The organism is Stenotrophomonas sp. STEN008 (assembly GCF_056760435.1).
In genome coordinates, this window is sequence record NZ_JBRRET010000033.1 from 1 (window position 1) to 41,794 (window position 41,794).

The following is a 41,794-nucleotide window of genomic DNA, read 5'->3' on the forward strand; positions in this document are numbered from 1 at the left end:
GCTTACAGGGACGTACTTGCAGCGTCCCCCGCGCAGCCCACCCGCCCGGCCAGGCACGGCTTTTTGCCTTCACGCGACCAAGCACCCGCCACGAGGGGCTCCGCCGTTGGCCGGACACCCCGCGACAAACCACCGCACGTGCGCAATCCCAACGAACGTCGGACAATGGACGCCTTGGCGGCACGCCGCGCCGCCCTCCCGCTTTCCGCTGCAAGGATTCCCCCATGGCCGCCCGCAAGTCCTCCGCCCCGCTCATCGAAGTCACCGCCCGTCCCGGCCAGCCGCTGGGCATGTCCCCGGCCGTGTTCCTGCGCGATTTCTGGCAGAAGCGTCCGCTGCTGATCCGCAACGCCTTCGCTGATTTCCAGTCTCCGGTGCAGCCGGAAGACCTGGCCGGGCTGGCCTGCGAAGAAGGCGTGCTGGCACGCCTGATCGAGCACGACAAGCGCCAGGACGGCTGGCGCGTACGTACCGGCCCGTTCCAGGAAGACGTATTCCCCGCCCTGCCCGACCACGACTGGACCCTGCTGGTGCAGGACGTGGACAAGTGGGACCCGGACGTGCGCGCGCTGATCGAGCACTTCCGCTTCCTCCCGCGCTGGCGCATGGACGACGTCATGATCAGCTTCGCCGCCACCGGCGGCTCGGTCGGTGCCCACGTCGACCAGTACGACGTGTTCCTGCTGCAGGCCCAGGGCCATCGTCGCTGGCAGATCGATGCCAGCGAGTCGATCAAGGGCCGGCGGCCGCCACTGGGGTTCCGTCCGGACGTGGAACTGAAGCTGCTGGAGGTGTTCAAGCCCACCCACGACTGGGTGCTGGCGCCCGGCGACATGCTCTATCTGCCGCCGAACGTGCCACACCACGGCGTCGCCGAAGACCCCTGCCTGACGTTCTCCTTCGGCATGCGCGCGCCGTCCTCGGCCGAACTCATCAGTGACTACCTGGACACCCTGATCGCCGATGCCGACGAGAACATCCGCTACCAGGACCCCGACCTGAAGCTGCCGGCCGATCCGAACGAGATCGACACGGTGGCGATGGCACGGGTGATCACCGCCCTCAACGCCATCCGCATGAACGACCCGGACAAGCTGGGCGACTGGTTCGGCCGCTTCATCACCACCTACCGCGCCGCCGGCGAAGTGATGGCCCACCAGGCCGCGCCGGAACAGGAAGAGGTGATCGCCGCCCTGCAGTCCGGCCTTCTGCTGCAACGCCACCCCTGGGCCCGCCTGGCCTGGCGCCGGGCCAAGCGGGGCGCCAGCCTGTACGTCAGCGGCCAGGACTTCGCGCTGCCGGTGAAGGATGCGCAGCGCCTGGCCGGTGCCGAGCAGCTCGACGCGGCCGCCTATCGCGGACTGTCGGACAAGGGCCGCGCGGTGGTCCAGCAGCTGCTGGTCGGCGGCGTGTTCCAGCTGATCGACCCCAGCGAGCTGTATGGCGCCGACGACGAGGGCGAGGATGAAGGCGTCCTCGGTGAGGTGGTCGAAGGCCGCGACCAGGTGGAGGTGATCGATGACGACGCCGTGTCCGACGATGTCCACGTGGTGACCGTGCATGACGATGGCATCGAGGTCATCGTCAACTTCGAAGACGACGAAGAAGACGACAGCGACGACGGTCGCGCCTGAGTCATGCCCTCGATCCGCGTCCATCAGGTAGGTCATGCCGATGCGCATGGCGCCATCCACGCTGTGCGCCAGCAGGTGTTCGTGCAGGAACAGGGCATTGCCAGCGAACTGGAGCGCGACGCGATGGACCCGGTCAGTGCCCACGTACTGGCGCTGGATGCCGACGGCACGCCGGTCGGCACTGGCCGGCTCACACCTGATGGCCGCGTCGGCCGCATGGCGGTGCTGGCGAGCCACCGCAGCCAGGGCATCGGTGAAGCCCTGCTCGAGGCCCTGGTCGAGGCCGGCCGTGGCCTCGACCTGGCCGAGCTGCATCTGCACGCACAGCTGCCCGCCCGCGACTTCTACGCGCGGCAGGGCTTCCTGCCTGAGGGCGAGGTCTTCGAGGAGGCCGGCCTGGGGCACCAGCAGATGCGCCGCCGGCTGGACGCGGCCAGCGCGATCAACAGCCACGCCGAGGCCGTGGCCGCCACCACCGCCCTCCTCCACCGTGCCCGTCGCCAGGTGTGGCTGCACAGCCACCTGCTGGACCCGGGCCTGCTCGCTGCCGGCCCGGTACAGGCCACCCTGCGCCGCTTCGCCAGTGCCCGCCACGACAAGCAGCTGCGGGTGATCGTGCATGACGCGGCAGCCATTGGCCGTGCCGGCGCGCCGCTGCTGGCGATGGCACAGCGGCTGCCCAGCGTGATCCTGTTCCGCGAGGTGGCCGATCCGGTCGACCGGGCACTGGCGTCCGCCTGCCTGATCAATGACAGGGGCGACTTCTACTTTCGTCTGATCGGCCATCGCCTCGACGGCGAGGCCGGCATCGCGCTGCCGGCACGTTCGCGGCAGTTCGAGCAGCAATTGCAGCGCGTCTGGGACCGTTCGCGCGATTGCAGCGAACTACGCGCGCTTGGCCTCTGAGCGCGACGGTCGGGTTCAACCTGTCTGGAAGCGGCACCGGGGGACGCACGATGGCCTCCGCGATGCCCCTTCGTGTCCGGATGGGGGTACAATTTGGCTGTTTGAACGCGCCTGCGCAGGGCTATTCATCTTCCTGCCGGGTCCTTCTTAAGCCATACCCCACAAAGCGAATCAACACCCTCCATCGTGGACAATCTACTGAAGCAGTTTGCGCAATCTTCGCAACTCGCCGGCGGCAACGCCTCCTATGTCGAGGACCTGTACGAGCAGTACCTCGTCTCCCCGGACAGTGTCGATCCCAAATGGAAGACCTACTTCGACGGCTTCAAGGGCCGCGAAGCAGGTGACATTCCGCACTCGGCCGTCATTTCCCACATCGCGGACGCGGCCAAGGATGCGCTGAAGGCCGGCACCGGCGCAGGTGCGGGCGACGAGCGTGAGCGCAATGTCGGTCGTCTGATCACCGCCTACCGCTCGCGCGGCCACCTGGACGCCCGCCTGGACCCGCTGGGCCTGGCTGCGCCGGTCAATACGCCGGACCTGGGCCTGCCGTTCCACAGCCTGTCCGATGCCGACCTCAACAGCGAGTTCAGCACCGGTGGCGTCGGCGGCCAGCCGCGCATGAAGCTGCGCGATCTGCTGGCGCGCCTTAAGGCGACCTACACCGGTTCGATCGGTGCGGAGTTCATGCACATCGCCGAGGTCGAGCAGCGCCAGTGGATCTACAAGAAGCTGGAACTGGCCGGCGGCAACTACCAGCTGGACGCTGACACCCAGCGCCGCACCCTGGAGCGCCTGACCGCGGCCGAAGGCCTGGAGCGCTACCTGCACACCAAGTACGTCGGCCAGAAGCGCTTCTCGCTGGAAGGCGGCGATGCGCTGATCCCGATGATGGACACCATCATCCGCAGCGCCGGCAAGGACGGCGTCAAGGACGTGGTGATCGGCATGGCCCACCGCGGCCGCCTGAACGTGCTGGTCAACACCCTGGGCAAGAACCCGCGCAAGCTGTTCGACGAGTTCGAAGGCAAGTTCGAGCACGACGAGCACGCCTCGGCCGGCGACGTGAAGTACCACATGGGCTTCTCCGCCGATGTGGCCACCGAGGGTGGCCCGGTCCACCTGGCGCTGGCGTTCAACCCGTCGCACCTTGAAATCGCCGACCCGGTCGTGGCCGGTTCCGTGCGTTCGCGCCAGGAGCGCCGCAAGGACACCGCCCGCAAGCAGGTCATGCCGATCCTGATCCACGGCGACGCGGCCTTCTCCGGCCAGGGCGTGGTCATGGAACTGTTCCAGATGTCGCAGGCCCGCGGCTTCGCCGTCGGCGGCACCGTGCACATCGTGGTCAACAACCAGGTCGGCTTCACCACCTCCAATCCGCTGGATACGCGCTCCACGCGCTATGCCACCGACGTGGCGAAGATGATTGCCGCACCGGTGCTGCACGTGAACGGAGATGACCCGGAAGCGGTGGTGTTCGCCGCGCAGCTGGCGTTCGAGTTCCGCCAGAAGTTCGCCAAGGACGTGGTCATCGACCTGATGTGCTACCGCCGTTGGGGCCACAACGAGGCCGACGAGCCGGCGATCACCCAGCCGCTGATGTACCAGGTGATCCGCAAGCACCCGACCACCCGCGAGATGTATGCCGAGCAGCTGGAAAAGGCGGGCGTGATCGCCGCCGGCGCCGGCAAGGCGATGGTCGATGCCTACCGCGAGAAGCTGGACGCCGGCGAAGTGACCACCGAACTGGCCAAGGTCGAGAAGACTCCGCCGAGCAGCCCGCTGTTCGTCGATTGGCCGAAGCTGCTGGAAGGCAAGCTGTCCGACCCGGTCTCGACCAAGGTCGAGAAGAACAAGCTGGTCGAGCTGGCCAAGCTGATCAACACCATCCCGGACGAAGTGCAGCTGCACTCGCGCGTGGCCAAGGTCTACGACGACCGCCGCAAGATGGCCGCTGGCGAGATTCCGGGCGACTGGGGCTTTGCCGAAAACCTGGCCTACGCCACCCTGCTGGACGAAGGCCATGCACTGCGCCTGGTCGGCCAGGACGTCGGCCGCGGTACGTTCACGCACCGCCATGCGATCCTGCACGACCAGAAGACCGACAACTACTACATGCCGCTGCGGCAGCTGGTGGATTCGCCGGAGAAGGCCACCGTCATCGATTCGCTGCTGAGCGAAGAAGCGGTGATGGCCTACGAGTACGGCTTCTCCACCACCGATCCGAACACGCTGTGCATCTGGGAAGGCCAGTTCGGCGACTTCGCCAACGGCGCCCAGGTGGTGATCGATCAGTTCATCGCCGCCGGTGAAGCCAAGTGGGGCCGCATTTCCGGCCTGACCCTGCTGCTGCCGCATGGCTATGAAGGGCAAGGCCCGGAGCACAGCTCGGCGCGCCTGGAGCGCTTCCTGCAGCTGTGCGCGCTGGAGAACATGCTGGTGGTCGTGCCGTCGACCCCGGCCCAGGCCTTCCACATGCTGCGTCGCCAGCTGCACATGACCACCCGCAAGCCGCTGGTGGTGATGTCGCCGAAGTCGCTGCTGCGCCACAAGCTGGCGGTGTCGACCCTGGACGAGCTGGCCAACGGCGAGTTCCAGCACCTGATCGGCGATGCCAATGCCGACGCCAAGAAGGTCAAGCGCGTGGTGCTGTGCTCGGGCAAGGTCTACTACGACCTGCTGGAAGACCAGACCAAGCGTGGCCAGGACGACGTGGCGATCATCCGCGTGGAGCAGCTGTATCCGTTCCCGCGTGCCCTACTGGCTGCCGAACTGAAGAAGTATGGCAAGGCCACCGACGTGGTGTGGACGCAGGAAGAACCGCAGAACCAGGGCGCGTGGTACCAGATCCGCCACCACCTGCAGTTCTGCCTGGCCGAGGGCCAGAACCTGCATTACGCCGGTCGCGCACGTTCGGCGTCGCCGGCTGCCGGTCACATGGCTGACCATGTCCGCGAGCAGCAGCAGCTGATTGCCGACGCACTGGTCAACCCGTTCAACGACCAGGTCGCTGAATAACTCTCCTCCCCCTTATTTAGAAGACAAACCAGGAAGCTCCCGCATGGCCACCGAAGTCAAAGCCCCGGTACTGCCCGAATCCGTCGCCGACGGCACCATCGCCACCTGGCACAAGAAGGTGGGCGACGCCGTCAAGCGCGACGAAAACCTGCTTGACCTGGAAACCGACAAGGTCGTCCTGGAAGTGCCGTCGCCGGTCGATGGCGTGCTGAAGGAGATCAAGTTCGACGTGGGCGCCACCGTGACCTCCAGCCAGGTCGTGGCGATCATCGAGGAAGGCGCCGTGGCGGCTGCCCCGGCTCCGGCCGCTGAAGAGAAGAAGGCCGATGCCCCGGCTCCGGCCGCAGCCGCTGCTCCGGCTCCCGCCGCGGCTCCGGCCCCGGCAGCCAAGTCGGCTGCCGATGCGCTGCCGCCGGGTGCCCGCTTCACCGCCATCACCGAGGGCGTGAACCCGGCCGACGTGGACGGCACCGGCCGTCGCGGCGCGGTGACCAAGGAAGACATCGTCAACTTCGCCCGCAACGGCGGCGCCGGCAAGGCCGGTGGCGCACGTCCGGAAGAACGCGTGCCGATGACCCGCATCCGCAAGCGCATCGCCGAACGCCTGATGGAGTCCAAGAACTCCACCGCCATGCTGACCACCTTCAACGAAGTCGACCTGTCCAAGGTGTCGGCCGCGCGCAAGGAACTGCAGGACGAGTTCGTCAAGGCCCACGGCATCAAGCTGGGCTTCATGAGCTTCTTCGTGAAGGCCGCCGCCAACGCGCTGCAGCGCTTCCCGCTGGTCAACGCGTCGATCGATGGTGACGACATCATCTACCACGGCTACTCGGACATCTCCATCGCCGTGTCGACCGAGAAGGGCCTGGTGACCCCGGTGCTGCGCAACGTCGAGCGCATGTCGTTCGCTGACATCGAGAAGACCATCGCCGACTACGCCAAGAAGGCCCGTGACGGCAAGCTGAGCCTGGAAGAACTGCAGGGCGGCACCTTCACCGTGACCAACGGCGGCACCTTCGGCTCGCTGCTGTCCACGCCGATCATCAACCCGCCGCAGAGCGCCATCCTGGGCATGCACGCCATCAAGGAGCGTCCGATCGCCCAGAACGGCCAGGTCGTGATCGCGCCGATGATGTACCTGGCGCTGTCCTACGACCACCGCATCATCGACGGCAAGGACTCGGTGCAGTTCCTGGTGGACATCAAGAACCAGCTGGAAAACCCGGGCCGCATGCTGTTCGGCCTGTAAGACCTCCCGCCCTCTTCCGCCCCCGCGCGGAAGGGGGTTCCGGTAAAGCATCAAGGACTAATTCAATGGCTGAACAATTCGACGTCGTCGTCATCGGTGCGGGCCCGGCCGGTTACCACGCTGCCATCCGCGCGGCCCAGCTGGGCCTGAAGACCGCCTGCATCGACGCAGCGCTGGGCAAGGATGGCAAGCCGGCGCTGGGCGGCACCTGCCTGCGCGTGGGCTGCATCCCGTCCAAGGCGCTGCTGGATTCCTCGCGCCAGTTCTGGAACATGAGCCACATCTTTGGCGACCACGGCATCAGCTTCAAGGACGCCAAGATGGACGTCGAGGCGATGGTTGGCCGCAAGGACAAGATCGTCAAGCAGTTCACCGGCGGCATCGCCATGCTGTTCAAGGCCAACAAGGTCGCCACCTACTACGGCTTCGGCGAACTGCAGCCGGGCAACGTGGTCAAGGTGAAGCAGCACGACGGCTCGGAAGTCGAGCTGAAGGGCACCAACGTCATCATCGCCGCCGGTTCGGATTCGATCGAACTGCCGTTCGCCAAGTTCGACGGCGAGACCATCGTCGACAACGTCGGCGGCCTGGACTTCACCGAAGTGCCGAACCGCCTGGCGGTGATCGGCGCCGGCGTGATCGGCCTGGAGCTGGGCAGCGTGTGGAAGCGCCTGGGCGCTGAAGTCACCATCCTCGAGGCGCTGCCGGAGTTCCTGGCCGTCGCCGACGCCGAAGTCGCCAAGACCGCGGCCAAGGAATTCAAGAAGCAGGGCCTGGACATCCGCCTGGGCGCCAAGGTCTCCAAGACCGAGATCACTGGCAAGGGCAAGAAGAAGGAAGTCGTTGTCACCTACACCGACAGCGAAGGCGAGAAGACCCTGACCGTGGACAAGCTGCTGGTGGCCGTCGGCCGTCGCGCTGCCACCAAGGGCCTGCTGGCCGAAGGCACCGGCGTGAAGGTCAACGAGCGTGGCCAGATCGAAGTCGATGCGCATTGCCACACCGGCGTCGATGGCGTCTGGGCGGTGGGCGACTGCGTGCGCGGCCCGATGCTGGCGCACAAGGGCTTCGAGGAAGGCATCGCCGTGGCCGAACTGATCGCCGGCCTGCCGGGCCACGTCAACTTCGACACGATTCCGTGGGTCATCTACACCGAGCCGGAACTGGCCTGGGTCGGCAAGACCGAAGCACAGCTGAAGGCCGAAGGCATCCCGTACAAGGCCGGCAGCTTCCCGTTCGCCGCCAATGGCCGTGCCGTGGCGATGATCGAGCCGGCAGGTTTCGTGAAGATCCTGGCCCATGCCGAGACCGATCGCATCCTCGGCATGCACCTGGTCGGCGCCAACGTGTCCGAGCTGGTGCACGAAGGCGTGCTGACCATGGAGTTCAGCGGTTCGGCCGATGACCTGGCCCGCATCTGCCACGCCCACCCGTCGCTGTCGGAAGTGGTCCACGACGCGGCGATGGCGGTCAGCAAGCGCGCCATCCACAAGGCCAATTGATCGGTCTTGATGTGAGGTAACCACAAAAAACCCCGCCTCGGCGGGGTTTTTTGTGGTCGCGCATCAGCGCCGGCCCCTGTCAAACAACACATATGGTGTTGTTCGAGTCGACCATTATTCGACCGTCGCTCGAGCCGCGAGCCGCGAGCCGCAGCCACTCAATGCCACCGCGCCGAGTAGCCGGCCATCAATCGACCAAGACGATCGATCATCCTCCAAGACAGCCTCGTAACAGACCCACATTCAAGAACCGATACCTCCATCCGCCGCGGCAGAAAATCGTCAACATTAAAGAGGCATCAGGAAAATCCCAAGCTGCACCTCAAGGGCCAGAATGAAATTCCTACATACCTTGTGACCGCAAGCTGGCCCGCGCTATCCTCGACAAATAGTGAATACCCAGCCCGCCCCACTCCATCCTGTGCCACGAAGAGCATCGAACCATGCCGATCGTCTCCAAGAGCAACCTCCAACTAGCAGTCAAGAATGTCGCAAATTTCGGAGATACGGACATATTTCCATATCCTATTGACAACCACATTCTAAACGACCTTCCAGATTCTGTAGTTTCCGTCCTTGAACATATTGACAAGGAATTCGACTCAGCAATCAAAGACCACCCCGTCCTAACGGCAAGAAATCTATCAGTCGTTGGATATAGCGGATTCCGCTGGGGAACACAAATTGACCCCATTTGGAATCTATACCTACTTTCACTAGTTATTTCAATCGCAAACGAAGTAGAGTCTAAAAGGCTAAGTAGAGACGTAGTCTTCTCCTACAGGTTCAAGCCTGACGACGAGGCTGGTTCGCTGTTCGATAGAAGCATTGGATGGCATGCATTCCAGTCCCAAGCTATCGAACATGCACGCGCCCATCCGTACGTACTGAGATGCGACATCTCAGACTTCTACCCTCGCATCTATCATCACAGACTAGAAAACGCCCTTAAAAAGGCCACATCGAATGGTGTTGCCATTAAACGCATAATGGCGTTGCTACAATCAATTTCGGACAATGTATCCTATGGATTGCCTGTCGGCGGCCCGGCCGCTCGAATTTTAAGTGAAATACTTTTAAACCGAGTGGATAGACTACTCGTCAGTGAGTCCATCACTTTCTGCAGGTTCGTTGATGATTACATCATCTTTGCAGACAGCAAAGAGGAAGCATACTCCGCTCTAATTTCACTGAACGACTTACTTCTAGCCAATGAGGGGCTTTCGCTTCAGAAAACGAAAACCCGCATCATGACTTCGAAGGAGTTCCTCTCTACCTCGGAATTTTCATCACCGGAAGAATCCGAAGCACAAATTGATAGCGAGGAACGTGCATTCCAGCGACTTCGAGTATATTACGATCCATATTCCCAAACCGCCGAGCAAGACTATGAAAAGCTCAAAGAAGAGCTTTCAAAGTTTGACATAGTGGGAATGCTGGGGCGCGAACTGTCAAAGAGCCGAATTGACGAGAGTCTCTCGAAGAGACTTCTCTCCGCCTTAAAACATCTCAAACCAGCAGTGCAGAACGATGCTGTAAAATCTCTTACCCACAGCCTTGACCTACTGTATCCAGTATTTCCATCCGTAATGCTGCTGTGTCGTGGGCTTCTCGATAACCTGGAAACTCCCACAAGAGAATCGCTCTTCGAACAAATACGATCTCTGATTAGCTCAAATTCCTATATCACACAGGTTCCCACGAATCTCTCGTATGCCCTCCGACTGCTTTCCGAAGATCCATCCGAGGAAACAGAGATTATCCTATCCAATCTCTACAAGCAGCCATTAAATATGATGATCAAACGAGACGTAATCCTAATGATGGCTCATCGTGGCGCAGATCACTGGATTTCAAACTACAGAAAGAACTACCCCACGTTAACCGTCTGGGAGAGGCGGGCCATGCTCATAAGCTCCTACATCCTCGAAGATGAAGGCAAGCATTGGCGAGACTCTGTAAAGCATGACCTCAACGAGTACGACAAACTTGTGCTGAAATGGGCCTCACTCTCGAAACAAAAGTCCCAAGGATCATGGAGGGTTCCGGTGTGATCTCCGAACAGCACTTCTCAACAAGCTTCACATCAATTTGGCATGACATCATACCTCTTGCTGACACGTACTGGCGCCGAGAGAATCTCCGCGTGGAGCATTGGAGCTCCCCCGTCGAGAACTTGGCACCGATTAGGATCCGCGGATTCATCAATGAACTGGCTTTTGAGATATTTCGCAAAGCCGTTGAATCCGACACGAAGACTCAAACGAAATACCTTTTACCCCTTCTCGATGATTCGATCGAAAATGTCTCAAAATACATACTCAGGATCACCAACGACACACAATCGGTGACTTTGGAGATGGATGAAGAAAGCAAGCTTGAGACCATCGCGCTTGCTTCGAACTTGCTGCACTTCTTCTCGCATCGCGAATCGATAATCTTCAGGCCGAAGTTCTCGGGCTGTGGGATCGTGGCTTCCTGCGAAGGCGATCTCATCTACGAGGACTGCCTGTACGAGGTCAAGGCTGGCGATCGTGGATTCCGCGTGAGCGACCTAAAGCAACTTCTAATCTACTCCAGCCTGGCATTCACAAGAGAGGAATCTGCATTCTCTAGCGTTGGCCTTTACAATCCGAGAAGCGGCTTCTTCTGGAAACGAACGCTAGATAGCGTCTGCTTGGAGCTGAGCGGATTGCGCGAGAGCGATGTTCTTGCAAACATCGCAACTAGCATGACTCGACTCTCAGTATCCAGATGAGTCGAATTTTCTGGCGCGCGAGCTTGTAGTAGACCAGACGCACAGTGGTCAAAATCCCCCGGCCTGAGTATTTCGTAATCTTCGCCGATGAAGTCCGACCAAGGAGCCAGCATCCACCGATAGGTCGACCATTGCCGTCATCAACTAGGTTCTTGGTGACTGCCCCCCCGGTCGATCCGCGCTCCGACATATCGATGATTTACTGGCAACTAAAACGTGATGTCCTTCCGCGAGAGACACATACGAGCGCGAAAATGTAAGACGATCAGGCACGCCCCCTGACCGTGGCGTTAGTCAGCGCGCCACGGCCGGTCCACCCAGCATTCGCGCCGGCAGCATGAACAGCGCGCGCAGGAACGCAAACAACGCCGAGAAGGTGATCCCTACCAGACGAAACGGCAGGGTCAGCAGCCACACGAACGGCCAGGCCAGCAGGGCCAGAATCGCCAGCGGCCAGCACAGCGCGAACAGCAGGCACCACACACCGATCGCAAACAGGGTCTTCATGACGGGGGCTCCTTGCGCGGCGGCTTGCCGCGTGGGGATACGCTGCCGCCCTGCCCCCGCCCGAGGCAAGGCGTTTGCGACGAAACCCCGGAAACGGGCGATGAATTATTCGAACGAACCGACCGAATCGTGGGCCAGATTGTCGAAACGCGTGTACTCGCCGAAGAACTTCAGTTTGCACGAACCGGTCGGGCCGCCACGGTGCTTGCCGATGATGATTTCGGCCAGGCCCTTGTCCGGTGAGTTTTCCTTGTTGTAGTAGTCGTCGCGGTAGATGAACACGATCATGTCCGCGTCCTGCTCGATGGCGCCCGATTCGCGCAGGTCAGCCATCACCGGGCGCTTGTCGGTACGCGTTTCCAGCGAGCGGTTGAGCTGGGAAAGTGCGATCACCGGCACGTTCAGCTCCTTGGCCAGGCCCTTCAGCGAACGCGAGATCTCCGAGATTTCTGTCGCGCGGTTCTCGCTGTTGCCGGGCACGCTCATCAGCTGCAGGTAATCGATCACGATCAGGCCCAGGTCGTGCTCGCGCTTGAGGCGGCGGCACTTGGAGCGCAGCACTTCCGGCGATACGCCCGGCGTGTCGTCGATGAAGATCTTGGTTTCCTTCAGCATCTTGATCGCGCTGGTGACGCGGCTCCAGTCCTCGTCTTCCAGCTGGCCGGTACGCAGGCGCTGCGCGTTGATCCGGCCATTGGAGGAGATCAGTCGCATCGCCAGCTGTGATGCGGACATTTCCATCGAGAACACCGCCACGCCCTTCTTCGACTTGATCGCCGCATACTCGGCGATGTTCAGCGCGAAGGTGGTCTTGCCCATCGCCGGGCGCGCGGCCAGGATGATCAGGTCGGTCGGCTGCAGGCCGGCCGTCATCGCGTCGAAATCGTTGTAGCCGGTTGGCAGGCCGGTGATGTTGCCGCCGTTCTCGAAGCGGTTGCGCAGTTCCTCGAAGGCATCCTTCAGCGCGCCGGGCATGGCGACGAAATCCGTACGCCCGCGTGCGCCCTGCTCGGCAATGGCGAACACGCTCTTTTCCGCCGACGCCAGCAGCTCGCTGCTGTCGCGGCCTTCCGGCTGGAAACCATCGTTGACGATGTCGGTACCGACCTGGATCAGCTGCCGCAGCACCGCCTTGTCACGTACGATCTCGGCGTAGGCCGCGATGTTCGCCGCCGACGGCGTGGTGCTGGCCAGTTCGATCAGATAAGCGCCATCCCCTACCAGCTCCAGCTTGCCCTGCGATTCGAACCATTCGCCCAGCGTCACCGCATCGAAGGGTCGGTCACGCTCGGACAGCTCTCGGATCGCGCGGTAGATCATCTGATGATCGCGGCGATAGAAATCGGTCTCGGTCAGCTGGTCGTTGACCCGGTCGAACGCTTCGGGTGCCAGCATCAGGCCACCCAGCACCGCCTGCTCGGCCTCCACCGAATGCGGTGGCACCCGCAGCTGGTCGATGCGCGAATCATCGCGTTCGAAGCCATCACCGCGGTCTCTGCGGTTGGAACGGAAGCCGGGACGGGCGGACATGCGGCGGTGTTTCCTGCAAAAGTGGGGCCAGACGAGTGTAGGCATGCGCCGACCCTGGCGGCCATGGACAAGCCTGTGGATAAGCCGTGGAAGAACGGGGGATATCCGCCGGAGCCTGGCCAGAATGGCGCGGAGGCGTCGCACTGCCTGCGACGGGCGCCCGTGCGACGCCCGAGTGCGTCATTATCGCAGATCAGCCGGCCAGGGTCGGATTCCGTGCAGCGTACGGGCTCTGGCCCGCTCAGCTGCAAGTGGGGTCAGAGCCCGCCGCTGCGCGCCGGGATCCGACCCCGGATGTGGCTGGGGTCGGATCCCTCTGCAACGCAGAGGGCTCTGATCCCATACGTCTCAATCGCCCTTCACGTGCACCGCGATCAGCGCCAGGAACCGGTCCACATACCCCTGCAGGAATTCCCGCGTGGCGTCGTTGTGGATCGTACCGTCGGCGTCGATCAGGCCGTCCTTGAAATGAATGAACGCCTCCGGCTGGCCGAGCACATGCATGTCGAGGAAGGCCAGGCTGTTGCGCAGGTGCTGCTGGGCCACCGCGGTGCCGATCTGGCCGATGGACGCACCGATCACCGCAGCGGGCTTGCCTGCGAATGCGCTGTCGCCATAGGGGCGCGAGCCGATGTCGATGGCGTTCTTCAGCACGCCCGGCACCGAACGGTTGTATTCGGGTGTCACGAACAGCACGGCGTCGGCGGCACGCACCTGCTCCTTCAGGCGGACACACGATGGCGGGTAATCGGCGTCGAAATCCTGGTCATACAGGGGAAGGTCGCGGATCTGCACGTACTGGAACCGGGCCCGGTCGCCGGCAAGCTTTTCAAGTGCATGGGCCAGCCGGCGGTTGCATGACTCCCGGCGCAGGCTTCCGACGAACACGGCGATGGTGGGAACGGACATCGGACGGACTCCTCATGGTGCGGGAAACCCATCCTATTCACCGTCCCCTTTCCAGGCAGTGAAGGTCAGCCGCTGATGCTGGCCCGGACCTGGCGCCAGTGGGCCTGCCATGCCTGGAACATCAGCACGTTCCACAGATGCGTGTGCCACTTGCGCTGGCCGCCAAGGAACTGCTGCCACAGCGGCTGCACCGCGGCCGCCGACAGCACGCCTTCGCGTTCCAGCCGCGAAGGCTGCAGCAGATCGTCGGCCCACGGCCGCAGGTCGCCCTTCAGCCAGTCGCTGACAGGCGCACCGAAACCACGCTTGGGCCGGTGCACCATCGCGTGCGGGACGTATCGGCCCAGCACGCGCTTGAGCAGGACCTTGCTGGTCGTTTCACTGCGCTTGAAGCCCAGCGGCAGCGACCAGGCGAACTCGGCCACCCGCCAGTCCAGCAACGGCGCACGCGCCTCCAGGCTGACCGCCATCGAAGTGCGGTCGACCTTGCACAGCAGGTCATCAGGCAGGTAGGTCACGAAATCGGCCAGCATCATCGCGTCTGCCGGCGTGCCCGCGCCGTGCAGCGGATCGGCCAGGTCATAGAAGCTGCCAGCCGGCTGCGCACCGGGCACCACCGCCGCCGGGTCACGCCAGCGCGAAATGCGGTTGCGGTATACATCGCCGATGCCGCGGGCGCCGGTTTCGGCCAGCAGCGCCGCCAGGCCTCCCGTGCGCGATGCCTCGCCCTGCTGCTGCGCGCGGGCACCCATCCAGCGCCGCAGCGGGCCCGGCACGCGACCCAGCATCTGCCAGTTGCGCAGCGCGCGCACGTAGCGGGTGTAGCCGAAGAACAGCTCATCGCCACCATCGCCGGACAAGGCCACGGTCACCCCCTGCCTTGCCAGCCGGGCCACCAGCGCGGTCGGCACCTGCGAGGCATCGGCAAAAGGCTCGTCGAACATCGTCGGCAACTGCGGCACCACCGCCAGTGCGTCGGCCCCGCTGACGTAGAGCTCGGTGTGGTCGCAGCCCAGATGCGCGGCCAGTTCCCTGGCCAGCGGTGCCTCATCGTGGCTTGAATCCTGGAAGCCGATGCTGAAGCTGTGCACCGGCTGCCTGCTCTGCGCCTGCATCAGCGCCGCCACCAGCGACGAATCGGTCCCCCCGGACAGGAACACGCCGACGGGCACGTCCGCGACCATGCGCAACGCCACGGCGTCGCGCAGCAGGGCATCAAGCTGCTCCTCGGCCTCCTCGATGCGGCCCTGGAAGGGTGCGGCCAGTGCGGCCTGCATGCGCGCACGCGCGTCCCAGTACGGACGCTGCGCCTGCTCCGGCCGGTGCGCGCCGGCTCCGGCGGCAACCATCGCCGCATCCACCCGCAGCACCCGGCCGGGCATCAGCTTGTAGCAGCGCTGATGGATGCTGTGCGGCGCCGGGATGTAATCCAGCCGCAACAGCAGCGTCAACGCATCCCGATCGATATCGTTGTCGAACGCTGGATGCTGCCACAGTGCCTTCAGCTCGGAACCGAACACCAGCGCGTCACCGGCCCAGCCGTAGTACAGCGGCTTCTTGCCGACCCGGTCGCGGGCCAGCCAGAGGCACTGCTCGCTGCGGTCCCACAGAGCGATGGCGAACATGCCGTTGCAGCGCTGCAGGGTGTCTTCCAGGCCCCACTGCAGGATCGCAGCCAGCAGCACCTCGGTATCGGAGTGGCCACGGAACGCATGGCCCAGCGGCTCCAGTTCGGCGCGCAGGGCCGCGAAGTTGTAGACCTCGCCGTTGTAGGCCATCACATAGCGGCCGTCGGACGATGCCATCGGCTGGTGGCCCAGCGGGGACAGATCGAGGATGCTCAGCCGGCGGTGCGCCAGTGCGATCCCGGCAGCGGCATCGACCCAGGTGCCACCATCATCCGGCCCGCGATGGTGCAGCGCCTGGCCCATGGCCAGGGCCTGTGCCTGCAGTTCCTCGGCCGGCACCATCGGTGCCGGCAACAGCATTCCCGCCAATCCACACATGCATCAGGGTTCCTGCGCCAGGTCGAGGGCGGCGCCAATCACCGCATTGTCGCTTGGAAGGCCGAACATTGCTGCCCCCGCCAGCGGCGTATAGGTATCGGCGCCGCAGACCCGACGCAGCGGCAGGTGACCGAAGCCGGCCTCGACCAGGGCCGTGACCACCCCCTCGCCCACGCCACCGCTGTGACGCCCCTCGTCCAGCACCAGCACGCGCCGCGCCGTGGCCGCCTGGGTGGCAATGAATCCGCCGTCCAGCGGCACCAGCCAGCGCAGGTCAACCACCCTCACCTGCCACCCGAGCTGCTGGTCGATCACCCGCGCGGCACGCAGCGCCATCGGCACGCCATTGCCATAGGTGTAGATCACCAGATCCTGCGCCTCGGGGGCATACACCCGGCCCTCCCCCGGCAGCAGCGCCTGGCCCTGTTGCGGGTAGTCGAACAGCCACTGGCCGTCACCCGGCTCGTGCAGGTCCTTGCTCATGTACAGCGCGATCGGCTCCAGGAACACCGCCACGCGGCCATCCACCCGGGCCAGTGCCGCCAACGTGCGCAGCATCATCACGGCATCGTCGCCACGCGAGGGACAGCCCACCACCAGGCCGGGAATGTCGCGCAGGGCCGTGATCGAATTGTCATTGTGGAAATGGCCACCGAATCCCTTCTGGTAGCCCAGCCCTGCCACCCGCACCAGCATCGGGTTCCGGAACTGGTCATTGGAGAAGAACTGCAGCGAACACGCCTCGCCACGTATCTGGTCGATGGCATTGTGCAGGTAGGCCAGGTACTGGATCTCGGGGATCGGCAGCATGCCCATGTTGGCCAGCCCCTGCGCCATGCCCAGGATCATGGTCTCGTCCAGCAGCGTGTTGAACACCCGTCGCGGGCCGAAACGACGCAGCAGGTCGCGGGTCAAGGTGTACACGCCTCCCTTCTGCGCCACATCCTCGCCGAACAACAGGCTTTGCGGATACTTGCACAGCAGTTCCTGCAGTCCGTGATTGATCTGGATGGCCAGATGACGCGGCGGTTGTCGCTCCGGCAATGCGTCGGCGCCGCCATACAGCGACAGTCGCGCCTCGTCCGCGACCGCGCGCCGGGCCTCGGCGTGCACCGCTGCAGGTGTATAGGGCGCCAGCGGTGCCATCACCTGCTCAAGGGACTGCAGCTTCGGCTGGCGCTCGGCGTCGGCGGCGGCCGCCATGCAGCGCACACGCATCGCTTCATAGGCCGCCTCGACGGCCGCGGCATCCATCCAGCCCGACTCCATCGCGATCTGCGCCGAGCGCAGCAGCGGATCCTGCGCCTCCGCCGCACACAGCTCCGGCAACGCGCGCCACTCCACCTCGAAATCGGTACCGGCATGCCCCATCAGCCGCGTGGTACGCAGGTGCAGGAAGGTCGGCCTGCGGGTTGCCCGGCAATGCTCGACCGCGGCCTGCACCTGCGCATGGCCGCTGGCCAGATCCAGCCCATCAGCGAAGAAGTAGTCCAGTCCCGGCTGGCCGCCAAAGCGCTCGGCGATCCATCCTTCTGGTGTTTTCACCGAAATGCCCAGGCCATTGTCCTCGCAGACGAACAGGATGGGCGCCGGCAGTTTCTGGTAGGCCGACCACATGGCGGTGTTGAACGCCGTCTGTGCGGTGGCGTGATTGGCCGAGGCGTCGCCGAAGGAACAGACCACGATGCTGTCGGCCGGAATCGGCAACGGCTGGCCCAGGCGCTTGCCGCTCTCGATGGCCAACGCAGTGCCCAGCGCCTTGGGCAGGTGCGAGGCGATCGTCGAGGTCTGTGGCAACACCCACAGCGGCCGGCTGCCCCACACCTTGTGCCGGCCTCCGCTGGCAGGATCGTCGGCGCTGGCGGCGAACGACAGTGCCGCGTCGCGCACTGGATCCATGCCCGGCACCTGCCGCGCGCGTTCGGCCATGAAGGCGCCGGAGCGGTAGTGCAGGAACGCAGGATCGGTGTGCCGGCAGGCCCGCGCCAACAGCGCATTGCCCTCGTGTCCGGACGAGCCGATGGTGTAGAAGACCTTGTTCTGCACGCGCAGCACGCGTGCCATCAGGTCCAGCTGGCGGCTGGCCAGCTGCGAATCGAACAGGTCGGCAAAGGCCGCCGCGCTGAGCGTGCTGCCTGGCAGGATCGGCGCGTGCGGCGCGGGCCGTGGCCGTGGCGTGCCCCGCCAGCCGCGCACCGCCTCCAGGAAATTGACGTCGCACACATCGGCGCGGTTGAGCCCGCGCATGCGCGCGGGAATGGGATCTGGAACCACAGCGAACATCGAACACCCTCCGTGTCGTTGTTGCGTAGCGTGGCGCGGGCCCGCCCGGCGTCCCCCGCAGTCGGCCTGCCCGACGCTCCCCTTGGAATCAGGCCACCGCGTTGAATCGCGCCAGCACCTCCGCGCCCACGGCCGGCATCGGCACGAACCGCGGCTGCGCCCGGACCCGCTGCAGCCAGGCCTGCACCTGCGGGAACGGATCAAGGCGGATGCCACCATCGCTGGCAACGTCGGTGTAGGCAAACAGCGCGATATCGGCGATGCCATAACTGCGGCCGGTGAACCAGGGCGACTGCCGCAGGTGCTGTTCCATCACCGCCAATGCGGTGCTGGCGCGCTCCTGCAGGCGCGGCAGTTCGGCGCGCCGCGGGGAATCGGCCGGCGTCCAGCCCCGAATGAAACGGGCCACCGCCACGCAGGGTTCATGCGTGTACTGCTCGAAGAACATCCAGCTCAACGCCTGCGCCCGCTCCCAGCCATCGCCGGGCAGGTAGGGCGTGCCCTCGGCCAGCCAGAACAGGATTGCATTCGATTCGGTCAACACGCGGCCGTCCTCGCGCACGATCAACGGCACCTTCGCATTGGGATTCAATGCCAGGAACTCCGGCGTGTGGGTCTGGCCATGGGCGCTGTCCACCTCCACCCAGCGATAGCGGCTGCCGAGGTGTTCCAGCAGCATGCGCACCTTGTGGCAATTGCCTGAAACGGACATGCCATGCACCGTCAACGGAACGCGTTCTTCCACCATTGCCTGCTCCAGGAGACCCGGCCAACGACCGGTTGCGCGCAGTCTGGCAAGCGCGCCCGCCGATGCCAAGCGCGGGTGCAGCATGCCCACCGCGCAGCCCGCCGCTGGATGCAGCCCGTCGGGCCCCTCAGCGCACGCGCTGCTGCCACTGCTGGCGCGACTGCCCCCAGATCTGCATCGGTTTGCCCTGGTACGGCGGCGGCAGCTCGCCCATGCGCAGCAGCGTACTGCCCAGCTTGCGGGCCACGACACGGGAATTCTCGTTGTCCTCGGCAATGGTATGGATCACCTCCTCCCACCCGAGTGCGTTGAAGGCCCAGTCGATCGCAGCGGTCGCCGCCTCCGGCGCGTAGCCCTTGCCCCAGCTGGCACGCCGGACGCTCCAGCCGACCTCGGTGCCCGGCCAGTCCTGTGGCTGCCAGGGCCCCATGCGACCGATCCACTCACCACTGGATTTCTCGATCACGCTGAACATCGAAAAGCCGAACAACTGCCACGCGCCAGCCAGGCTGCAGAATCCACGCCATGCCACTGACGGTGGCTGTACTCCGCCCAGCGTGCGCATCACCTCTTCATCCGCGCAGAACGCCAGATAGGGCTCGAAATCCTCGCGATGCGGTGGGCGCAGGATCAGGCGCTCGGTTTCCAGGCGCAGGTCGAAGATGCTCATGCCGACTCCAGGGCGATGACGGAGCGCCATCATCGCAAATGTCACCCGGCCACAAAAACATACAGGCCGGCAGAAGCCGGCCTGTCGCCTGTCCGCTGCAGCGGCAGGATTACTGGCGGGTCGGTGCCGTGGCGCCGGCTGCCGCTGTCTGCGTGACCAGCTGGCCATCGACCACCGGCAGGCGATCGCTGGCTGGCTTGTTGTCCATGCGCACGGTCTTCTCGGCACCATCATAGCGGTAGGTCACGTTGTAACCCTTGACCACGTCGTTGGTTCCCATGGCGATGCGGTTGCCGGGCTTGCTGGCCATGCGCATGGTGCCGGTGGTGCCGTCCTCGTTGCGATAGGTGACGTTGTAGCCGGTGACACGGCTCGACTCGGAGGTGGCGGTCTCGGTGTGGCACTGGCGCTCGGTGCGGTTGACCACACGGCCACCGACATGGCGCTTGTCCACCTGGTTGCCGATCAGGCCGCCGGCCACGGCACCGGCTGCGGTCGCCGCCTTCCTGCCATTGCCGCCGCCAACCTGATTACCCAGCAGGCCACCGATCACCGCGCCGGCGACGGTGCCACCGACGTTGCCATCACGCTCGGGCAGGCGTTCCTGCACGACCACATCCTGGCAGACCTCGTGCGGCGTCTGGGTGGTGGAGGTCTCGCGCACCGCGTCGGTGCCGATGACCGTGGCGTACGCCTTCTGCTTTTCGGTGATCGGGTCGACCTTCAGCACATCGGCATACTCCAGGCCGCGCGGCGCGGTGGCATCGAGCTGGTTGCCACGCGCACCATCGTCGGTGCCGCTGCCATCGGCCAGGCGCGATTCGCCGTTGGGGGCGCCGGCGCTGATGGAATCCGGCGAAGGGTTGCCGCTCTTCATGAAGGCGGCCGTGGCGATACCACCCACCAGCAGCGCGCCCGCTGCGACCAGGACAGTTGTAGTTGTGCTTTTCATGACCTGCTCCTTGCGGACCGTCCGCAACGTTCTCGGCACAGATTGCAGCACGGCCTCCCTGAACGGAATCTCCACATTTCCTGCTCGTCGCCGTAACCCATTCAGCATCGGGAAATGCTGGGCCCGTGGTAGCGTTTGCATATTCACCAGGAGGATCCCGCCATGGCCAACCCGATGCTGCTGCCGGTACTGCAATGGGCGCGCCGGCTGCGCTACCCCACGCTGTTCAAGCTCACGGCAGGGCTGTTCGCGCTGACCCTGTTCATTCCCGATCCGCTTCCCTTCGTCGATGAGCTGGTGCTGGGCCTGGGCACACTGCTGCTGGCCAACTGGAAGAGCCGCGGCACCCGCACGCCGCCACCGCTGGAGCAGCGCTGAGCGTGCTGGTCGACAGCCATTGCCATCTCGATGCAGGCGAGTTCGACCCCGACCGTGCCGCCGTGATCGAGCGCGCGCGCGCGGCCGGGGTGCAGTTCCAGGTCGTGCCGGCCGTCACCGCCGCCAGCTGGCCGAAGCTGCGCGAGGTCTGCCAGCAGGCACCCGGCCTGTACCCCGCGTACGGGCTGCATCCGATGTTTCTTGCCGAGCATCGCGCCGGGCACCTTCCGCTGCTGCGGGAATGGATCGAGCGTGAGCGTCCGCGGGCGATCGGCGAATGCGGCCTGGATTATTTCGTGGAAGGCCTGGATGCGGAGGCGCAGCAGACCTATTTCACCGGCCAGCTGCGCTTGGCGCGCGACTTCGACCTGCCGGTGATCGTGCATGCGCGTCGGGCCGTGGATGCGGTGATCGCAGCGATCCGCCGCATCGGTGGCCTGCGCGGCGTGGTGCACAGTTTCTCCGGCAGCCCGGAGCAGGCGGCACAGCTGCATCGGCAGGGCTTCCTGCTGGGTCTGGGCGGCCCCCTGACCTACGAACGGGCACAGCGCCTGCAACGGCTGGTCCGGGAGATGCCGCTGGAGCAGCTGCTGCTGGAAACGGACGCGCCCGATCAGCCCGACGCGGCCATCCGTGGGCAGCGCAATGAGCCGGCACGCCTCTCGATCATCGCGCGCCACGTCGCGGCGTTGCGGCAGACCGACCTGGAGACGGTAGCGAGGACCACGACCGACAACGCGCGGCGGCTGTTCGCGCTGCCGGCCGTCTGATCGCCGTTTCGCCGGGCATGGCCCGGCGCTACCGGTCAAGCCTCAACGGATTCGGACTTGACCCTCTTCGGCTCCAGCAGCATTTCCAGCGCCTTGCCGACGGCGGCAAAGGCGAAGGCACCGGTGATATGGGTGGCTGCCCCCAGCCCTGCGCCGCAATCAAGCTTGAGCGCAGCGTCCGCCCCCAGGTTGGGACGGAGGCCGCAGACACTGCCATCGGCCTGCGGATACTTCACGTTCTCCAGCGAGTACACCGCCGGCACGCCGAAGTAACGCTTGGCGTTCTTGGGGAAGTTGAACTCGCTGCGCAGCTTCTTGCGGATCAGCGCCAGCATCGCGTCGTGCTCGGTGCGCGAGACATCGCGGATGCGTACCAGGGTCGGATCGGTGCGGCCACCCGCGGCGCCGACCGTCAGCAGTGGCAGCTTGCGGCGGCGGCACCAGGCGATGGTCTCCACCTTGACCCGGAAGCTGTCGCAGGCATCGATCACCAGATCGAAGCGACGATCAAGCAGTTCCGCCATGTTGGCGGTGGTCAGGAACGCCTGCACCGCGTCGACATCGAGTTCCGGGTTGATCGCCCGGCAGCGCTCGGCCATGGCTTCGGCCTTGTTGCGCCCGTAATTGCCCTCCAGCGCCGGCAGCTGCCGGTTGGTGTTGGACACGCAGATGTCGTCCGCATCGATCAGGGTGAGATGGCCGACCGCCGAGCGCGCCAGCGCCTCGACCACCCACGAGCCGACCCCGCCCATGCCGACCACCGCTACGCGGCTGCCCTGCAGGCGCTCGAGCGCACCCACGCCATACAGCCGTTCGATGCCGGCGAAGCGTTGTTTGACCTGTTCGTTCATCGGTCTATTTTAACGTGCAGCGGCCGGCGTCCACAGCACGCCGGGTCGAACCTACCGTTGCACACCCGGAGAGCCCGCCATGAACGCCAGCCCCCCTCGCCCGCCGTCTTCCGCCTATCGCTACCTGTTCGTGCTCGCGCTGGGTCTGTTGATCGGCCTGATCGCCACGGTGATGGTCGGCCGCGCACTGCAGGCCCGCCGTGACCCCTTCCCGGACAGCCTGATGCAGGTGATGCAGCGGCAATCCCAGCTGCTGCTGCAGGCTCAACAGCAGAACCGCTGCAGCCTGGCCGACAGCGTGCCGCGCCTGCAGACGCTGCGCCTGCTCTCCAACGACCTGGACCTGGCCTTCCCCGGCCTGAAGGACAGCGCGCAGTTCCAGCAGCATGCCAGCCAGTACCGCGCCGGCCTCAATGCCGCCCTGGCGACGCCACCGGCAGACTGCACCGCGCTGGCCCAGGTGGTGCAGACGCTGCAGGCGGACTGCCGCGCCTGCCATCAGGATTTCCGTTGAACAGCGTTCATCCCGCAGCCGGTCATGGCGGCGTTGATTGGCGTCTTGTTCACGTTGGAAAGGAGACGATTCGCGCACCCTGCTGCATGACGCAGTACCACCCAACACATCCGCCTTCACGGCCAGGAGACGCCCCATGAAGATCCAGCTCATCGCCGCCAGTGTCATCGCCACCCTCGCCCTGGCCGGCTGCGCCACCTCGCCGGGTTACGGCGGCGGCGGCTACAACAATGGGTACAACAACGGCGGCTACGGCAACAACTCCGGCTACAACCAGGGCCGTTGCGCCGACTGCGGCATCGTCACCCGCATCAACACCGTGCAGTCCGGCCGCACTGCGCCCAGCGCGACCGGCGCGATCCTCGGCGGCATCGTGGGTGCGGTTGCCGGCCATGAGATCTCCGACCACACCGGCGGCAGCCGCGGCAACAAGAACATCGCCGCAGCGGCGGGTGCCGTGGGTGGCGCGCTGGCCGGCAACCAGATCCAGAAGAACGTGACCAGCGATACGTATGACATCAGCGTGCGCATGGATGACGGACGCACCATCGTCGTCAACCAGCGTGATCTGGGCGGCATCCGCGAAAACACCTACGTTCGCGTGGTCAACGGCCGGGTGATCCTGCGCTGATCCGCTGCCGGCCCCGGACAAAGAAAAAGGCCCGCTTGCGCGGGCCTTTTTCATGTGACGGCTGCAGACCGCTCAGATCGGCTGCACGGCGTCGGCCTGCAGGCCCTTCTGGCCCTGCACGACGGTGAAGGTGACCTTCTGGCCTTCCTTCAGGCTCTTGAAGCCCTGGGTCTGGATGGCGCGGAAGTGCACGAACACGTCTTCGCCGTTTTCACGGCTGATGAAGCCAAAGCCCTTTGCATCGTTGAACCACTTGACAGTACCGTTCTCGCGTTCGGACATCTCACTAACTCCCTGATGACTCTCTCTTGTTGTTGGAAACGCCTTGTGGGCGGCTGACAAGCAAGGGGGAAGCGAGGTGCATCGATGCAGCGGATCGGGAAGATCTTGCTTCATCAGGCCACGATCCACGGTGACCTTGCCAAGCTCAGCGACTGCAACTTAACCCGGCCAAAACGAAAAAGCAACTGGCAAAATCTTTCACTGTCAACCCCAAAAAGACAACCATACGGGACAGCATGGGCCTCTCATTCATCTTGTATCTGCTAGCGGTCATTTTTGTCCTCGTTGGTATTGCCGGCATCGTCCTGCCGGCACTTCCCGGCGTTCCGCTGGTGTTCGTCGGCCTGCTGCTGGCGGCGTGGGCCGACGGCTTCACCCATGTCGGCTGGCCGACCCTGCTGGTACTGGGCGTGCTGACCCTGCTTTCACTGCTGGCCGATGTGCTGGCCACGGTGGTCGGGGCCCAGCGTGTCGGGGCCAGCCGCAAGGCGCTGTGGGGCACCTTCATCGGCAGCATCGCCGGTCTGTTCTTCATGCCCATCGGCCTGTTCGCCGGCCCGCTGGTCGGCGCTCTGCTGGGCGAGTACTGGCACACGCGCGAGCTGGGCCGCTCGACCAAGGTTGGCCTCGCCACCTGGCTGGGCATCCTGCTGGGCCTGGCGCTGAAACTGGCGATGGTCATCGCGATGCTGGGCCTGTTCGCGTTCGCCTGGTTCCTGTAACGCACGATCTTCACGCCACGCGCACACCTGCGCCGGGCATAACTCCATGGGGCTGGCCGTTGCTGCGGGCAGCCGCCACACTGTGCGTCTTCCCGTAGTCATCCCGAAGGGCCTGCTGCAATGACCCTCCCGCCGTTGCTCCCCCGTCTGGCGCCGTTGGCGCTTGCCCTGGCCAGCGCGCCGTTGGCCGCGCAGGAAATCGCGCCTGCCACGACCACCACGCCGGCCGGTTGCGCGGCCATTGAAACCGACGCCGCCCGACTGTCGTGCTACGACCGCCTGTTCGGCCGTACCGCACCGGCCACCGCCGAGGCCGATGCCGCCGCGCAGCAGGCCGCGCAGGCGCTGCGCGAACAGCGTCGCGCCGCCCGCCTGAGCCAGGGCGAAGAGAACCTGCGGGCGCGGGTCGGCGATGTGCTGCGCCCCGCCCCCGACGACAGCGCCCTGGCCAATGCAGGCCGCGGTTCCCTGCTGGACAGCCGCTGGGAACTGGCGGAAGACTCCAAGCTGGGGCCGTTCCAGCTGCGGGCCTACAAGCCGGTGTACCTGCTGCCGGCGTTCTGGACCAGCGACAAGAACCAGATGCCGCAGTCGCCGAATCCGGCCAACAGCGTGACCGAGCCGCAGGCGCTGGACAGTGCTGAGCTGAAGTTCCAGATCAGCTTCAAGACCAAGATCGCCGAGAACCTGTTCGGCGACAACGGCGACATCTGGGCCGGCTATACCCAGAGCTCGCGCTGGCAGGCCTACAACGCCGAGAATTCGCGCCCGTTCCGCGAGACCAATTACGAGCCGGAAGTGATGATGGTGTTCCGCAACGGCTACTCGATTGGTGGCTGGCGCGGACGCATGACCGGCATCAGCCTCAACCATCAGTCCAACGGCCGTGCCGATCCCCTTTCGCGCAGCTGGAACCGGGTGATGCTCAACGTCGGGCTGGACCGCGAGAACTGGGCGCTGGTGCTGCGGCCCTGGTATCGCATTCCCGAAACGCGCAGCGATGACAACAACCCGGACATCGAGGATTACATGGGCCGCGGCGACGCGACCCTGATCTGGAACCGCAATGGCCACGAAGTGTCCCTGATGGCGCGCCATTCGCTGCGTACCGGCGACCGTTCGCATGGCGCCCTGCAGCTCGACTACGGTTTCCCGATCAGCAACCTGCTGCGCGGCCACATCCAGGTCTTCGACGGATACGGCGAAAGCCTGATCGACTACAACCACAAGGCCACCTACGTGGGCGTGGGCGTGTCGCTGCTGGAATGGTTCTGATGGGCGTGACGATCTGGCACAACCCGGCGTGCAGCAATTCGCGCGGCGCACTGAAGCTCATCCGCGACGCCGGCATCGAGCCGGAGGTGATCGAGTACCTGCAGGCACCGCCCGACGTGGCGACCCTGCGCCGGCTGCTTGCCGAATCCGGGCTGGCCGCCGCCGACCTGGTGCGCAGCAAGGAACCGGAGTTTGCCGGTCTGGCGCTGGCCGGGGCCGATGAGGCGACCCTGCTGGCGGCGATGGCGACGCACCCGCGCCTGATCAACCGGCCCGTGGTGCGCACGGCCAAGGGCACGCGCCTGTGCCGCCCGCCGGAAACGGTGCTGGAGATCCTGTAGCCCGGACGCACCACCCGGCAGCGCCGGGCCATGCCCGGCGGCACGCGCTCGGCTCAACGCTGGCGATCACCGCCAGTCGCTGATGCCTTCGCGTCGATAGACTTCCGCGAAGGCGGGGCGCGCCTTCAGCGCGGTTGCGTGCGCCTTCAGCACCGGCCAGGTGTCAGTGGGCCGGGGCATGTTGCGCGACCAGCGCATCAGCATCACCAGCATGAAATCGACCACGCTGGGCGCGTCGCCCAGCAGGTAAGGCCCGTGCGCCTGCAGGTGCGCCGCCACATGCTGCCAGGCCGCCTCCAGCTGCTGCCGGGCCATCGCACGCGTTGCCTCCACGCAGGCCTCGCCCGCCGCTTCGTGCGGATAGAACCATGCACGATAGGCAGGCTGCAGGGTGTTGGCGCACCAGAACATCCAGCGATAGGCCTCGCCCCGCGCGGGCGTGCCCACGGCCGGCAGCAACCCCGCTTCGGGATGGCGGTCGGCCAGGTACAGCGCGATGGCCGCTGCCTCGGTCAACAGCAGGCCATCGATCCTCAGGGTCGGCACCCTCCCGGCCGGATTCAACGCCAGGTAGTCCGCCGCCTTGTGCTCGCGCCTGTCGAAATCCAGCAGCACCAGTTCGTGCTCGATGCCCAGTTCGATCAGCAGCCAGTGCACGACCAGCGAAGCGGTACTCGACGAACCATACAGGGTGGTGCTCATGCGCGGGATCCGTTGCGGGTGGAGCCAGCGATTATGCGCCCGCCCGGCGGCCACTGCTCAACCGCAGCTGCTCATGCAGGTGTCGCGACGTTCGCCGCAGCTCATCATCGGCTGCCGCAGCGTGCAGTCATGCGCCTTCAGTTCGCAGGAGCGGCGCAGATCGGCATTGGCGATGTCCTTGCAGCGCTTGTCGGCAGCCGGAGCCATCTGCTGTTCGCAGCTGCTCTGCCGACTGCCCAGGCTGTCCGCCTGCGCCATGCAGCTGCGATGGCTGGCCTGGCACTGCATGCGGCATTGCGCCGATGCGCTGAAATCCGCTCCTTCATACGAGGAGGAGGTGCTGCTGCAGCCGGCCAGTGCGAACAGCCCGGCAAGCGCGAAGTTCCGTAACAGCGGCATGAACGTTCCCGGTTCGAGTCGCATGGAAACTAGCAGATGTTCCGTGCCGGCTGGTTAAACGACAAACGGCGCCAACAGGCGCCGTTTGCCACCAAGCGTGTGCCGCGCTTACTCCACCACCACCGGAATCTTGCCGATGCGGGCCTGCCATTCGCGCGGGCCGGTCTTGTGCACCGATTCACCGGTGGAGTCGACCGCCACCGTCACCGGCATGTCCTGCACGGTGAACTCGTAGATCGCTTCCATGCCGAGATCGGCGAACCCGACCACCTTGGCCGCCTTGATCGCCTTGGACACCAGGTAGGCCGAGCCACCGACCGCCATCAGGTACGCCGACTTGTTGTCACGGATCGCCTCGATCGCAGCCGGGCCGCGCTCGGCCTTGCCGACCATGCCCAGCAGACCGGTCTGTTCCAGCACCTGGCGGGTGAACTTGTCCATGCGCGTTGCCGTGGTCGGCCCGGCCGGACCGACCACTTCATCTCGCACCGGATCGACCGGGCCGACGTAGTAGATGAAGCGTCCCTTCAGATCGACCGGCAGTTCCTCGCCCTTGTTGAGCATGTCAACCATGCGCTTGTGCGCGGCGTCGCGGCCGGTCAGCAGCTTGCCGTTGAGCAGAAGCGTCTGGCCCGGCTTCCAGCTGGCCACCTCCTCCGGGGTGATCGTATCCAGGTCCACCCGGGTGCCCTTGGAGGCGTCGTAGGTCAGCTTCGGCCAGTCCTCCAGCGACGGCGGATCCAGCATCACCGGACCGCTGCCATCCAGGGTGAAGTGCGCGTGGCGGGTCGCGGCGCAGTTCGGGATCATCGCCACCGGCAGGTTGGCCGCGTGGGTCGGGTAATCGTTGATCTTGATGTCCAGCACCGTGGTCAGGCCACCCAGGCCCTGCGCGCCGATGCCCAGCGCATTGACCTTCTCGTACAGCTCCAGGCGCAGCTCTTCGATCCGGTTGGACGCTCCACGGGCCTGCAGCTCGGTGATGTCGATCGGCTCCATCAGCGCTTCCTTGGCCAGCAGCATGGCCTTCTCCGCAGTGCCGCCGATGCCGATGCCCAGCATGCCCGGCGGGCACCAGCCGGCCCCCATCGTCGGCACGGTCTTGAGCACCCAGTCGACGATGGAGTCGGACGGATTGAGCATGGCGAACTTGGTCTTGGCTTCCGAGCCGCCACCCTTTGCGGCCACGATCACATCCACCTTGTTGCCCGGCACGACTTTGACGTTGACCACGCCCGGGGTGTTGTCCTTCGTGTTGATGCGCTTGCCGGCCGGATCCGCCAGCACCGAAGCACGCAGCTTGTTGTCCGGATGCAGATAGGCGCGGCGCACGCCTTCATTGGCCATGTCTTCCACGCCCATGGTGGCGTCGTCCCAGCGCACATCCATGCCGATTTCCAGGAACACGGTGACGATGCCGGTGTCCTGGCAGATCGGACGATGGCCTTCGGCGCACATCCGCGAATTGATCAGGATCTGGGCCATCGCCTCCTTCGCGGCCGGCGACTCCTCGCGCTCGTAGGCAGCGGCGAGATTCTTGATGTAGTCGACCGGGTGGTAGTACGAGATGTACTGCAGCGCGTCGGCGATGGACTGGATGAGGTCTTCCTGCTTGATCGATGTCACGGCTTGCTCGCTTGCTCGAGGCTGGCGGGGGTAATCCGCCCATTTTACCCCCTCCCCGGCTGCGGGTAGAGTCTATGGGGTCAGAACCCTTTCCCGGGGAAAGGGTTCTGACCCCAAGCCCTTGTCACGCCCCTGCCCGCTGCGGCGTCCTTGCCCGCATGAACGCCGAAACCGCCTTCCAGACCCACCGTCCGCGCCTGATGGCCCTCGCCTACCGCCTGCTGGGCAGCCGCGCCGACGCCGAGGACGTCGTCCAGGACGCCTGGCTGCGCTGGTCCGGCGCCGACCCGGCCAGCGTCCGCGATGCCGAGGCATGGCTGGTCACCACCACCACGCGCCTGGGACTGGACCGTCTGCGTGCGGCCAAGCGCGAGCGCGCGCATTACGTGGGCCCGTGGCTGGCTGAACCGATGGCGGTCACCCTGGAGCCCGACCCGGCGCCCGGCCCGGCCCAGTTGCATGCCCTGGCCGATGATGTATCGGTGGCCTTCCTGACCCTGCTTGAACAGCTCGGCCCGGAGGAGCGCGCCGCGTTCCTGCTGAAGGAAGCGTTCGACCACGACTATCGCGAGATCGCCGACCTGATCGGCCACAGCGAGGCCAACTGCCGGCAACTGGTGCACCGGGCCCGGCAGCGGCTGCAGGCCGGCCGGCCGCGCTTCAATGCCGACGCCGGCCAGCACCGGCAGTTGCTGGCACGCTTCATGGATGCGTCGCAGCGTGGCGACAGCGAGGCGATCCAGGCCCTGCTGCATGCCAACGCGCTGATGGTCTCCGATGGAGGCGGCGTGGTCACCGCAGCGGTGCGCCCGCTGCGGGGTGCCGAACGCATCGGCCGCCTGTTCTGGGCCATTGCCCGCCGTGGCGGCACGCACCCGGCCCGGCTGGGCTACGTCAACGGCGAGCCGGCGATCCTGGGCTTCGACGGCGATCGCCTGCATTCGGTCACCACCATCGAGGTGATCGATGGCCGCATCGCGCGCCTGTACAGCGTGCTCAATCCGGAAAAACTGCCCGCGGTTGTCACGCACGCAGACGCGGCGGCGTCCTGGTAAGGGAAGGCGGCCATCGGGGCCGCCGTGGAGCCCACGATGTCCAACCCCGCCTCACCCCGCGTTCCCTATACCCGCTTGGCCGCCAAGGCTTTCAAGGGCCTGCTCGATACCAGCCAGGCAGTGCATGACAGTTCGATCGATCCGACCCTGATGGAACTGGTGTTCCTGCGCGTGTCGCAGCTCAACGGCTGCGGCTACTGCATGGACATGCACGGGACGGCGCTGCGCAAGAGTGGCATCGAGCCGCGCAAGCTGGACACCCTGCCCGCCTGGCACGAAAGCCGCTTCTTCGATGCGCGTGAGCGCGCTGCGCTGGGCTGGGCCGAGGCCCTGACCCGGCTCATCGACGCCGCGCCATCGCAGGCAGCGTTCGATGCGCTGGCACCGCACTTCGATGAGAAGGGCATCAGCGACCTGAGCATGGGCATCGCGGTGATCAACGCCTGGAACCGCCTCGGCGCCGGCCTGCTGCCGCCGCTGCCCTGATCCACAAGAGTGCGGGGCCTCGCGCAGCGCGGCTCCGCACCGGTGGCGCGCTGACGCGCGCCCCCTGCGGGCGTCGCATTCATGCCTTCGCCACGGCTCCGGCGCGCACAATGGCGACATGCCTTCAGCCGAAAAGAAACCCAGCCTGCGCCAGCGCTTCAATGCGATGCGCAACGTGCCACCGTTCCTGCGGCTGGTGTGGAAGACCAGCCCCGCACTGACCCTGGTCAGCCTGGGGCTGCGCCTGATCCGTGCCCTGCTGCCGGTCGCCATGCTGTATGTGGGCAAGCTGATCATCGACAGCGCGCTGCAGCTGAGCCGGCACGATGCCGGCTTTCCGCCGCTGGGCGAGGCCCTGGCCAGCGGCCTGCTCAATCCGCTGCTCGGGTTGCTGGCCCTGGAGCTGGGCCTGGCCATCGTCTCCGACCTGCTGGGCCGGATGGTGGCCTACGCCGATGCCCTGCTGTCGGAGCTGTTCGCCAACGCCACCAGCATCCGGCTGATGGAGCACGCCGCAACGCTGGATCTGGAGGACTTCGAGGATCCGGACCTGCAGGACAAGCTGGACCGCGCACGACGCCAGACGATGGGCCGGATGAACCTGATGAGCCAGCTGTTCGGCCAGGTGCAGGACGCCATCACGGTGGTCAGCCTGGCGGTGGGCCTGCTGGTCTACGCGCCGTGGCTGATCCTGCTGCTGGCGCTGGCCCTGGTGCCTGCCTTCATCGGCGAATCGCACTTCAACGCCGCCGGCTACAGCCTGAATTTCCAATGGACGCCCGAGCGCCGCCAGCTCGACTACCTGCGCCAGCTCGGCGCCAGCGTGGAGACGGCCAAGGAAGTGAAGATCTACAACCTGCACCGCTTCCTGGTGGAGCGTTACAGGAGCCTGTCGGTAGCGCTGTTCAAGGCCAACCGCGCGCTGGCCCGGCGCCGTGCCGTGTGGGGCACCCTGCTGGCCGCGCTGGGCACGCTGGGTTATTACACCGCCTACGCCTACATCGCCTGGCGCACGGTGCGCGGCGATTTCTCGATCGGCGACCTGACCTTCCTCGCTGGCAGCTTCCTGCGCCTGCGCCAGCTGCTGGAGGGCCTGCTGATCGGCTTCTCGCAGGTGGCCAGCCAGGCCCTGTACCTGGACGATCTGTTCTCGTTTTTCCAGATCCAGCCGGAGATCCATTCGCGCGAGGGCGCCGCAGCCGTGCCGCAGCCCATCCGCCAGGGCTTCGTGTTCGAGAACGTCGGCTTCCGCTATCCCGATGCCGAGCAATGGGCCGTCCGCCACCTCGATTTCCAGCTGCATGCCGGCGAAGTGCTGGCACTGGTCGGCGAGAACGGTGCCGGCAAGACCACGCTGGTCAAACTGCTGGCACGGCTGTACGAGCCCGACGAGGGGCGCATCCTGCTCGACGGCCGGGACCTGCGCGACTATGACCTGGATGACCTGCGCGCCAATCTCGGGGTGATCTTCCAGGACTTCGTGCGCTACAACCTGAGCGCCGGGGAGAACATCGGCGTTGGCCAGGTCGAGGCGATGGCGGACCGGGAACGGGTTGCCGATGCCGCGCGCCGGGGCATGGCCCAGGAAGTGATCGAGTCGCTGCCACGCGGCTACGACCAGCTGATCGGGCGTCGCTTCAAGGAGGGCGTGGACCTCTCCGGCGGGCAGTGGCAGAAGATCGCCATCGCCCGCGCGTGGATGCGCAATGCGCAGGTGATGATCCTGGACGAGCCGACCGCAGCGCTGGATGCGCGCAGCGAGTTCGAGGTATTCCAGCGGTTCAGGGAACTGGCGGACAATCGCACTGCTGTACTCATCTCCCATCGCTTCTCGTCGGTGCGCATGGCCGACCGCATCCTGGTGCTGGCCGATGGCCGGATCGAGGCCAGCGGCACCCACGAGCAGCTGATGGCCCAGGGCGGCCGCTACGCCGAGCTGTTCGAGCTGCAGGCCGCCGGCTACCGCTGAGAACGCCTCTCGTTCCGCCTAATGAGAACCTGTCTCATTTGAGATAGAATTACCCCGACGACTTCCAACAGATACGCCCATGTCTTCCGCTTTCGGCGCCGAAACGGTGCTTGAGGTCCGCCACTGGACCGATGCCTACTTCAGCTTCACCCTCACCCGCGACAGCGGTTTCCGCTTCGAGAACGGCCAGTTCGTGATGATCGGCCTGGAAACCGACGCCCGGCCGCTGCTGCGCGCCTACTCCATCGCCAGCGCGAACTGGGAAGAGCAGCTGGAGTTCTTCAGCATCAAGGTGCAGGACGGCCCCCTGACCTCGCGCCTGCAGCACATCAAGCCCGGCGACAAGGTTCTGGTAGGCAAGAAGCCCACCGGCACCCTGCTGATCAGCGATCTGCATCCCGGCAGGAACCTGTACCTGCTGGGCACGGGCACCGGCCTGGCGCCCTGGCTGTCGATCATCAAGGACCCGGAGACCTACGAGCGTTTCGAGAAGGTGATCCTGTGCCACGGCGTGCGCTACGAGAAGGACCTGGCGTACCGCGACTATTTCGAGAAGGACCTGCGTGAGCACGAGTTCCTCGGCGAGATGATCGGCGACAAGCTGTTGTACTACCCGGCCGTCACCCGCGAACCGTTCGCCAACCAGGGGCGCCTGACCTCGCTGATGGAAAGCGGGGAAATGCAGCGCACCCTGGGCCTGCCGGAACTGAGCCCGGAGAATGACCGCGCGATGATCTGCGGCAGCCCGCAGATGCTGGCCGACCTGCGCACGGTGCTCGACGCCCGTGGCTTCCAGGTCTCCCCGCGCATCGGCCAGCCGGGTCACTACGTGTTCGAGCGCGCCTTCGTCGAGAAGTAACCCGTAGCGCCGGGCCTGCGTCCGGCGCTGCCGCGGGAAGCGGCAGCCCTTACTGCCGGGACTGCAACGCTTTCTCGATGTCCCCGCGAAGGCTTTCCGGCTTGTCGGTCGGAGCGTAGCGTTTCAGCACCTGCCCGTCGCGTCCGACCAGGAACTTGCTGAAGTTCCATTTGATCGCGCTCAGCCCCAGCAGGCCGGTCTTCTCGGACTTCAGCCACTTCCACAGCGGGTGTGCACCGTCGCCGTTGACCTGGATCTTCTCCGACAGCGGGAAGTCCACTGCATAGGTCAGCGCACAGAAGCTGCGGATCTCCTCGGCATTGCCCGGTTCCTGGTGGCCGAACTGGTCGCAGGGGAAGCCGATCACCACCAGGCCCTTCGGGCCGTACTCGCGCCACAGCGCCTCCAGTCCCTCGTACTGCGGGGTGAAACCGCACTTGCTGGCCACGTTGACCAGCAGCAGCGCCTTGCCGCGGTACTGCTCCAGGGCCTGCGGCTGGCCGTCCAGGTCGGTGAAACCGAAATCGAACGCAGTGGTCATGGCAGATCTCCGCAATGGGGGCTTCCGATGGTATCCCCGCCCATGCCTTTCGACACAAGCCCGATCCCATTACCCCGGGTTAACCTCGGGCACTTGTCTGCCTTACCGGAGTACCGCCTTGACCACCCGCCTTGCCCTTGCCGTGGCCATGACCCTCGGCCTTGCCCTGCCCGCCTATTCCGCCGGCGCCGCCACCCCGGCTGCCAGCACCACCGCACAGCAGGCCAACCCGTTCTTCGCCGAAAGCCCGCTGGCACTGCACTATCCGCAGTTCGACAAGATCAAGGACAGCGACTTCGCTCCGGCCTTCGACGCCGGCATGGCGCAGCAGCTGAAGGAAATCGAGGCCATCGCCAACAACAAGGCCAAGCCGACCTTCGACAACACCATCATCGCCCTGGAAAAGAGCGGTGACATCCTTGACCGCGCGACCACCGTGTTCTTCGCCCTGGTCGGCGCGGACACCAACGACACCCGCAAGAAGCTGCAGGCCGACTACTCGGCCAGGTTCGCCGCGCACAGCGATGCGATCGCCCTGAACAGCAAGCTGTTCGCGCGCATCCAGGCGCTGTATGACACCCGCACGCAGCTGGGTCTGGACGCCGAAGGCGTGCGCCTGGTCGAGAAGTACTATGACAACTACGTGCGCGCCGGCGCCAAGCTGTCTGACGCGGACAAGGCGAAGCTGAAGGAAATGAACGCCGAGCTGGCCAACCTCGGTACCCGCTTCAGCCAGAACGTGCAGTCGGAAGTGAACGCTTCGGCGATCACCGTTGATGACGTGAAGGAACTGGATGGTCTGTCCAGGGAGCAGATCGCCGCCGCCGCCGAAGCCGCCAAGGCCCGTGGCCTGGATGGCAAGTATGTGATCACCCTGCTCAACACCACCGGCCAGCCGCCCCTGACCAACCTGGCCAACCGCGCCCTGCGCCAGAAGATCTACGAAGCATCGGTCAGCCGTGGCAGCCGCGGTGGCGAGTTCGACAACACCGCCATCGTCTCGCGCATCATGCAGCTGCGTGCCGACAAGGCCAAGCTGATGGGTTTTGCCAACTTCGCTGCGTACAACCTGACCAACCAGACCGCCAAGACCCCTGAGGCGGTCAACGCGATGCTGGGCAAGCTGGCCCCGGCCGCAGTGGCCAACGCCAAGCGCGAAGCGGCCGACCTGCAGGCAATGATCGACCAGGAGCAGAAGGCCGCGGGCAAGCCGACGTTCGCGCTGGAGCCGTGGGACTGGGCCTTCTACAGCGAGAAGGTGCGTCAGGCCAAGTACAACTTCGACGAGTCGCAGCTGAAGCCGTACTTCGAACTGAAGAACGTGCTGGAGAACGGCGTGTTCTTCGCCGCCAACCAGGAATTCGGCCTCACCTTCAAGCAGCGCACCGACCTGCCGGTCTATCACGATGATGTCACCGTCTACGACGTGTTCGACGCCGACGGCAGCCAGCTGGCGATTTTCCTGTTCGACCCGTACGCCCGTGCCTCCAAGCGCGGCGGCGCATGGATGAACTCGTATGTCTCGCAGTCGAAGCTGACCGGCTTCAAGCCGGTGGTGGCCAACCACCTCAACATCCCCAAGCCGCCGGCCGGCCAGCCGACCCTGCTGACCTGGGATGAGGTGACGACCACCTTCCACGAATTCGGCCACGCCCTGCACGGCATGTTCTCGAACGTGAAGTACCCGTACTTCTCGGGCACCTCGGTGCCGCGTGACTTCGTCGAGTTCCCCTCGCAGGTCAACGAGATGTGGGCCGATGACAGCGCCATCCTGAAGAACTACGCCAAGCACTACCAGAACGGCACGGCGATGCCGCAGGCACTGCTGGACAAGGTGATCGCCGCGGCCAAGTTCAACCAGGGCTTCGCCACCACCGAGTACCTGGGTGCGGCCATGCTGGACCAGCGCTGGCACCAGATCGGCCCGGACCAGGTGCCGGCCGCCAAGGACGTGATGGCCTTCGAGCGCGCCGCGCTGGAGAAGGACGGCATCTACTACGCACCGGTTCCGCCGCGTTACAAGACCCCGTACTTCAGCCACATCATGGGCGGCTACTCGGCCGGCTACTACGCCTACATCTGGTCGGAAGTGCTGGACGCCAACACCCAGAAGTGGTTCCGCGAGAACGGTGGCCTGAGCCGCAAGAACGGCGACCACTTCCGCGCCACCTTGCTGTCGCGTGGCGGCAGCGTCGACGCGATGCAGCTGTTCCGCGATTTCGCCGGCCACGAGCCGCAGATCGAACCGCTGCTGGAGAAGCGTGGCCTGACCGGCACCGGCAACTGATCGCCGGTACGCTGAGCTGAAAACAGAACCGCCCGGGAAACCGGGCGGTTCTTTCGTTGTGATTGGGGTCAGAGCCCTTTTCTGCGAAAGGGATCTGACCCCGCTCTGGCTTCATCGCGGCGCCACATAGCCTCCCGGCACACCTTCCGGCGACAGCACCAGCTGCCACAACTGCGCGTGCCGGCAACGGAAGGTCGCCATCGAACCGGCCAGATAGAAGCGCCACATCCGCCGGAAATGCTCGTCATAGCGCGCATCCAGCCGGGGCCACGCCGCTTCCACGTTGCGCCGCCACGCCTGCAGGGTCAGGTCGTAGTCGGTGCCGAAATTGTGCCAGTCCTCCAGCACGAACCGCCCCTCGAACGCCCTGCTGATCTGCGCCGCCGAGGGCAGCATCGAGTTGGGAAAGATGTAGCGCGCGATCCACGGATCGGTACGATGCCGCGACACGTTGGTCCCGATGCTGTGCAGCAGCAGCAGGCCACGTGGCGACAGGCAGCGCCGCGCCACCTCGAAGAAACTGCGGTAGTTCTTGTCACCGACGTGCTCGAACATGCCGATCGAGAAGATCGCATCGAAGGGTTCGTCCAGCGCGCGGTAGTCCTGCAGGCGGATCTCGATCGGCAGACCGGCGCACAGCTCGCGCGCGAATTCCGCCTGCTCCTGCGAGATCGTTACACCGACCCCGCTGACTCCATAGCGTTCGGCAGCGAACTTCAGGGCCTCACCCCAACCGCAGCCGATATCCAGCACCCGCTGGCCCGGGCGCAATCCCAGCTTGCGGCAGACCAGGTCCAGCTTGGCTTCCTGTGCGGCGTCCAGATCATCGGCCTGCCGCCAGTAGCCACAGCTGTACACCAGGCGCCGGCCCAGCATCGCCTGGTACAGATCGTTGCCCAGATCGTAGTGGCGACGGCCGACTTCGTAGCTTCCCTGCCCGGCCTGCAGGTTGAACAGGCGCGCCTTCAGCGCGTCGGCCACTTCCCGCCAGCCGTGCACCCGTTCGTCCAGATGCGCCTGCATGAGGTGGACCAGGAATTCGTCCAGGACGTTGGCGTCCCACCAACCATCCATGTAGCTCTCGCCCAGGCCGAGCGAACCGTGCGCCATGACCCGTGCGAAGAACCTCGGATCATGTACCTGGATGTCCTGTGGCCGGGAGCCGCCAATGCGGACCCCGGCTTCGTGGAGCAGGCCGCTGACCCGCTCCTGCAACCCTGTATCCACGCCCCCTCCTCGTCTGCGCTCAACCGCGTGCGAACAGCTCCACGTAATCCTTGGCCACGTGCGGCAACAGCACCGCCGCCGGCACATCGGCGGTCTGCGTTCCATCCGAGTATGGACCCACCTGGTAGGGCGGGAAAACAAAGCGCAGCGCGGTGATCTGCCCCTTGTCGTCGGTCAGCGGCTGGAACTGGCTGAAATTGTCGGGCTGCGGGCCGGTGCCATCGGCGATCATGCGCGATGCATTGCGCAGCGACTCCTGCAGCTCGGCCGGCTCCATGTCCTCGCCGCTGAGGCGTGTCGCCACGCGCTCGCGCAGCTGGTCCGCGACGAAATCGCTGATCGCCTTCCAGCCCTTGCTGTCGGTCACCAGCTTGTCGGCGCTGAGCATCTGCTGTTGCTCCGGCAGCCAGACGAAACGTGCCACCAGGGGTTCGCCGTGGGCGCCGCCGGTGTAACGGCTGCCATCGGCACTCACCACCACCAGCTGCGGCGTCTCCAGCACCTTCTCGAAGCTCAGCGAGAGTTCGTAGGGCATGGTCGGCTTGTCGTTGCCCAGCCCATCGAGCGCCTGCTGCAGCTCGCTGCGGGCCGTGGTGGCGTAGTCCTGGAGCGCACGCGCCAGGCCCGGATAACGGTCGATGCCTGCCGGATAGCTGATGCCCACCACCTCGCGTTCGTTGTTCTCGATCACGTCGCGCAGGTCGAGCGGTGCTTCCGCAGCGGGCGCCTCGCCCGTGGCGGAGGCATCGACCGCCGGCGCCGCGTCGGCCACCGGTGCCGGGGTTTCGGCTTCACGCTGGCAGCCCGCCAGCAACAGCACGCCTGCCACACCGGCCAGCACGCTTCCGCGCAGCAGCCGGTTGTTTCCAATCTTCATCGGGATCCCCTGTTCATGTTCATCCATCATCGCCCGCCCTGGCTTAAGCGTAGCCCGCTGGCGTCATCCCGCCAGAAGGTCGTGATACTCCTCATGCCGCTGCAGGAATGCCTCGGCGTAGGCACACGCCGGCACGACCTTGTACTTCTGCTCCCGCGCGAACCGCAGCGCCACCCGGGTCAACTCGCCGGCGATGCCCCGGCCGGCGATCGGCTCGGGCACCTCGGTGTGGGTGATGACCATGCGTCTGCGCTTGATCTGGTAATCGAGCACCGCCACCTGTCCACGCACACGGGCAGTGAAGCGATGGTTGGCCTGGTCATGATCGACCTCGTAGGCCAGACCGGGGGGCGTGACCGAAGCCATGGGACTGTCTCCTGCGGCGACTGCGTGGATGGTGCGCAGCCGGGCGCCATGATCGCGTGAAGCCTGAACAGGGGCAAGTCCAGGCCCTCCACGTCAGTTTGCGACCCTAAAGCTGGAGCGCCCGCGGCCGCTATCGCCTGCGGAGGGGTCCGGCCACGCTGGCACGGCCCTTGCGACCGTAGACCGTGCGACTGCCGTGGAGGCCCCCGATGCACCCCAGCGATTCCCATTCCGATACCGACCGCGCCCTGCTGGAGGGCCTGCTCCAGCTCGCCGTGGAAGGCCAGACCGACGAGCAGGCCTTCCAGCGCATCGGCGAGGAAGTCTTCGCCCGCCTGCTGGACACCTACGGCCAGCAGACCCGGGCCTGACCACGAGCGGGGGCCCTGCCCCGGGGTCGGATCCGGCGGGTCCGACCCCAGTCCCTCAACCGCCGCCCAGGCGGAAGGTCGGGTTGGACAGTTCGCGCAGGAAGTGGGTGAAGATGCTCGGCTGCATGGCCAGCATGAAGATCACGCCGAATGCCGCGCCGGCCAGGTGCGCGCTGTGGTTGATGCGGTCGCCACCGCGCTTGTCCATCCAGATGCTGTAGCCGACATAGAACGCGGCATACACGATGGCCGGTGCGGGGATGAAGAACACCAGGATGATCGACCACGGCTTGATCAGGATGAAGGCGAACAGCACCGCCGACACCGCACCCGAAGCCCCCAGGCTGAGGTAGTTCGGATTCTTCTGGTTCTTCAGGTAGCTCGGCAGGATCGAGACCACCAGCGCGCCGATGTAGAACGCCGGATAGGTCAGGTAGCTGCCGGTCAGCTGCGCCATCACGCTCTCGATGAATCCCCCGAAGAAGAACAGGGTGATCATGTTGAAGATCAGGTGCGACCAGTCCGCGTGGATGAATCCATAGGTCACCAGCCGGTCGTACTGGCGATGGCGGTCGATGGCCGGTGGCCACAGGATCAGGCGGTCGGCCAGCGCGCGGTGGTTGAACGCCCTCCATGACAGGATGGCGGTGATGGCGATCAACAGCAGATTGACGGGGGTCATGTCAGGCTCAGGCAGCGCGGTAGTTGTCGACCATACGATAGCGTTTCGCGTACCAACCGAAGGCCAACGCCGCGATGAAGGCGAAGCCGGCGAAGAAGAACATCAGGAAGGCCGCCTCGCTCAAGCCGGTGCCGGCGATCTGGTGGGTCACCGTTTCGTTGCGTACGGCCGCGTTGGACAGCAGCACCCAAAGGTTGCCGATGGTGGTGGTCAGGTTCCAGAAGCTCATCACCACCCCCTTCATCGCCTGGGGCGCCTGGCTGTAGGCGAACTCCAGGCCGGTCGCGGACACCAGGACCTCACCGAAGGTCAGCAGCGCGTACGGCAGGATCTGCCAGAAGATCGACATGGCATTGCCGCCATCCATCACCACCTGGATGCTGCCGACGACGATCCAGGCCAGGCCGCTGAAGGCGATGCCGGCGGTCATCCGGCGCAGCGCGGTCGGCTCGAAACCGAAGCGGCGCAGGGCCGGGTACAGCACCAGGTTGTTGAACGGGATGAGGATCATCACCAGCAGCGGGTTCAGCGCCTGCATCTGCGAGGCGGTGAACCAGCTCGGCATCTGCATCTGCTGTCCCTGCAGCACCCAGGTCGAGGCCTTCTGGTCGAACAGCGAGAAGAACGGCGTGGTCAACGCGAAGATCACCAGCACGCGCAGCACCGAACGCACGCCCTCCACGGCTTCGGCCGGATGGTGCGCGCGGGCGCGGTCCAGCTGCAGCCAGGTGCCGCCACCGACACCGGCCAGAATCGCCACCAGCGCAAGGCACAGGCAGATCACGATGCCCAACGAGCCGACCAGACCGAACGATGCCACCGCCAGCACCAGGCCGGCCACGGCGATCGCCAGGCCCGGACGGCCCTGGCCCGCCACCCGCGCGGTCAGCGCGGTGCGCGCCACGTTGGCGAACGAATGCGGGTCCTTCGGCGGCAGCGGCACCAGTACGTAGCGCTTGCGGCCAAGCCAGAACACGAAGGTCGCCACGAACATCAGGATGCCCGGAATGCCGAACGCCCACTGCGGGCCCCAGTTCTTCAGCACCAGCGGAATCAGCAGCGACGCAAACAGCGAGCCGAAGTTGATGATCCAGTAGAAGGCATCGAACACCAGCTTGGCCAGGTGCTTGTTGCTCTGGTCGAACTGGTCACCCATGAACGAGGCCACCAGCGGCTTGATGCCACCGGCACCCAGCGCGATCAGACCCAGGCCGAGGAAGAAGCCCTGGCGGCTGTTCTCGAACAGCGCCAGGCACAGGTGGCCGGCGCAGTAGACCAGGCTGAACCAGAGGATCGTGTGGTACTTGCCGAAGAACCTGTCGGCCAGCCAGCCGCCCAGCAGCGGGAAGAAGTACACGCCGATCATGAAGCTGTGCATGATGTCCTTGGCTTCACCGGCACGGCCTTCCGCAGTGATTTCCTGCAGCAGAAGCGAGGTGATCAGGAACTGCACCAGGATGTTGCGCATCCCGTAGAAGCTGAACCGTTCGCAGGCCTCATTGCCGATGATGTACGGGATCTGGCGCGGCATCTTTCCCTGGCCGGCGATGGGGGCGACTGCGTCGTGGCTCATCCTGTAAGGCATTCCTGCAAAGCGAAAGCCGCAAGGTTACCGGAACCTGCGGGCTGGAAGCACGCTGCGGGGCTGCATGACAGCGCCGCCGATCCATGGCAGGCGGTACCGGTGCCCTGCCGGAAGTCACGGCACCTGCACGACAAAAGCGTAAACTTATCGTTATGCGCGCCCTCGTCCTCGTCCGCCCCCTGCTCGGCTGCTGCCTGTTGCTGCTTGCATTGCCGGCGCCGGCGCGGGCCCCCGCCCCCGGCCCCCCCCCACACGGCCCCCCCCGCCCCCCCCGGCCCCGGGGGGGGCCGGGACAACCCCGGCGGGGCGGCGGGGCGGGGGAGGCA

General features: G+C 65.4%; 39 protein-coding genes. 20 read left to right on the forward strand and 19 right to left on the reverse strand.

What is annotated here, in order from left to right; translation table 11 throughout:
• Positions 1-224: 224 nt before the first annotated feature.
• The 7 genes from ACVOME_RS14480 (at position 225) to ACVOME_RS14510 (ending at position 11,067) form a co-directional block, all read left to right on the forward strand.
• Positions 225-1,634, forward strand: coding sequence for a ribosomal protein uL16 3-hydroxylase (locus ACVOME_RS14480; protein WP_481505212.1), 1,410 nt, complete (start codon positions 225-227; stop codon positions 1,632-1,634).
• Positions 1,635-1,637: 3 nt separating this feature from the next.
• The gene (locus tag ACVOME_RS14485; protein ID WP_481505213.1) at positions 1,638-2,540 is read left to right on the forward strand and encodes a GNAT family N-acetyltransferase; all 903 of its coding nucleotides are present in this window, start codon (positions 1,638-1,640) and stop codon (positions 2,538-2,540) included.
• A gap of 186 nt (positions 2,541-2,726) precedes the next feature.
• Positions 2,727-5,558, forward strand: a complete 2,832-nt coding sequence (locus ACVOME_RS14490) for a 2-oxoglutarate dehydrogenase E1 component (protein ID WP_053515372.1) — start codon at positions 2,727-2,729, stop codon at positions 5,556-5,558.
• A 43-nt stretch (positions 5,559-5,601) separates the two neighbouring features.
• Positions 5,602-6,807: a dihydrolipoyllysine-residue succinyltransferase gene (gene sucB / locus ACVOME_RS14495; RefSeq protein WP_065175459.1), complete on the forward strand. Its 1,206-nt coding sequence runs from the start codon at positions 5,602-5,604 to the stop codon at positions 6,805-6,807.
• Positions 6,808-6,872: 65 nt separating this feature from the next.
• Positions 6,873-8,309, forward strand: a complete 1,437-nt coding sequence (gene lpdA / locus ACVOME_RS14500; RefSeq protein ID WP_053515369.1) for a dihydrolipoyl dehydrogenase — start codon at positions 6,873-6,875, stop codon at positions 8,307-8,309.
• 443 nt (positions 8,310-8,752) lie between these two features.
• Positions 8,753-10,363: an RNA-directed DNA polymerase gene (locus tag ACVOME_RS14505; RefSeq protein WP_481505214.1), complete on the forward strand. Its 1,611-nt coding sequence runs from the start codon at positions 8,753-8,755 to the stop codon at positions 10,361-10,363.
• Positions 10,360-11,067 (forward strand): hypothetical protein, encoded by a 708-nt coding sequence (locus ACVOME_RS14510; RefSeq protein WP_481505215.1) that lies wholly within the window; start codon positions 10,360-10,362, stop codon positions 11,065-11,067. The genes ACVOME_RS14505 and ACVOME_RS14510 overlap by 4 nt, the downstream gene beginning before the upstream one ends.
• Before the next feature lie 294 nt (positions 11,068-11,361).
• On the opposite strand, the gene ACVOME_RS14515 is transcribed toward ACVOME_RS14510, so the two are convergent.
• The 8 genes from ACVOME_RS14515 to ACVOME_RS14550 all read right to left on the reverse strand — a co-directional run bounded on the left by ACVOME_RS14515 (position 11,362) and on the right by ACVOME_RS14550 (position 20,672).
• The gene (locus tag ACVOME_RS14515) at positions 11,362-11,574 is read right to left on the reverse strand and encodes a hypothetical protein (protein ID WP_481505216.1); all 213 of its coding nucleotides are present in this window, start codon (positions 11,572-11,574) and stop codon (positions 11,362-11,364) included.
• A 105-nt stretch (positions 11,575-11,679) separates the two neighbouring features.
• On the reverse strand, positions 11,680-13,104 hold the full coding sequence (locus ACVOME_RS14520; protein WP_053515359.1) for a replicative DNA helicase: 1,425 nt from the start codon (positions 13,102-13,104) through the stop codon (positions 11,680-11,682).
• 348 nt (positions 13,105-13,452) lie between these two features.
• A complete protein-coding gene (locus tag ACVOME_RS14525) occupies positions 13,453-14,013 on the reverse strand; it encodes an NADPH-dependent FMN reductase (protein ID WP_053515357.1) in 561 nt (186 codons plus the stop codon).
• A 65-nt stretch (positions 14,014-14,078) separates the two neighbouring features.
• Positions 14,079-16,019 carry an asparagine synthase (glutamine-hydrolyzing) gene (gene asnB, locus ACVOME_RS14530; RefSeq protein WP_193396162.1) on the reverse strand — a complete coding sequence of 647 codons (1,941 nt, stop codon included), beginning with the start codon at positions 16,017-16,019 and terminating at the stop codon, positions 14,079-14,081.
• A 3-nt stretch (positions 16,020-16,022) separates the two neighbouring features.
• Positions 16,023-18,302, reverse strand: a complete 2,280-nt coding sequence (locus ACVOME_RS14535; protein ID WP_481505217.1) for a thiamine pyrophosphate-dependent enzyme — start codon at positions 18,300-18,302, stop codon at positions 16,023-16,025.
• A gap of 88 nt (positions 18,303-18,390) precedes the next feature.
• On the reverse strand, positions 18,391-19,050 hold the full coding sequence (locus ACVOME_RS14540; protein WP_053515351.1) for a glutathione S-transferase family protein: 660 nt from the start codon (positions 19,048-19,050) through the stop codon (positions 18,391-18,393).
• 127 nt (positions 19,051-19,177) lie between these two features.
• Positions 19,178-19,720 (reverse strand): GNAT family N-acetyltransferase, encoded by a 543-nt coding sequence (locus tag ACVOME_RS14545; RefSeq protein ID WP_461287718.1) that lies wholly within the window; start codon positions 19,718-19,720, stop codon positions 19,178-19,180.
• 109 nt (positions 19,721-19,829) lie between these two features.
• Positions 19,830-20,672: a glycine zipper 2TM domain-containing protein gene (locus ACVOME_RS14550; protein WP_053515348.1), complete on the reverse strand. Its 843-nt coding sequence runs from the start codon at positions 20,670-20,672 to the stop codon at positions 19,830-19,832.
• A gap of 162 nt (positions 20,673-20,834) precedes the next feature.
• Here ACVOME_RS14550 and ACVOME_RS14555 point away from each other — a divergent pair, with 162 nt between their 5' ends.
• Complete coding sequence (locus ACVOME_RS14555) at positions 20,835-21,050, forward strand: DUF6116 family protein (protein ID WP_053515346.1); 216 nt, start codon at positions 20,835-20,837, stop codon at positions 21,048-21,050.
• Positions 21,047-21,820 (forward strand): TatD family hydrolase, encoded by a 774-nt coding sequence (locus tag ACVOME_RS14560; RefSeq protein WP_262218796.1) that lies wholly within the window; start codon positions 21,047-21,049, stop codon positions 21,818-21,820. Before ACVOME_RS14555 ends, ACVOME_RS14560 begins: the two co-directional genes overlap by 4 nt.
• Positions 21,821-21,855: 35 nt before the next feature.
• On the opposite strand, the gene ACVOME_RS14565 is transcribed toward ACVOME_RS14560, so the two are convergent.
• Entirely contained in the window at positions 21,856-22,671 is an 816-nt protein-coding gene (locus ACVOME_RS14565) for a tRNA threonylcarbamoyladenosine dehydratase (RefSeq protein WP_193396159.1), read from the reverse strand.
• A 79-nt stretch (positions 22,672-22,750) separates the two neighbouring features.
• Between ACVOME_RS14565 and ACVOME_RS14570 the strand changes: the two genes are divergently transcribed.
• Both ACVOME_RS14570 and ACVOME_RS14575 read left to right on the forward strand, forming a co-directional pair.
• Entirely contained in the window at positions 22,751-23,185 is a 435-nt protein-coding gene (locus ACVOME_RS14570) for a hypothetical protein (RefSeq protein WP_262218754.1), read from the forward strand.
• A gap of 136 nt (positions 23,186-23,321) precedes the next feature.
• Positions 23,322-23,816, forward strand: a complete 495-nt coding sequence (locus tag ACVOME_RS14575; RefSeq protein ID WP_481505218.1) for a glycine zipper 2TM domain-containing protein — start codon at positions 23,322-23,324, stop codon at positions 23,814-23,816.
• Between the two features lie 72 nt (positions 23,817-23,888).
• Here the strand turns inward: ACVOME_RS14575 and ACVOME_RS14580 are convergent, their stop codons facing one another.
• The gene (locus tag ACVOME_RS14580; RefSeq protein WP_053516923.1) at positions 23,889-24,098 is read right to left on the reverse strand and encodes a cold-shock protein; all 210 of its coding nucleotides are present in this window, start codon (positions 24,096-24,098) and stop codon (positions 23,889-23,891) included.
• Positions 24,099-24,334: 236 nt separating this feature from the next.
• Between ACVOME_RS14580 and ACVOME_RS14585 the strand changes: the two genes are divergently transcribed.
• The 3 genes from ACVOME_RS14585 (at position 24,335) to arsC (ending at position 26,436) form a co-directional block, all read left to right on the forward strand.
• Complete coding sequence (locus ACVOME_RS14585; protein ID WP_065181965.1) at positions 24,335-24,820, forward strand: DUF456 domain-containing protein; 486 nt, start codon at positions 24,335-24,337, stop codon at positions 24,818-24,820.
• Between the two features lie 120 nt (positions 24,821-24,940).
• On the forward strand, positions 24,941-26,095 hold the full coding sequence (locus ACVOME_RS14590; RefSeq protein WP_053516921.1) for a phospholipase A: 1,155 nt from the start codon (positions 24,941-24,943) through the stop codon (positions 26,093-26,095).
• Complete coding sequence (gene arsC / locus ACVOME_RS14595) at positions 26,095-26,436, forward strand: arsenate reductase (glutaredoxin) (protein ID WP_461287719.1); 342 nt, start codon at positions 26,095-26,097, stop codon at positions 26,434-26,436. The genes ACVOME_RS14590 and arsC overlap by 1 nt, the downstream gene beginning before the upstream one ends.
• Before the next feature lie 66 nt (positions 26,437-26,502).
• Here the strand turns inward: arsC and ACVOME_RS14600 are convergent, their stop codons facing one another.
• The 3 genes from ACVOME_RS14600 to ACVOME_RS14610 form a co-directional block, all read right to left on the reverse strand.
• Positions 26,503-27,138, reverse strand: coding sequence for a glutathione S-transferase family protein (locus tag ACVOME_RS14600; RefSeq protein ID WP_065181963.1), 636 nt, complete (start codon positions 27,136-27,138; stop codon positions 26,503-26,505).
• A gap of 57 nt (positions 27,139-27,195) precedes the next feature.
• Positions 27,196-27,537: a hypothetical protein gene (locus ACVOME_RS14605; RefSeq protein ID WP_053516936.1), complete on the reverse strand. Its 342-nt coding sequence runs from the start codon at positions 27,535-27,537 to the stop codon at positions 27,196-27,198.
• Positions 27,538-27,645: 108 nt separating this feature from the next.
• Entirely contained in the window at positions 27,646-29,163 is a 1,518-nt protein-coding gene (locus ACVOME_RS14610) for a fumarate hydratase (RefSeq protein WP_065181962.1), read from the reverse strand.
• Between the two features lie 158 nt (positions 29,164-29,321).
• Here ACVOME_RS14610 and ACVOME_RS14615 point away from each other — a divergent pair, with 158 nt between their 5' ends.
• From ACVOME_RS14615 to ACVOME_RS14630, 4 genes are all read left to right on the forward strand, one after another.
• Complete coding sequence (locus ACVOME_RS14615; protein WP_053516916.1) at positions 29,322-30,218, forward strand: RNA polymerase sigma-70 factor; 897 nt, start codon at positions 29,322-29,324, stop codon at positions 30,216-30,218.
• Between the two features lie 36 nt (positions 30,219-30,254).
• Positions 30,255-30,704: a carboxymuconolactone decarboxylase family protein gene (locus tag ACVOME_RS14620; RefSeq protein WP_053516915.1), complete on the forward strand. Its 450-nt coding sequence runs from the start codon at positions 30,255-30,257 to the stop codon at positions 30,702-30,704.
• A 118-nt stretch (positions 30,705-30,822) separates the two neighbouring features.
• Positions 30,823-32,673 carry an ABC transporter ATP-binding protein gene (locus ACVOME_RS14625; protein WP_128987936.1) on the forward strand — a complete coding sequence of 617 codons (1,851 nt, stop codon included), beginning with the start codon at positions 30,823-30,825 and terminating at the stop codon, positions 32,671-32,673.
• Positions 32,674-32,752: 79 nt separating this feature from the next.
• Complete coding sequence (locus ACVOME_RS14630; protein WP_053516913.1) at positions 32,753-33,532, forward strand: ferredoxin--NADP reductase; 780 nt, start codon at positions 32,753-32,755, stop codon at positions 33,530-33,532.
• 49 nt (positions 33,533-33,581) lie between these two features.
• On the opposite strand, the gene ACVOME_RS14635 is transcribed toward ACVOME_RS14630, so the two are convergent.
• A complete protein-coding gene (locus ACVOME_RS14635; protein WP_065181959.1) occupies positions 33,582-34,073 on the reverse strand; it encodes a glutathione peroxidase in 492 nt (163 codons plus the stop codon).
• 118 nt (positions 34,074-34,191) lie between these two features.
• Here ACVOME_RS14635 and ACVOME_RS14640 point away from each other — a divergent pair, with 118 nt between their 5' ends.
• Positions 34,192-36,360: a M3 family metallopeptidase gene (locus ACVOME_RS14640; protein ID WP_053516910.1), complete on the forward strand. Its 2,169-nt coding sequence runs from the start codon at positions 34,192-34,194 to the stop codon at positions 36,358-36,360.
• Between the two features lie 111 nt (positions 36,361-36,471).
• On the opposite strand, the gene cfa is transcribed toward ACVOME_RS14640, so the two are convergent.
• Genes cfa through ACVOME_RS14655 form a run of 3 tightly spaced genes read right to left on the reverse strand, consistent with a single transcriptional unit; the run spans position 36,472 to position 38,830 of the window.
• Positions 36,472-37,587, reverse strand: a complete 1,116-nt coding sequence (gene cfa / locus ACVOME_RS14645) for a cyclopropane fatty acyl phospholipid synthase (RefSeq protein WP_065175474.1) — start codon at positions 37,585-37,587, stop codon at positions 36,472-36,474.
• Positions 37,588-37,606: 19 nt separating this feature from the next.
• Positions 37,607-38,491: a DUF3298 and DUF4163 domain-containing protein gene (locus tag ACVOME_RS14650; protein WP_065175544.1), complete on the reverse strand. Its 885-nt coding sequence runs from the start codon at positions 38,489-38,491 to the stop codon at positions 37,607-37,609.
• A 36-nt stretch (positions 38,492-38,527) separates the two neighbouring features.
• Positions 38,528-38,830: a GNAT family N-acetyltransferase gene (locus tag ACVOME_RS14655; RefSeq protein WP_053516908.1), complete on the reverse strand. Its 303-nt coding sequence runs from the start codon at positions 38,828-38,830 to the stop codon at positions 38,528-38,530.
• Between the two features lie 209 nt (positions 38,831-39,039).
• On the opposite strand from ACVOME_RS14655, the gene ACVOME_RS14660 reads away from it, so the two are divergent.
• Positions 39,040-39,201, forward strand: coding sequence for a hypothetical protein (locus ACVOME_RS14660; protein WP_164972342.1), 162 nt, complete (start codon positions 39,040-39,042; stop codon positions 39,199-39,201).
• A gap of 55 nt (positions 39,202-39,256) precedes the next feature.
• On the opposite strand, the gene ACVOME_RS14665 is transcribed toward ACVOME_RS14660, so the two are convergent.
• Together ACVOME_RS14665 and ACVOME_RS14670 are read right to left on the reverse strand one after the other, a co-directional pair.
• A complete protein-coding gene (locus tag ACVOME_RS14665) occupies positions 39,257-39,883 on the reverse strand; it encodes a rhomboid family intramembrane serine protease (protein ID WP_197600302.1) in 627 nt (208 codons plus the stop codon).
• 7 nt (positions 39,884-39,890) lie between these two features.
• Positions 39,891-41,456 carry a POT-type proton-dependent oligopeptide transporter gene (locus ACVOME_RS14670; RefSeq protein WP_053516906.1) on the reverse strand — a complete coding sequence of 522 codons (1,566 nt, stop codon included), beginning with the start codon at positions 41,454-41,456 and terminating at the stop codon, positions 39,891-39,893.
• Between the last annotated feature and the right edge of the window lie 338 nt (positions 41,457-41,794).

What these genes read in the sequence shown, in the direction of transcription:
- ACVOME_RS14585 (WP_065181965.1), top strand. Translation starts at nt 24,335, where the DNA reads ATGGGCCTCTCATTCATCTTGTATCTGCTAGCGGTCATTTTTGTCCTC.
- ACVOME_RS14565 (WP_193396159.1), bottom strand. Translation starts at nt 22,671, where the DNA reads ATGAACGAACAGGTCAAACAACGCTTCGCCGGCATCGAACGGCTGTAT.
- ACVOME_RS14655 (WP_053516908.1), bottom strand. Translation starts at nt 38,830, where the DNA reads ATGGCTTCGGTCACGCCCCCCGGTCTGGCCTACGAGGTCGATCATGAC.
- ACVOME_RS14535 (WP_481505217.1), bottom strand. Translation starts at nt 18,302, where the DNA reads ATGTTCGCTGTGGTTCCAGATCCCATTCCCGCGCGCATGCGCGGGCTC.
- ACVOME_RS14600 (WP_065181963.1), bottom strand. Translation starts at nt 27,138, where the DNA reads ATGAGCACCACCCTGTATGGTTCGTCGAGTACCGCTTCGCTGGTCGTG.
- ACVOME_RS14555 (WP_053515346.1), top strand. Translation starts at nt 20,835, where the DNA reads ATGGCCAACCCGATGCTGCTGCCGGTACTGCAATGGGCGCGCCGGCTG.
- arsC (WP_461287719.1), top strand. Translation starts at nt 26,095, where the DNA reads ATGGGCGTGACGATCTGGCACAACCCGGCGTGCAGCAATTCGCGCGGC.
- ACVOME_RS14660 (WP_164972342.1), top strand. Translation starts at nt 39,040, where the DNA reads ATGCACCCCAGCGATTCCCATTCCGATACCGACCGCGCCCTGCTGGAG.
- ACVOME_RS14635 (WP_065181959.1), bottom strand. Translation starts at nt 34,073, where the DNA reads ATGACCACTGCGTTCGATTTCGGTTTCACCGACCTGGACGGCCAGCCG.
- ACVOME_RS14620 (WP_053516915.1), top strand. Translation starts at nt 30,255, where the DNA reads ATGTCCAACCCCGCCTCACCCCGCGTTCCCTATACCCGCTTGGCCGCC.
- ACVOME_RS14615 (WP_053516916.1), top strand. Translation starts at nt 29,322, where the DNA reads ATGAACGCCGAAACCGCCTTCCAGACCCACCGTCCGCGCCTGATGGCC.
- ACVOME_RS14650 (WP_065175544.1), bottom strand. Translation starts at nt 38,491, where the DNA reads ATGGATGAACATGAACAGGGGATCCCGATGAAGATTGGAAACAACCGG.
- ACVOME_RS14670 (WP_053516906.1), bottom strand. Translation starts at nt 41,456, where the DNA reads ATGAGCCACGACGCAGTCGCCCCCATCGCCGGCCAGGGAAAGATGCCG.
- ACVOME_RS14605 (WP_053516936.1), bottom strand. Translation starts at nt 27,537, where the DNA reads ATGCCGCTGTTACGGAACTTCGCGCTTGCCGGGCTGTTCGCACTGGCC.
- ACVOME_RS14545 (WP_461287718.1), bottom strand. Translation starts at nt 19,720, where the DNA reads ATGAGCATCTTCGACCTGCGCCTGGAAACCGAGCGCCTGATCCTGCGC.
- ACVOME_RS14575 (WP_481505218.1), top strand. Translation starts at nt 23,322, where the DNA reads ATGAAGATCCAGCTCATCGCCGCCAGTGTCATCGCCACCCTCGCCCTG.
- ACVOME_RS14625 (WP_128987936.1), top strand. Translation starts at nt 30,823, where the DNA reads ATGCCTTCAGCCGAAAAGAAACCCAGCCTGCGCCAGCGCTTCAATGCG.
- sucB (WP_065175459.1), top strand. Translation starts at nt 5,602, where the DNA reads ATGGCCACCGAAGTCAAAGCCCCGGTACTGCCCGAATCCGTCGCCGAC.
- asnB (WP_193396162.1), bottom strand. Translation starts at nt 16,019, where the DNA reads ATGTGTGGATTGGCGGGAATGCTGTTGCCGGCACCGATGGTGCCGGCC.
- ACVOME_RS14480 (WP_481505212.1), top strand. Translation starts at nt 225, where the DNA reads ATGGCCGCCCGCAAGTCCTCCGCCCCGCTCATCGAAGTCACCGCCCGT.
- ACVOME_RS14505 (WP_481505214.1), top strand. Translation starts at nt 8,753, where the DNA reads ATGCCGATCGTCTCCAAGAGCAACCTCCAACTAGCAGTCAAGAATGTC.
- ACVOME_RS14525 (WP_053515357.1), bottom strand. Translation starts at nt 14,013, where the DNA reads ATGTCCGTTCCCACCATCGCCGTGTTCGTCGGAAGCCTGCGCCGGGAG.
- ACVOME_RS14485 (WP_481505213.1), top strand. Translation starts at nt 1,638, where the DNA reads ATGCCCTCGATCCGCGTCCATCAGGTAGGTCATGCCGATGCGCATGGC.
- ACVOME_RS14515 (WP_481505216.1), bottom strand. Translation starts at nt 11,574, where the DNA reads ATGAAGACCCTGTTTGCGATCGGTGTGTGGTGCCTGCTGTTCGCGCTG.
- ACVOME_RS14665 (WP_197600302.1), bottom strand. Translation starts at nt 39,883, where the DNA reads ATGACCCCCGTCAATCTGCTGTTGATCGCCATCACCGCCATCCTGTCA.
- ACVOME_RS14580 (WP_053516923.1), bottom strand. Translation starts at nt 24,098, where the DNA reads ATGTCCGAACGCGAGAACGGTACTGTCAAGTGGTTCAACGATGCAAAG.
- lpdA (WP_053515369.1), top strand. Translation starts at nt 6,873, where the DNA reads ATGGCTGAACAATTCGACGTCGTCGTCATCGGTGCGGGCCCGGCCGGT.
- ACVOME_RS14550 (WP_053515348.1), bottom strand. Translation starts at nt 20,672, where the DNA reads ATGAAAAGCACAACTACAACTGTCCTGGTCGCAGCGGGCGCGCTGCTG.
- ACVOME_RS14540 (WP_053515351.1), bottom strand. Translation starts at nt 19,050, where the DNA reads ATGGTGGAAGAACGCGTTCCGTTGACGGTGCATGGCATGTCCGTTTCA.
- ACVOME_RS14520 (WP_053515359.1), bottom strand. Translation starts at nt 13,104, where the DNA reads ATGTCCGCCCGTCCCGGCTTCCGTTCCAACCGCAGAGACCGCGGTGAT.
- ACVOME_RS14570 (WP_262218754.1), top strand. Translation starts at nt 22,751, where the DNA reads ATGAACGCCAGCCCCCCTCGCCCGCCGTCTTCCGCCTATCGCTACCTG.
- ACVOME_RS14590 (WP_053516921.1), top strand. Translation starts at nt 24,941, where the DNA reads ATGACCCTCCCGCCGTTGCTCCCCCGTCTGGCGCCGTTGGCGCTTGCC.
- ACVOME_RS14630 (WP_053516913.1), top strand. Translation starts at nt 32,753, where the DNA reads ATGTCTTCCGCTTTCGGCGCCGAAACGGTGCTTGAGGTCCGCCACTGG.